Genomic DNA, 56,238 nt, shown 5'->3' with positions numbered 1-56,238 from the left:
TGCGGCCACGGTGGAACGCGCCCGCGTGGACAGCGACAGCCTGCAGGTGGTGGTGCTGCGCGGCCAGCGCACCCAGAGCGGCGCCACCGCCAGTGGCGCGGCCAACCCTAGCCCCGGCGCGGAAAGCGGTGGCGAGCGACTCACCATCGAGAAGGGCCGTACCAACAACATCACCGCCATCTATTGCGGTTGATCGCCGCCGGGCGGCCGCGCCTCAGCGCGCGGCCTTGCCCTTCACCGCGCGCCGCGCCGAGCGCAGGAATTTCAGCGTGGCCTGCTCCCACTGGCGCTCACCACGCAGTCCGGCCAGTTTGGCCAGCGAGCCATCGCGCCAGCCGTCGAACACACTGGGGTCGATGTAGGCCTTGCGGCACACCGCCGGCGTGTTGCCCAGCAGCGTGGCCACCTCGCACACCACCTCCTTCTGCAGCGCGGCCAGCGCCCGTTCGCTCGGCGCCTCGGGCAAGGCGGTGGCGGCGAACTGGCGCAGCGCGGCCACGGTGCCGCCCCAGGTGCGGAAATCCTTGGCGCTGAAATCGGCACCCATCGCATCGCGCAGGTAGGCGTTGACCTGGCCCGAATCCACCGGCTGCAGGGTGCCGTCGTCGTCGCGGTACTGGAACAGGGCCTGCCCCGGCAACTGCTGGCAGCCCTTGATCAGGCCTACCAGGCGCTTGTCGTCGATATCCACTTCCTGCTGCTGGCCGGACTTGCCGCGGAAGCGCATCCGCGCGCGCCCGCCCTTCACCAGTTCCAGGTGGCGGTTGCGCAGCGTGGTCAGCCCGTAGGAGCGGTTGTCGCGGGCGTACTCCGGGTTGCCTACCCGCACCAGCGTTTCGGCCAGCAGCGCCACCACGATTGCCAGCACCTTGTCCTGCGGGAACCCGGGCAGCTTCAGGTCGCGGCGCCGCCGCCGGCGCAGCGCCGGCAGCGCCTGGCCAAAGGCGATCACCCGGTCGAACTTGCCGTCGCCGCGCACGCGCGCCCATTCCGGGTGGTAGCGGTACTGCTTGCGCCGGCGCGCATCGCGCCCGGTGGCCTGCAGGTGGCCGTTGGGCAACGCGCAGATCCAGACCTCGGTATAGGCCGGTGGGATCGCCAGCGCGCGGATCCTGGCCAGGGTGGCCGCATCGCGGACCGCGTGGCCATCGGCATCGCGGTAGCTGAAACCCTTGCCGGCGCGGCGCCGTGCCAGGCCCGGCTGTTCATCGCTGACATAACGCAGGCCGGCATCGCGGGCGGCGGTGGCTTCGGGGGTGGCAAGGCGTGCAGGCATGGCGGCGGGCAAGGGAACGGGGCTGCAGTGTGCTGGGCCGCGCTGCGGCGCCGCGTCAATAACGCAACACAAACACCTCACACCCCGCTTGGCGATATCCTCCTTCATTTCCTGCCTGGAACTCTGGAGTCCCGATGTCGTCCTTGTCGTCCCGCCGCGTGCGGCGTTCGTTTGGCCCCTCGATCATGGCCGTCGCCCTGGTCCCCACCCTGCTGTTGCTGGGCGCCTGCAAGGCCCCGCCGATGGACGAGCAGGAAGCCGTGGGCACCCACGCGCAGAAGGCTGCTGAAGAAGCCGCCGCCCCGACCGACACCGCCGGCAAGGCCACCGAGGCACCGCCCGTCGGCAACTGCGACGCCACCCAGGTGCAGAGCCTGATCGGCCAGGCCTACAGCGACGATATCGGCGCCCAGGCCCAGCAGGATGCCGGCGCGCGCGACCTGCGCGTGCTCAAGCCCGATGACGTGACCACCATGGAATTCGTCGGCGAGCGGCTGAATATCGAGCTGGACGAAAAGAGCGTGATCACCGGCCTGCGCTGCGGCTGAATTGGGCGCGCGCGGAGCGGGTTTTTGAGGGGTTTGGTTGCGCCTGCAACCGTGTATTGCGGCGTTGCAACAACTATGCTCTAGTCGAAGCATCCGGTGCCTCCAGATGCGCTCAACGGATTGAGCGGGGACGAGTGTCGCCGCTCACCCGACTTTGAGGCAGAGATGGCCCCCCGCAACCGCCAAGGGCTTTACGACCCGCAAGACGAACGCGACGCCTGTGGTTTCGGCATGGTCGCGCAACTCGACGACCAGCCGTCACGGCTGCTGGTCGATACCGCCATTGCCGCGCTGTCGCGCATGACCCACCGCGGCGGCGTCGCCGCCGACGGTGTCACCGGTGACGGCTGCGGCCTGTTGCTGCGCCGCCCGGAAGCCTTCCTGCAGGCGCTGGCCGCCGAAGCCGGCATCACCCTCGGCCGGCTGCATGCGGCCGGTGTGGTGTTCCTGCCGCACGACGCGGCCGCCGCGCAGGCGTGTCGCGACATTTTGGAGCAGCAGTTGCGCAACGCCGGCTGCCAGCCGCTGGGCTGGCGCGTGGTGCCGACCGACCCCAGCGTGTGCGGCCAGCTGGCCCGTGACACGCTGCCGCACATCGAACAGGTGTTCGTCGATGCTGGCGATGGCCAGGACGAAGCCGCCTTCACCCTGGCGCTGTTCCTGGCGCGCCGCCGCAGCGAACAGCAGCTGCGCGAGCATGCCGACTACTACGTCACCACGCTCAGCCCGAATGCGATCAGCTACAAGGGCATGGTGCTGCCGGACAAGCTGAGCCGGTTCTACCCGGACCTGCAGCGCAACGACCTGGCCTCCAGCGCCATCGTGTTCCACCAGCGGTTCTCTACCAACACGCTGCCGCGTTGGCCGCTGGCGCATCCGTTCCGGATGCTCGCCCACAACGGCGAGATCAACACCATCGAGGGCAACCGCCGCTGGGCGCAGGCGCGCAGCAAGGTGTGGAAGACCCCGCGCTTCGACATCGGCGAGTTCGACCCGGTGATCTCCATGCACGGCTCCGATTCGCAGAGCCTGGACAACATGCTGGAGCTGATGGTCAGCGCCGGCATGGACCTGATCCAGGCGCTGCGCATCCTGGTGCCGCCGGCCACCCAGTCGCTGGAATTCAAGGACGCCGACCTGGCCGCGTTCTACGAGTTCTACGGCCTCAACAGCGAGCCGTGGGATGGCCCGGCCGGTATCGTCGCCTGCGACGGCCGCTATGCCGCCTGCACGCTGGACCGCAACGGCCTGCGCCCGGCGCGCTGGATGCTCACCTCCGACCGCCACTTCCTGGTCGCCTCCGAGGCCGGCGTGTGGGAAGTGCCGGCCGAGCGCGTGGTGCGCAAGGGCAAGCTGGGGCCGGGCGAGATGATGGCCATCGACCTCAAGCGCGGCGACCTGCTCGATTCGGATGCCATCGACCGCATCAACCGCGGCCGCGCGCCGTACAAGCAATGGCTGCAGCAGGGCGTGACCTACCTGCAGACCGAGCTGATCGATCCCTCGCTGGTTGAAGAACCCTTCGACGAGCGCACCCTGCGCAGCTACCACAAGCTGTTCCAGCTCAGCACCGAGGAAGTGGAGCAGATCCTGCGCCCGCTGGCCGAGACCGAGCAGGAAGCCACCGGCTCGATGGGTGACGACACCCCGATGGCGGTGCTCAGCCAGCAGAGCCGGCCGCTCTACGACTATTTCCGCCAGGCGTTCGCGCAGGTCACCAACCCGCCGATCGATCCGCTGCGGGAAGACTGCGTGATGTCGCTGTCCACCCAGCTCGGCAAGGAAACCAACATCTTCCATGCCGGTGCGGAGACGGTGAACCACGTCATCCTCAATTCGCCGGTGCTCAGCCAGCGCAAGCTGCGCCAGCTGATCAAGATGGAGCAGTACGTCGACCGCAACCGCCTCATCGACCTCTCCTACAGCCTGGACGAGGGCCTGAAGGCCGGCATCGAGCGCATCTGCGCCGAGGCCGAGGCCGCCGCGCGCGAAGGCATCGTCATGCTGCTGCTCAGCGACCGTTACCCGGTTGCCGACCGGCCGATGGTGCATGCGCTGCTGGCCACCAGCGCCGTACACCACCACCTGTCCAATGCCGGGCTGCGCTGCGACGTCAACCTGATCCTGGAAACCGGCACCGCCCGCGACCCGCACCACATGGCCTGCCTGCTCGGCTTCGGCGCCACGGCGGTGTACCCGTACCTGGCCTACCAGACCCTGTTCGACCTGGGCCGGCGCGGCATCCTGCAGCTGAAGAAGGGTGGCGAGCAGTCGCAGATCGGCCGCAGCTACCGCAAGGGCATCTACAAGGGCCTGTCCAAGATCATCTCCAAGATGGGCATCTGCACCGTGGCCAGCTACCGCGGCGCGCAGCTGTTCGAGATCGTCGGCCTGGACGATGAGGTGGTCGACCTGTGCTTCCCGGAAACGCCTTCGCGCGTGGCCGGCGTGGGCTTCGCGCGGCTGGACGACGAGGCGCGCGAACTCACCGTGCGCGCCTGGAACGACCTGCTGCGCCCGGACGTCGGCGGCGTGCTCAAGTACGTGCACGGCGGCGAATACCACATGTACAACCCCGACGTGGTCATGACCCTGCAGCGCGCCGCGCGCAGTGGTGAGGCCGCCGACTGGCAGCGCTACTGCGAGGCCGTGCATGGCCGGCCGGTGTCGGCGCTGCGCGACCTGCTGCAGCTCAAGGCGGCCGCGATCCCGACCCCGCTGGAAGACGTGGCCCCGGCCGAAGACCTGTTCCGCCGCTTCGATACCGCCGCGATCAGCCTGGGTGCGCTGTCACCCGAAGCGCACGAAGCGCTGGCCATCGCCATGAACAGGCTGGGCGGGCGCAGCAACTCCGGCGAGGGCGGCGAAGACCCGGTGCGCTATGGCACGAACAAGCGCAGCAAGATCAAGCAGGTGGCCTCCGGCCGCTTCGGCGTCACCGCCGAATACCTGGTCAACGCGGAAGTACTGCAGATCAAGGTCGCCCAGGGCGCCAAGCCCGGCGAAGGCGGCCAGCTGCCCGGGCACAAGGTCAACGAGCTGATCGCGCGGCTGCGCTATGCCAAGCCGGGCATCGGCCTGATCTCGCCGCCGCCGCACCACGACATCTATTCCATTGAAGACCTGGCCCAGCTCATCTACGACCTCAAGCAGGTCAACCCGGACGCGCTGGTGTCGGTGAAGCTGGTCTCGCATGCCGGCGTGGGCACCATTGCCGCCGGCGTGGTGAAGGCCGGCGCCGACCTGATCACCGTGTCCGGCCATGACGGCGGCACCGGTGCCAGCCCGGTCAGCTCGATCCGCTACGCGGGCGTGCCGTGGGAACTGGGCGTGGCCGAATCGCACCAGGCCCTGGTGGCCAACGACCTGCGTGGGCGCACCCTGCTGCAGACCGACGGCGGCCTGAAGACCGGCCTGGACGTGATCAAGGCCGCGCTGCTGGGTGCCGACAGCTTCGGCTTCGGCACCGCGCCGATGATCGTGCTGGGCTGCAAGTACCTGCGCATCTGCCACCTCAACAACTGCGCCACCGGCGTGGCCACCCAGGACGAGCGCCTGCGCGCGCAGTACTTCACCGGCCTGCCCGAGCGCGTGGAGAACTTCTTCCGGCTGCTGGCCGAGGAAGTGCGCGGCTGGCTGTCCTACCTGGGCGTGCGTTCGCTGGACGAGATCGTGGGCCGCACCGACCTGCTGCAGCAGCTGGAGGTCGCCCCGCGTCCCGGCGTCAAGGTCGACCTGTCGCGCCTGCTCAACCCGGCCCAGTACGCCGGCAGCCACTGCGCCGCGCAGCGCCTGTACGAATCACCGGACAGCCTGGCCACGCAGATGGACGGCCTGCTGGCCCCGGCCATCGCCGGCAAGCTCGGCGGTGAACACCGCTTCCTGATCCACAACACCGACCGCTCGATCGGCACCCGCCTGTCCGGCGCGATCGCGCGCGTGCACGGCAACCAGGGCATGAGCGATGCCCCGCTCACCCTGCGCTTCCGCGGCACCGCCGGGCAGAGCTTCGGCGCGTTCAACGTGGGCGGCCTGCAGCTGGAGGTCGAAGGCGAAGCCAACGACTACGTCGGCAAGGGCATGGCCGGCGGTCGCCTGGTGGTACGCCCACCGCGTGGCGCGCGCTTCGAGGCACGCAACACTGCGATCATCGGCAACACCTGCCTGTACGGCGCCACCGGCGGCGAGCTGTTCGCCGCGGGCCGCGCCGGCGAGCGCTTCGGCGTGCGCAATTCCGGCGCACTGGCGGTGATCGAGGGCGCCGGCGACCACTGCTGCGAATACATGACCGACGGCATCGTGCTGGTGCTGGGCAAGGTGGGCCTGAACTTCGGCGCCGGCTTCACCGGTGGCCTGGCCTACGTGCTGGATATCGACCGCGACTTCGTGGACCGCTACAACCACGAGCTGATCGACATCCACCGCATTTCCGCCGAGGGCTTCGAGAATCATCGCCAGCACCTGCATACGCTGATCAGCCGACACCGCGAGTTGACCGGCAGTATCTGGGCGCAGCAGATCCTCGACGAATTCCGCGATTACGTGGGCAAGTTCTGGCTGGTCAAACCCAAAGCCGCCAGCATTGAATCGCTGACCGAATCGCTGCGCCGCGCCGCCTGATTTCCTGGATTCCCCTACATGAGCCGCAAGCAAGCTTTCCAGTTCCTCGACCTGCCCCGGACGATGCCGCAGCGCATTCCGGTCGAACTGCGCACCTCCGGCGACTGGGGCGAGCTGTACGGCAAGTTCGGCAAGGAAGACGCCCAGTACCAGGCGGGTCGCTGCCTGGACTGCGGCAACCCGTACTGCAGCTGGAAGTGCCCGGTGCACAACGCCATTCCGCAGTGGCTGCAGCTGGTGCAGGAAAACCGCATCCACGAAGCGGCCACGCTGTGCCATTCCACCAACCCGCTGCCGGAAGTGTGCGGCCGGGTGTGCCCGCAGGACCGGCTGTGCGAAGGCAGCTGCACGCTGGAGGAATTCGGCGCGGTCACCATCGGTGCGGTGGAGAAGTACATCGTCGATACCGCGCTGGCCACCGGCTGGCGCCCAGACATGGCTGCCGTGGAATCCACCGGCAAGCGCGTGGCGGTGATCGGCGCCGGCCCGGCCGGACTGGCTTGCGCCGACCGGCTCGCCCACGCCGGCGTGCAGGCGGTGGTGTACGACCGCTATGAGCAGATCGGCGGCCTGCTGCAGTTCGGCATCCCTAGCTTCAAGCTCGACAAGTCGGTGATCAGCCTCCGCCGCAACGTGCTGGAAGGGATGGGCGTGCAGTTCCGGCTGGGCGTGGAGATCGGCCGCGACGTGGAGATGGATACGCTGCTGGCCGAGTACGACGCGGTATTCGTCGGCACCGGCGCCTATCGCTATACCGACGGTGGGCTGCCGGGGCAGGACCTGAAGAATGTGCTGCCGGCGTTGCCGTTCCTGGTCCAGAACAGCCGCATCGTCAGCGGCAGCGACGCGCATGGCCGGCCCATCGCCGGCTGGGAAGACACGCTTGCCCTGCCCGACCTGGAGGGCAAGCGCGTGGTGGTGCTGGGCGGTGGCGACACCGGCATGGACTGCGTGCGCAGCGCCGTTCGCCTGGGTGCGGCGCGCGTGACCTGTGCCTATCGTCGCGACGAGGCCAGCATGCCGGGCTCGGCACGCGAGGTCGCCAATGCACGCGAAGAAGGCGTGCGCTTCCTGTTCAACCGCCAGCCGTTGTCGATCGAAGCGGGCGCCGACGACGAGGCCATTGGCGTGACCGTGGTCGAGACCCAGCTGGGCGAACCGGATGCGCAGGGCCGCCGCAGCGCGGTGCCGATCGAGGGCAGCGAATCGCTGCTGGAGGCCGACGTGGTGATCATCGCGTTCGGCTTCTCGCCGAGCGTACCGGCCTGGCTCACCGCACAGGGCGTGGAGGCCGGCAACAACGGCCGCATCGTTGCCGGTGGCCAGGGCCGCCTGCCCTTCCAGACCGCCCACCCCAAGCTGTTCGCCGGCGGCGATGCGGTACGCGGTGCGGACCTGGTGGTGACGGCCGTGGCCGAAGGGCGCGATGCGGCGGCGTCCATCGTGGCGTTGATTACCGCGTAACGTCGGGGATGGCGCAGCCACCCATGGGGTGGCTCTACATCATGCGGCGCGCAGGCCGGCCCGCTCGATTTCCAGCGCCAACAGCAGCTCGATCTCATCCAGCTGGGCACGGATGCGCGCATTGCCCGCATCGTCGCCGTGGTCGCAGCCGATATGCGCGTCCAACATGCGGGCCAGGCCTGCCAGCAGCACGTCGGCATCGCCGCTGGCGGCATGGCGCAGCAGCCGGCCCAACGTGCGGATGCGGGCGCCGCGGTCGGTGGTCAGGGTCTGCACCGACGGCTGGGCGCGGGAAGCTGAGAGGGGCATGAGGGGACTGTCCTGATTGACGTGCTCGGGGGAGCAACTGTCGGCTATGGCCCGGTTTGCGGCTATGCAACTAATACGAATTGGCGTGAAGGGCTCAGATCGCGCAGCCACCCACGGGGTGGCTCTACCGGGATGGCAGCTGTAGAGCCACCCCATGGGTGGCTAAGCGGCGCCGGACACGCGCATGCACGACATAGAATGTCGCAATCGACCACACCTCCGGATGACTCCCATGCGCATCGGCCTGGCCGCCAACCGCCTGCACCACCACGACAAGCACGCCGCGCTGTTCCGCTGGCTCGGTGCCAGCGATGCTGGGCTGCGCGAGCTGGGGGTGGAGCTGCACGCGGTCGGGCGCACCTTCGACGCGATTCAGCGGCTGGGCTTCCTGCGCGATTTCCCGGCACTGCGGCGCTACCCGAACGGGCGCGAGGGGGGGCTGATGAAGCTGGTCGCAGAGGTTGTCGGCATGGGCACCCCCGAGCGCACCCTGGACGGTGCGATCTACCTGATGGATCCGGTCGACCCCTCCTCGGTATTCCCCGAGGCCACCGCACTCAAGCGCCAGTGCGTGATCCACGGCAAGCCCTTCATTTCCACCGTGGCGACGGCACGCGACTGGGTCGAGGTGGAGCGCATGCAGGCCGGCCTGGCCGCCGACCCGGGCGCGGACGACCTGCATGCCTTCGAACAGCACACGCTGGCGCTGATCGCCCACGATGCGATGAAGCCGGCGATGCTGGCCTTTGCAGATGAGCACTTCGAACTGCTGTCGCGCTTCCGCACCCGGGTGGGCACCGGCACCACCGGCCAGCGCCTCAACGAGCTGGCCTGGAGCCGCGGCTGGCCCGCCGACCAGGACTGGGTGACGCGCTACCAGAGCGGCCCGATGGGCGGCGACGCCCAGATCGCCGACCAGGTGCTGGAGGGCCGCTGCCAGCGCGCGATCTTCTTCGAGGACCCGCACGTGGCCCGCCAGCACGAGGCCGACATCCAGCTGCTGGAGCGCGCGGTCACCACCGTCACCGACCAGGCGGTGTGCATCACGGCCCCCCGCGTGGCCACGCGCTGGGCGCAGGCGGCCACCCTGCGCGCGCAGGCGTCGCGCTGAGAAGCGTATCGAAGGAACACGTTCACGGCCCCGGAACGAGCGCAGCCACGCATGGCGTGGCTCTACCAGCGCAATCGTCCTGCGCACGTAACGGGTCGTAGTGCCACGCCATGCGTGGCAACCGCGCGCAGCGCGGCACAACCCGCCGCAGCCGGATTGCCGCCGTTCCACGCATCGCGACCAACGTTTAGACCTTCCGAAGCCGCGTGTCAGACGTTCATGACCACGGAACGGAGCGCAGCCACGCATGGCGTGGCTCTACCAGCCCAATCGCCCTGTGCACGTAGCGGTTCGTAGAGACACGCCATGCGTGTCGACCGCGCGCAGCGCGGCACAACCTTCCGCAGCCGGATTGCCACCGTTCCAGGCATTGCGACCAACGTTTAGACCTAACGAAGCCGTGTGTCAGACGTTCATGACCACGGAACGGAGAGCAGCCACGCGCGGCGTGGCTCTACGACACATAGCAGGCGCCCGCACCTACAACAGCTGCCTAAGCATCGCCTTCAACCGCCGCCCTTCCACCTGGAAGTAGTCCCGCTCCTCACGCCACGCCGGGAAGCGCTGCTCCACTTCCGCCCAGAACGCCGCCGAGTGATTGGCCTGGATCAAATGGCAGAGCTCGTGCACCAGCACGTACTCGAACGCCGATGGCCGCCCCAGCACCAGGGCCAGATCCAGCGCCATGCTGCCATCGGGTGCCAGCGAGCCCCACTGCGAAGACATCACCTTCAGCCGCAGCCGCGCGGGTGCACGCGGCAGGCTGGGCAGGTAACGCGGCAACCATTGGCCGACATCGGCGCGCGTCTGTGCTTCGTAGAACTCGCGCAGCGCACGCTTCACCGTGGCATCGGTACCGCGTGCCGGCAGGTGCATGCACGCGCCATCGGCCTCCAGTTCCAGGCGCGCATAGCGCCCGGTGTCCCAGCGCAGCGGCAACAGTTCGCCGCGCAGCGGCAGCACCCCGGGTTCGCCGATCACCAGCGGCGGCGGCAGGTTCTGCGCCTGGTAATTGCGCAGCTGCGTGGACAACCAGTCGCGGTGCTGCTCGAGGAAACGTTCGCCCATCACCAGGCTCGCACGCGGCGGCAGGGTGAGGCGCACGCCACGCTCGTCGACGCTGAGCTTGATGCGGCGCGCACGCGGATCACGCACGCGCAGCACGTCGATCTCGGCATCCTCCAGGCGCAGGCGCACGGTATCGCGCTGCAGGGTGGGGGCGACGGCCGGGGAGATCAGGCGGCGGAGGAATCCGGGCATGGGTACAGCATAGCGCCGACGGCGCCCCGCAGATGACTGCGGGGCCACGGCGGTAGAGCGGGGCTCTGCCCCGCCATGGGACGGCCTGCAGCGGGGCAGAGCCCCGCTCTGCGGCCTTCCTCCGTCAGTCGGCCTTGCTGAGCTTGAAGGCCTCTTCCAACAGCAGGAACAGGCGGCGCACTTCGCCGCTCTGCAGGGCGAAGCGGGCATCCAGCTCCGCGCGGCGCCCGTCCTCGTCGGCGTGCTCGAGCTGGTCCAGCGCGCCGTCCAGGAATTTCAGCTTGCGCACGATCAGGTCGTCGCCCAGCACGAAGGACAGGTTGTCCTCGAACACCAGGGCCAGCTTGGTCACCTGCTTGCCGGCGTCCAGGTGCTTGTCGATCTCCTCGCAGCGCAGCTCCTGGTGCTGGCACTTGACCACGGCACCGCCCTCGGCCGGGTCCTTCATCTCGCACTCCTCGCCCAGGCTCAGCCCGGTGGGGAGCGGCTCACCGGCGATCCAGCCGGTCAGGATCGAGCGCGGCGCCACTTCGGCGTTCAGCGGCATGGCCGGGAAGCTGCCGAGCAGGCCGCGGATGTCGGACATCATGTTCTCGCCCTTCTTGCTGCTCGAACAGTCCACCGCCACGTAACCATGGGTCAGGTCGATCAACGCATCGGTGCGCGAGCTCTTCACGAAGGCGCGCGGCATCAGCTCGTGCAGCAGGTCGTCTTTCAGACGCTTGCGTTCGCGGCCGCCGGGCTTGCGCCCTTCCTTCTCTTCGATCTCTTCCAGCTTGCGCGCCAGCAGGTCGTTGACCACCGCGCCCGGCAGGATCTTGTCCTCACCACCCACGGTCAGCCACAGCGCGTCGCCCACGCGGTGCGAGAACACGGCCTTCTCTTCGCGGCCGAACGGGGAAATGAAACCGCGCGAATTCATTTCGAGCGGGCCAACCGGCTTGAGCAGTACCTGCGGCAGCAGGGTGTCGACTTCGGAGAAATCCGTGGCGGTCGGGAAGCGGAACAGCGTCAGGTTGCGAAAGAACATGGAATTCCGGAGTAAAGGTGTGAAAGGGAGGGAGCGGTCGACGGCGTGGCTCAGGCCAGGCCGGCATCATCGCCCGAATCGGATGCCCCGTCGGCCCAGGCCGTCGGAGCGCTGGGCGGTGCCGCAGTGCGGCCCAGCGCCAGGAAATCAAACAGTGCCGGGTCGGCCAGCTGCGAGGGGTGGATGTTGCCCAGCGCGCGTGCGATCTGGTCGATGCGGCCCGGATGCAGGTGCTCCCACTGCTGCAGCATCTGCGCCACCTGGCGGCGCCGCAGGTTGTCCTGGCTCCCACACAGGGTGCATGGAATGATCGGAAACCCGCGCGCCTGCGCATGCGCCTGGATGTCGGCTTCGCTGACATAGGCCAGCGGGCGGATCACCACGTGCCGGCCATCGTCGCTGCGCAGTTTCGGCGGCATCGCCGACAGCTTGGCGTGGTGGAACAGGTTGAGGAAGAACGTGGCCACGCTGTCGTCGCGATGGTGGCCGAGCGCGATCTTGGTGAAGCCATGCTCGGCGGCGTGCCGGTACAGCGCACCGCGACGCAGGCGCGAACACAGCGAACACATCGTGCGCCCTTCCGGGATCACCCGGCTGACCACCGAATAGGTGTCCTGTTCGATGATCTGGTACGGCACGCCGATGCCGGCGAGGTACTCGGGCAGCACGTGCGCGGGAAACCCCGGCTGCTTCTGGTCCAGGTTCACCGCGACCAGCTCGAACGCCACCGGGGCTTTCTTCTGCAGCTGCAACAGCACGTCCAGCAGGGTGTAGCTGTCCTTGCCACCGGACAGGCAGACCATGACCCGGTCACCGGCCTCGATCATGCCGAAATCGGCGATCGCCTGGCCCACCTGCCGACGCAACCGGCGTGACAGTTTGTCGCGCGCGGCGTCATCGTCGCGGCTGGCGCGACGGACGGGATCTGGCAACGGCAGGACGGCGGGCATCCCGCCATTCTACCGGCTCGCATCGTCCCTCACCGGTACCGCGAAGTGACTGCGTTCACTCCCGGGCGTCGTCGCGGATGTGTATGCTGCGTCTCTGTGGACACCTTCACGCCCGAGCAGATCAGCAGCCGCCTTGCCGTCCTTCGGCGGGAGCATCGTGAGCTGGACGAGGCGATCCAGCGCATGGCCGCCAACGGCGACGACGAGCTGGAAGCCAAGCGCCTGAAGCGACGCAAGCTGCAGCTCAAGGACTGCATCGCCAAGCTGGAAGACATGCTGATTCCGGACGAGCCGGCGTAGGGACACGCCATGCGTGTCCGAGCGGAATGCGGCGACCACGAATGATCGCCGCTGCGGTCAATCCGCGGCGACCGGTTCCTCGGGTTTTGCCGCTTCCGGGCTGACCCGCTCGATCGTGTGGCGCAGCTCGCGGCCCAGGATGAACTTGGCATCCTTCGCCCAGGCGTCCAGGCGCGCGTCGAACAGCAGCTTGCTGTTCTCGTCCGGCCATACCAGGCGCAGCTCGCGCAGCTTCTGGATGAAGCCACGGAACAGCGTGCGGTCGAAGAACTCCGGTGCGGCCGGTGCGTAGAGCAGGCTCAGGCGCTGTGCGGCCTGCTGGCACAGGCTTTCCAGTTCGGCCGCGCCCAGCGTGCCCGGGCCGTTCTTCACCAACACAGAAATGGCGATGTAATAGCGCTCGAACGCCTGCTGCAGCGAATGGCCGATCGCACGCAGGCGGAATACTTCGTCGGTCTGCCCGGTGTTGCGCGCCAGGATGCCGCCATCGTCGTCGTTGACGTTCTGCAGCAGGCCTTCGCGCACGAACACGTTGATGGTCTGCTCGATACGCTGGGCGAACTGGTCCTCGTCCCACGGCAGGAACAGCTCGGCCTGCAGGAACGGGTACACGGTGCGGCCCAGCTGGACCAGGCCGGTACGGCTCATGCGACGGTTGTTCTGGAAGCAGCACGCCACCCACGACGACGCCGTGAACAGGTGGATGACGTTGTTGCGGAAGTAGCTGAGCAACACCGCGGTGTCACCGCTCACACTCAGCACATCACCCAGCGGGTGCTTGATGCGGGTGAGGACGTTGATTTCCTCGGCGTGGGCGATGATCCGCTCCGGCGAATGCGGCGTGACCGTGACCCGGTCCGAATACGGCATCTCGACCAGCAGGGTCTTGCACAGCTCGATCTGCGCGATCAGGTCGGCCTCGCCCATGGCGTGTTTGGGCGTGGACAGCAGCGCCAGGGCCAGCAGGTTGATCGGGTTGACGTCGGCGGCGCCGTTGATGTGCACCTGGATGCGTTCGGCCAGGTGGTCGACCGTGCCCGACAGCCAGCTGGGCTTCTCGTCTTCGCCCACCGGCGCGCCGTCCCATTCCGGGGCCTGGCGGGCCAGCACGTCGTTGAGCGCAATGGGTTCGCCGAAGTTCACCACGACCTGGCCGTAGTTCTGCTTGAGCACCTTCGGGATCGACCACAGCAGCGACCAGATCGATTCCTTTTCCTTGGGCCGGCCACTCAGCTCGTCCAGGTAGCTGCCGCCTTCCATCAGCTTTTCATAGCCGATGTAGACCGGCTGGAACAGCACCGGCTTGCGCGGCTGGCGCAGGAACGCGCGCAGCGTCATCGAGATCATGCCGCCCTTGGGCTGCAGCAGGCGCCCGGTACGCGAGCGGCCGCCTTCGACGAAGTACTCGATCGAGTAGCCGCCGGCGACCAGCTGCGCCACGTATTCGCTCAGCACGGCCGAATACAGCGCGTTGCCACGGATCGACCGGCGGATGAAGAACGCGCCGCCCTTGCGCAGCAGCGTGCCCACCACCGGCAGGTTCAGGTTGATGCCGGCCACGATGTGCGGCGGCACGATGCCACGGTCGTACAGCAGGTAGGACAGCAACAGGTAATCCATGTGGCTGCGGTGGCTGGGTACGTACACCACTTCATGGCCCGGCGCGGCGGCCTTGAACTTGTCCAGGTGGTGGACCAGCACGCCGGCGTAGATGCGGTTCCACACGTGGCTGAGCATGAAGCTGGCCGAGCGCACCACCGGGCTGGAATAGTCCGCGGCGATTTCCCAGGCGTAGGCATGCGCCTTCTTCCAGGCATCGGCCGGCTTGGTGTTGTCGCGCTTGGCCTGCGAGGCGATGGCCTCGCGCACCGTGTCCGCTTCCAGCACCTTGTCCACCAGCAGGCGGCGGGTGGACAGGTCCGGGCCGATCACCGACTCGCGGATGCGGCGGAAATGCGTGCGCAGCACCCGCTGCAGCTTGCGTACCGTGCGCTCGGGGTCCAGCCCCTCGTTGATCGTGCTGCGCAGCGAGATCGGCGGGGCGAAGCGCACGATGGTGCTGCGGCCATTGAGCAGCACGGCCAGCAGGCGGCGGAAGCGGCCCACCAGCGCCCAGTTTTCCGAGAACAGCACGGCAAACCAGCCGCTCTGCTTGTCCGGCGCGCGGCCGACGAAGATCGACACCGGCACCAGATGCACGTCCAGCTCATCGCGCGCGCGATGAGCCTGCAGCACCTTGGCCAGCGAATCGGAATGGGTCTTGGCCCCGCGCTGCTCGGGAATCAGCGAGTTGCTGCTGCTCCGGCGCGACAGCGCCACGTAGGCGCGCTTGCGACCGGTAGGGTCGCCGGCAATGGGCACCAGCGGCGACGGCAGGCCCGCGTCACGGCAGGCCTTGTCCAGGATCAGCGCGTTGGACAGACCGTAGTCCTCCAGCACGTAGACCACGGGGCGGCCGTCGTTGTACTGGCCGGGGTGTTCGGGTTCGATCTTCAGCGACAGCCACGGCTCGACCAGGCGGCCCAGCAGGCGCGCCCACCAGGGGCGGCGGCCGGCCGGCACATACGCGGCAGCGGTGGGCGTCGGTACGATCGCGCCCGGATCGGCTGCATGCGGGTCGGTCGCACCCGGTGCGGCGGACGCAGGCGCCGCCTCGGCGGCCGGATCTGCACCGGGCGCGCTGTCGGGCGACGCGGACGGTGCGTCCGGCGTCTTGGGCGGCTCTTCGCCGGGGAAAGGCAGGGGATTCTGGTTCGGCATCGGCTTCATTATGGCTTAGCCGGTGCAGGAGCAGCGTCCTTGACGGGGGCGGCGGCCTCTGCTTCGGCGGCTACCGTGGCGTCATGTTCAGCTTGCGCGGCGGCCGCGGCCGTGGCGGCATCGGCCGCCTGCAGCAGCGCGTCGGTCTCTTCCAGCGTGCGCGCCAGATACCAATGCCCATCGCGGCGGGTCATCCGCACCTGGGCCTCGATCTGCTCGCCCGCCAGCGGGTACTGGATCCTGACCACGGCGTTGTCGCCCTCCTGGGAGACCAGTTCGCCACGCAGCCCGGTCAGGGCCGCGTCCAGCGACAGCCCATAGCTGGCCAAGGCGGTCTTGAACGCCTTCTCGAACGTCCCCAGCCGGCGCAGGCAGTCTTCCATGCCCGCCGCCTGCAGCTGGGCGTCGGTGGAGAGGCCGCTGGTGCGCGCGGTGGCGGTCAGCAGGGTGATGGTGGTCCGGGCGCGCTGCTTGTCGGTCAGCGGCGCGGCGGCGGCCCAGCGGCTGAGCACGTCCACCACCTGGCTGTAGTGGGCGCGTTCGTCTGCGGTGTAGTCGGTCTGGTTGCGCAGGTACTGCACCCCGAACAGGCCCATGGAATGGGCGGCCTGGCGCACGCCGGTGGCCTGGCCCGCGATCTGGGTATCGAACGAACGCTGCAGGCGCTGCGGTGCATCGGGCGCGGACAGGGCCGCCATCATCGGCAGCAACTGGCCATCCAACGGCAGATCGGTGAGCGGCCAGCGGCTGTGCCCGTCGGCCCAGGCCGCCTGCAACCGGGCGTACTGCGCCGGCGGCACCGACGCCTTGGCATACGCCACCAGGTCGTTGTCGGCCACATGGCGCGCCAACTGCTGCAACGCGGCCACCGGTTCGGCGGCGGGCGCATCCGGATCGATCCGGTCACCCTTGCAGGCCGACAGCAGCACCAGTCCACAGAGTGAGAGCGACAGCACCCAGGGTCGGTAACGCCCCGGCATCAACGGCATGGACATGAATTCGGACTCCCCGGACCGGTCCGCATCTTGCGGCCTGCGCTGCGCAGCGGCAAGCCGGTGCCCGCGGCCAGGGGCCTCACCCAGGACCAAGCCATTGAAAAACCTGGATAACAGCGGCGGGCGACGAACTGCCGCGGTCAAGGAAGGGGCCGCCCCCTCGCGGGGCCGGCCCCGGTCACGACCGAGCGCTACAGGCCTTCAGTCACGGGTCCAGGTGGCCTGCAGGAAATCCCGCACATAGCCCCCCGACAGGCGCGCGTAAACGCCGGGCGCCCCGGCCTGCGCGCACCCCTCGCCCCAGCTGACCGTGCCCAGCACCGTCCACCGGCCGCCCCGCTGCACCATCAGCGGACCGCCGGAATCGCCCTGGCAGCTGTCCAGGCCTTCGGCGCCGGCACAGATCACGGTGCCGGCCTGCACACCCGGGTAGGCCGCCTTGCAGGCGTTGAACGGCACGAACGGGACCTGCACGGTCTGCAGGGCGGTCGGCAGCGGGGCGTCCGGGTGCCCGGTCACCCCCCAGCCAATGACGGTGAAGCCCCGCCCGGGCCGCAGGTAGCTGGTGTCGCCGCCCAGCAGCGGGTCGGCCGGTTCGAGGCGGGTGATGGGGCGCTTGAGCTGGATCAGTGCCACATCGTTGACCAGCCCGCGCGACTCGAAGGCGGGGTGCACGTGGATGGCCTTCACGTTCGACACGCGGCGGCGCGGGGTGTCCTCCAGCCGGGTCTGGCCGACCAGCACGGTGAACCCGGCCGGTGCCTGGCCGGCCACGCAGTGCGCGGCGGTGAGCACCCATGACGGTGAGATCAGGGTGCCCCCGCACCAGTGCCGCGCGTGGTCCGAGTCGCCCCGTCCCAGCTGCTGCAGGCTGGCCATGAAGGGGTATTCCCCCGGTGGGGCATCGGTACCGCCGATGATGCGCGGCGCATGACCGTCCAGCGGCGGGGTGGCCGCGGCGGACAGGGACAGGGTGGAGAAGATCAGGCCGACAACCCAGGCCGGTTGGTAACGGTTACGCATACAGCAACTCCTTTGCGGTGAGTGGAATCGAACGGCACGCGGCCGGTGGCTCGCGCCAGGTCGATTCGACGGCAAAGGAGGCGGATCAACTGCGTCGCGGGTCCCGTTTCACCCGCAGAAACAGGGAGCCAGCGATTGATGGATGCATTTCTGCGAACGGGCGCATGGCGGCATCGAGACGGGGGTCCGTCCCGATGCGCAGTGTGTCCGCAATCGATCAGCGCAGGGCGCTGCGGATCTCCGCCTGGATCGCCAGGGCGGCGGCGCGCGGGTCGCTGGCCAGGCGGATCGGGCGACCGACCACGATGGCATCGGCACCGTCGGCGAAGGCCTGGGCCACCCCCACGGTGCGCTTCTGGTCGTCGCCGACCGGCCCACCGGGACGGATGCCCGGACACACGATCGAGAACCCGGCACCGGTGGCGGCGCGGATCGGCCCTGCTTCCTGGCCCGAGGCGATGACGCCGTCGATGCCGGCGGCCTGGGCGGCCAGCGCACGCTCCACCACCACATCCACCGGCTCGCGGTCGATGCCCATGCCGCGCAGGTCATCGCGCCCCATCGAGGTCAGCACGGTGACCGCCAGCAGGCGCATGTCGCTGCTGTTGGCGGCCGCGCAGGCCTCCATCATGGCCGGGTGCCAGCCGTGGATGGTGGCGTAGCTGACCGGCCACTCCGACAGCCGCCTGATCACCGCGGCGGCGGTGGCCGGAATGTCGAAGAACTTCAGGTCGACGAACACGCGCTTGTCGCGCGCGGCCAGGGCGTCGAGCACCTGGAAGTACTCGCCCGACGCCAGCAGTTCCATGCCGATCTTGTAGAACGACACCGCGTCGCCCAGCCGGTCCACCCAGGCCAGCGCGTCCTCGCGCCCCGGCACGTCGAGCGCGAAGATCAGGCGTTCGTCCTCACGCAGCGGCAGCGGGGCGCGGCTCACGGCGCGTAATCCAGCGCCGCGCGCTTGGCATCGTGGCGGGCCTGGCGCGACTGGCTGTAATCGTTGTTGAACTGCGCCGGCTCGAAGCCGCCGTAGGTCGGGTTGGGCAGCATCCACCAGCGCTCGCCGAACCAGTCGTGGTACTGCTGCTGCAGGGCGTCGCGCGCGTCGTTGGTGTTGGCGGTGACTTCCACGAAGTCGCCCAGCTGGTCGCCGAACTGCATCAGCACGCGGTAGTTCTGCCCGGCCAGGCGGCGGCGGCAGTTCTTCTCGCTGCCGTTCTGCTCGCAGTCCTTGACCACGGTGCCCAGGCCCAGGAACACGCTGTCATCGGCCACCGGCAGGCCCTCGGCGCGCAGGTTGGCCAAGGTGGCCTCCTTCAGATGCACGGCGCGGTTGGAGATGTACAGCAGGGTCACGCCCTTGGCGTTGGCGGCCTTGGCGAAGTCGACCACGCCCGGAATGGCCTTGGCCTTCTTTTCGGCTACCCACTGGTCCCAGCTCATTTCGTCGTACTCGCCACCGTCGCGCACCAGGCGCGCCTGGTAGGGCGAGTTGTCCAGCACGGTTTCGTCCACGTCCAGCACCACGGCCGGCTTCAAACCCTTGGCGGCGTTGCCGCGCTCTTCGGGCACCAGCGCATCCCAGTTGGCTTCCTTCAGCGCCTTGTCCAGGTGGTCGGCGGCGGCACGGTAGGTCTGCTCGGTGATCGCCCGGTATTCCTGCGAACGCTGCATCCACAGCACGGCGTTGAGGTTGTCGTTGGCGGCGACGGCGGCATCGCCGGTGGCGGCCGGCGCGGCGGTGGCCGCAGCAGGCGCCGGGGCCGCAGCTTCGGCGGGGGTTTCGGTGCGCTTGCACGCACCCAACGCCATCACGGCACAGGCAAGCACGGACAGGGAAACAGCGGTATGACGCATGGGAATCACCAGAACTGAGTGGCGCCAGTTTACCGGCTTGGCCGCCTGCGTTCATGCCCGGCACGGGCCTCGGCTATGCTGCATGCCCCAGAAACACCCCGGAGCGCCGCATGACCGACGACACCCAGACCCCCGCCCTGCCCGTGCTCAGCGCGGCCCAGGCCCGCGCCCTGGGCTGCCTGATCGAGAAGGAGGCCACCACCCCGGACGCCTACCCGCTCACCGTCAATGCCGCCCAGGTCGCCGCCAACCAGAAGACGGCCCGCGAGCCGGTGCTGCAGCTGTCGACCGGCGATGTGCACCATGCACTGCGCCAGCTGGAGACGATGGGCCTGGCCCGCCAGCAGTTCTCCTCGCGCGCCGAGCGCTATGAACACCGCGCCGGCAGTGCGCTGGATCTGACCCGGCAGCAGTTGGCGATCCTGGGCCTGTTGCTGCTGCGTGGCCCGCAGACCGTCAACGAGCTGCTCACCCGCAGCGAGCGTCTGTTCCAGTTCCAGGACGCGGACGAACTGCGCCACCACGTGGAGCGCATGATCCAGCGTGGCCTGGCGGTGCTGCTGCCGCGTGCGGGCGGCCAGCGCGAGGACCGTTACATGCACCTGCTGGCCGGCCCGGTGGACGTGCAGGCGTTGGCCGAGCAGTACAAGTCAGCGCCCGCGAGTGGCGGCGGCGGCAACGCTGCACTGGAAGCGCGCGTGCAGGCGCTGGAAACCACGGTGGCCACGCTGCAGGAACAGCTGGCGGAACTGCGCGCGCAGCTGGGCGGCTGAAGAGCAGCCGGGCAGCTGAAGAGCAGCCGGGCAGAGCCCGGCTCTACGGCGTCCGCGACCCGGCTGGACGAAGCCACAACGCCATCGTCCTGTGCACGTAACAATTCGTAGTGACACGCCATGCGTGTCAACCGCGCAACGCGCGGCACAAGTCACCGGGCACGCACAACCGCAGGCGTCGGCGAATTCCCCGACGTTGAACCCCAACCGAAGCCGCCCGTCAGGCGTTCATGCCCCCACCACCGCCGGCGCGCCCGGCGTGGCGAACAGCAGCAGCACTTCTTCATCGCGCGGCGCCGGCAGACGCAGGTCGCCGCGGTCTTCCATGCCCAGCTTGCGCAGCAGCGCGGCCGAACGCAGGTTTTCCGGCGCCACGATGCCGTACAGGTCCGGATAACCGAGCACGTCGCGGGCGTAGTGCATCACCGCGCGCGCGGCTTCCAGCGCGTACCCGTTGCCTTCGTACTGCGCCCGCAGCGCATAGCCCACATCCGGTGCCGGCAAGCCATCGCGGCGCACCAGCCCGGCGTTGCCCAGCCACGCACCATCGCTGCGCCGGATGACCGCGTACATCCCGAACCCGTTGAGCGTGTAGCTGCCCAGCACGCGTTCGGCAGTGTAGTCGCGCGCCTGCGTCAGCGTGCGTACGCCGCGGTCGGCGATATGGCGGATGAAGCCGGGTTCGTTGAGCAGGGCCAGCATGTCGGCGGCATCGTGATCGGGATCGATCAGGCGCAAATGCAGGCGGTCGGTCTGGATCAGGGCGGACATGGCGTCCCTCGCAGGCTGGAATAGGACGATTGTGCAGCCGCCCCCCTCAATCGAACAACGCCTCGATCGCCGCCAGCCCCGCGCTCGCGCGCTCCTTCTTGCGCGCGGCGTCAGCCACCGGGTCGGCGCCGTCGCGCTGCATTTCCTCGGCGGGAATCTCGTCGAAGAAGCGGCTGGGCTTGAGCCGGATGTGTTCGCCGAACTTGCGGGTGAGCTTGCTGTAGCTCATCCACAACTGCACCTTGGCACGGGTGATGCCGACGTACAGCAGCCGGCGCTCTTCCTGCAGGTTGCCTTCGTCCAGGCTGACCTGGTGCGGCAGCACGCCGTCTTCGCAGCCGATGATGAACACGTACGGGAATTCCAGGCCCTTGGACGCGTGCATGGTCATCATGCGCACCTGGTTGCCGCCATCGTCCTTGTCGTTGCGCGACAACAGCGCCAGCTGCGCGGCCAGGTCGGCGGTGGTGGCGCCACGCGGGCCGCCCTCGAACCATTGCGCCAGTTCTTCCAGGTTGCCGACGCGGCGCTGGTACACCGATTCTTCCTTGCACGCCCCGCGCAGCTCGGACACCAGGCCGGAGTCCTTCACCAGCTTGCGCACCAGGTCACCGGAGCTGAGCTTGGGCATTTCCGCGCGCAGGTCGCGCAGGATGTCGGTGAAGCGGCTCAGGCCATTGGCCGCGCGCGGCGGCAGCTGCGACAGCGCGCCGATCGCCTCGGCGGCATGCGCCATCGGCAGGTCCTTGTCCGACGCCAGTTCCGCCAGCTTGGCCAGGGTGCCGGCACCTACCTCACGCTTGGGCGACTGCACCGCACGCATGAAGGCGGTGTCGTCGTCCGGGTTCACCAGCAGGCGCAGCCACGACAGCGTGTCCTTCACTTCCTGGCGTTCCAGGAACGCGGTGCCACCGGTGATGTGGTACGGCGCGCGCACCAGCTGCAGCGCCTTTTCCAGCGGCCGCGACTGGAAGTTGCCGCGGAACAGGATGCAGAAGTCGCTCCACGGAATCTGCTTGGAGGTGGCCAGATAGGAAATCTCGGCCGCGACCTTTTCCGCTTCGTGTTCGCTGTTGCGGCACTCCCACACGCGGATGCGTTCGCCGTCGGCCTGGTCGCTCCACAGCTTCTTGAGGTGCTCGTGCGGGTTGTTGGCGATCAACGCGTTGGCCGCGCGCAGCACGCGGTTGGAGCAGCGGTAATTCTGCTCCAGCTTGATGATTTCCAGCGCGGGATAGTCGCGCGCCATCTGCTGCAGGTTTTCCGGGTTCGCGCCGCGCCAGGCGTAGATGGACTGGTCGTCGTCGCCCACGCAGGTGAAGTTGCCCACGCTGCCGGCCAGCTGCTTGAGCAGCCGGTACTGCGCGTCATTGGTGTCCTGGCATTCGTCGACCAGCAGATAGCCGATGCGCTCGCGCCAGGCCAGCGCGATCTCCGGGTTTTCTTCCAGTACCTGCACCGGCAGCCGGATCAGGTCATCGAAGTCCACCGCGTTGAACGCGCTCAGGCGCAGCTGGTAGCGCTCGTAGACGCTGGCCGCTTCCTTCTCGCGGTTGCTGCGCGCGGCCGCCATCGCCTGTTCCGGCGACAGGCCGGCGTTCTTCGCACGCGAGATCAGATTCTTCACGTCCTCGATGTCGTCCGGCTTGGCGCCGTACATCAGGTCCTTGACCTGCGAGGTGGAATCGTCGGCATCGAAGATCGAGAAGCCACGCTTGAGACCGACCGCGGCGTGTTCGATCTGCAGGAACTTCAGCCCCAGCGCATGGAAGGTGCAGATGGTGACGTCTTCGGCGTCGCCACCATGCAGCCGCTTGGCCACACGCTCGCGCATTTCCTTGGCGGATTTGTTGGTGAAGGTGATCGCCGCGATCCGCCGCGCCGGGTAGCGCTTGCTGGCAATCAGCTGGGCGATCTTTTCCACGATCACACGCGTCTTGCCGCTGCCCGCGCCCGCAAGCACCAGCAGGGGACCTTCGCAGTGCAGGACTGCCGCGCGTTGGGGGGGATTGAGACCGTGCATGCCATCTCCGGGGATGGGCCATTGTAGCGGGCCTGCCGGGCGGTCGATCCGGTTGACGCCGCCACCGGCAGCCGGTATTGAGGACGTCACGAGCCAGGGAGGTGCAACGTGAACAGAAACGACGGTTATCGATGGATCTGGGGGATAGTCACGGCCCTGGCCGTGTCGCCCGTGTTGGCCCAGCCGGTAGTGGCAGACCTGAGCGCCCGGGAAGTGCTGAGCAGCCCGGCGTTCATGGCCAACCACCCGGATATGCGCTACCGCCAGCAGGGCCACGACGCCCAGGTGGCAGGGCGCCTGGAAGAGGCGCGTGGCCTGTTCCAGGCGGCGGCGCGCTATGCCGACAAGCTTTCGCAGGCGGCCCTGGCCGAGATGTGGTGGAACGGCAAGGGTGGCCCGGCTGACCGCGCCATCGGCTATGCGTGGATGGATCTGGCCGCCGAACGCGGCACCCCGTTCCTGCTGGCCCAGCGCGAGCGGTACTGGGCCGCGCTGGATCCGGCCGAGCGGCAGCGCGCGGTCAGCGAAGGGCGGGCACTGTACGTGCAGTACGGTGATCCGGTCGCCCAGCCCCGGCTGGAGCGCGAGCTGCGCGCCGGGTTGCGCAACGTGACCGGCAGCCGCACCGGCTCGGTGCCGCGGATGGAACTGTACGTGCGCGAGCACCGCGGCGCCCGGACCGTGGACGCCGACGCGTTCTATCGGGACGAGTACTGGAAGCCGACGCAGTACTGGCAATGGAAGGACCAGGAGCTGGCCCGCGCCGGCGGAGCCAGCGGCACCGTGGATGTCGGCCCGGCCACCACCGTTGGCAACCCCATCGACTAAAATCCCTCGATGGCCAAGCTCTATTTCTATTATTCGGCGATGAACGCCGGCAAGACCACCACGCTGCTGCAGTCGGCGCACAACTACCGTGAGCGCGGCATGCGCGTGGCCATCCTCACCCCACGGCTGGACGACCGTGCCGGGCGCGGCGTGGTCGCCTCGCGGATCGGACTCAAGGCCGACGGTGTGGCCTTCGACCGCGACACCGACCTGGAACGGCTGATCCGCGATGACATCGCCAGCCATGGCCCCTTGGGCTGCGTGCTGGTGGACGAGGCGCAGTTCCTGAGCCGCAGCCAGGTCTGGCAGCTGAGCGAAGTGGTCGACCAGCTGCGCATTCCGGTGCTCTGCTACGGGCTGCGCACCGACTTCCGCGGCGAGCTGTTCGAAGGCAGCCAGTACCTGCTGGCCTGGGCCGACGAGATGCAGGAGATCAAGACCATCTGCCACAGCGGCAAGAAGGCCACCATGACCGTGCGCGTGGACGAACACGGCCACGCGGTACAGGACGGCCCGCAGGTCGAGATCGGCGGCAACGAGCGCTACGTGTCGGTCAGCCGCGCCGAGTTCAAGAAGATCACGCGGGGCGAGGGCCGGATTGATCCGGCCCAGGCGCGGTTACCGCTGTAACCGCGCCGGTAGGTACCCACCGTTGGTGGGTACACGTCATCAATACAACGTCCGTTCCGGCGCCCCCGCCGGCGGCGGCGAATATTGGTACAACCACGTTTCCGTCAGCGTCTTGCCGCCGCTGCGCAGGTACAGGCGGATGTCGATCTGGTCGGTGCTGTTGTCCGGCGGCACCAGGTCGAACATGGCGCGGTAGCCCTTGATCTCGCGCAGCGGGCGCGCCGACACGGTTTCGGTGCGGCCACGGCTGGTCTGGACCACCGCTTCGACCTCGCCCTTGTCGATCAGCGCGGCCAACTCGCCGCCCTGGAAGTCGACGGCAAACCGCCAGGAGAAATACTCGCGCTTCTTGCCGATCACCCCACCCAGGCCGGTGCGGGTCGCCATGGCCTGCGCCAGTGGCGGCCGCGCGGGCGGCTCGGCGCCCCAGTACAGGCGGTAACCCAGCAGCATTTCCTGGCCCGGCTGCGGCTTCGCTTCCGGGTTCCAGAACGCCACGATGTTGTCGAAGGTCTCGTCCACGGTGGGAATCTCCACCAGCTGCACCGAGCCCTTGCCCCACTGCCCCTTCGGTTCCACCCACAGGCACGGGCGCTTCTCGTAGAACACCCCGTCGTCCTGGTAGTGGTCGAAGTTGCGGTCGCGCTGCAGCAGGCCGAACCCCTTCGGGTTGTTGTCCACAAACATGTTGAAGCGCAGCTGGCGCGGGTTGGACAGCGGGCGCCAGATCCACTCGCCTGCCCCGGTCCACATCGACAGGCCGTCGGTGTCATGGATCTCCGGGCGCCAGTCCCAGGCCATGCGGCGGTCGTTCTCGCCCACCTGGTACATGCTGGTGCACGGGGCGATGCCCAGGCGCTCGATGGTCTTGCGCGGATACAGCGCCACATCCACGTCCATCAGCAACACATCGCCATTGGTGATGGCGAACCGGTAGGCGCCGGCCACGCTGGGCGAATCCAGCAGGGCATACACCACCAGCGTGTTGGAATCGGCCGCCGGCTGCTCCAGGAAGTAGGCGATGAAGTCCGGGAATTCCTCCGGGCGGCCCATGCCGGTGTCGATCGCCAGGCCACGCGCGGACTGGCCGTACTGGCCTTCCTTGCCCACCGCGCGGAAGTAGCTGGCGCCCAGGAACGCGGCAAAGTCGCGGTCGGTGTCCTGGCGGGTATTGAGGCGGAACCCGGCAAAGCCCAGGTCGGCCGGCAGCTGGCCGTTCTTCAGGCCGCTCTTGCCGTAATTGAACGCCGCCGGGTCATACGCCAGTTCCTGCGCCTTGCCATCGACGACGTCGAACATGCGCACCGGCGAATGGAAGTACAGGCCCAGATGGAAGAACTTGGCCTGGAAGCGGCCGGGCTGGTCGGCCCACAGCGCGTGATCCTGGCGATAGCTGATCGACTGGTACTGGTCCCAGTCCAGCGCCTCCAGCGGCCCCGGCAAGGTGCGCCGGTGGGTCTTGTACGGCGCCTCGGACAGCGCGCGCGCCTGGCCCTTCAGCGTGGCGAAATCGAAGGGCTGCGGTTGGCCGAGCCGGCGCAGGCCCACCTGGCTGCCCTGCGCGGCACAGGCCGGCAGCGCGGGAAAACCGATGGCGGCCAGGGCCAGGGAGGCGTTGCGGATGAAGTCGCGTCGTTGCATGCAGGCAGCGATGGCAGGAGAGGGCCGGCCATCATAGGCACGCTTGCGTTAATTCGCCGCTGTGGTGGCCACCCGGCGTTCAGTCTGCCCCCTGCGGGCCAGCGTGCCGCGGGTGGGACACGCCTGCAGCGCGGCCTCGATCCGGCGTGCCACCCGGCCGCCCTGCGGGCGCTGCTGCTTCACCTCGGCCTGCAGCCGCAGCAGCAGGTCGCGGCCCCGCGCCGGCGACTCGGTACAGGCCAGTTCGCCCAGCGCGGACCGGGCCAGCCAGCGCAGCTGGGTGTTGCGCGGGTCGGGCGACACGGCTTGGGCTAGTGGCTGCAGCGCGCGCTGCGCCTCCACCGGCTGGCCCATGCGGATCAGGTTGCGGCCCCAGGCCAGCTGCACGGCCTGCCGCTGCATCAGCGCGTCCGGTCCACCGCGCGCGGAATGCCGCATCAGGGCCGCCAGGCGGTCGCCGGCCTCCCACGGGTCGACGTATTCGCCGATGATCTCGGCCATCTTGCGGTCTGCGCGCTGCACGTCCGGATCGTCTTCCCCCCGCTGCGCCGCCTGCCACTGGCGCCCCTCGCGAAGCGCCGCCAGCGCCTCCTGCCAGCGACCGGCGTCGGCCAGTGCACTGCCCCAGTCGTACAGGCCCTGCGGCAGCAGGCCCACGCAGTCGGGTTGTCGCCAGATCGCCACCGCGTGCCCGAAGTTGGCCACCGCCGCCTCGGTGTCGCCGCGCTCCAGCGCCGAACGCCCCAGCGCATGCCAGGTCTGGCCGGTGTCGCGGTGCTGGTCGCCCAGCGCGAGCAGGGTCAGCCGGTGCACCTGCTGCAGGGTGGCCTCGGCCTGCTCCAGGTCGCCGCGTTGCAGGGCCAGGGTGGCGCGCAGGCGACGGATGTTCAGCGTCTCCGGGTGGTCGGGGCCATACAGGCTGACCGCGTCGGACCAGGCGATGTGCAGCGTCTGTTCGGCCGCATCCAGATCGCCCTGCGCCGCCAGCGTTTCGCCCAGATGGCGGCGCAGCGTGACCAGCTGCGGGTGGCGTTCGCTGGAGCGTACCTGCAGCAGCTCCAGCGCCTGGCGATAGCCGGACAGCGCGGCCTGTGGATGCCCCTCGTCGTTCTCCAGCGCCGCCAGATCGGCCAGGCTCTCCGCCGTTCCGGTCACGTCGTGGACCGCACCGCGCCGCAATGCCAAGGCCAGCTCGAAGGCGTCACGCGCCTCGTCACGGTAGCCCAGCAGCTGCTGGCAGCGCCCCAGCTGGGCGTGGTATTCGGCCACCTGCGCGGGCAGCGCCTGGCGCTGGGCCAGGGCCAGCGCCTGCATGGGGGTCATGTGCGCAACACACTCGCGGGAGCGGCCGAGCATGCGCAGCACGCGGCCGCGCTGGGTCACCGCTTCCAACTGCAGGGCCGGCGGCACCTCATCCAGCTCTTCCAGCAACGCGCGTTGCCGATCCAGGGTCTGCAGCGCCAGCTGGTAGTCGCCCATGCCGATGCGCAGGCGCCCGATCACCCCTTCCAGGTCGGCCAGCGGCAGCGGCTGGTCGGCCAGCTCGGCTTCGCCGCGCTGCTGCCCGGTGGCCAGCAGCTGGCGCACGTCGAAACTGCCGTGGCGCACGCTGGCGGCGCGGTCGAACAGGCCGATGGTGAAGTCCTGCATGGCCTGCGCGCGGGCGATTTCGCGCCGCGCCTGCTGCATCTGCCACAGCGCCAGCACCGCCAGCGCGACCAGTGCCAGCACGCACAGCGCACCCAGCACCACGCCCCAGCGATGCCGCCCCAGGTACTTGCGCAGGCGGTACAGCGCGCGCTGCGGCCGTGCGTGGATGGGGCGACCCTCAAGGAAACGCCGTAGGTCCTGCGCGAGCGCCTCCACCGAGGCGTAGCGCTGCGCCGGCTCCTTCTGCAGCGCCTTGAGCAGGATGGTGTCCAGGTCGCCACGCAGGCGCCGGGCAAGGCGGCGGGTGGCGACCGACGGCGCCGCATCGGCGGTGTCGCCACGCAGCACCACGCTGGAGGCACGCGGTGCGGAGACCTCCAGGATCGAACGTTCCCACTCGGCATCGCTATGGCGGCGCAGGCGGTAGGGCTTGCGCCCGGTGATCACCTCGAACAGCACCACCCCCAGCGAATACACGTCGGTCAGCGTGGTCACCGCCTCGCCACGCACCTGCTCCGGCGCGGCGTAGTGCAGGGTGAAGGCGCGCGCCTCGGTCGGCGGATGGGCCGCATTGGCGCGGGCCTCCTCGTCGTCGAGCAGCTTGGCGATGCCGAAATCCAGCAGCTTCACCTCGCCGTCGGCGGTGACCAGGATGTTGGAGGGCTTCAGGTCGCGGTGCACGATCAGGTTGGCGTGCGCGTGGCTCACCACGGCGCACACCTGCAGCATCAGTTGCAGGCGGCGCTCCAGCGGCAGCTGCAGGCGCTGGCAGTAGTCGGTGATCGGCTCGCCTTCCACGTAGGCCAGCGCCAGGTAGGGCTGGCCCTGCAGGTCCACGCCTGCGTCCAGCAGCTGGGCCAGGTGCGGGTGCTGCAGGCGGGCCAGAATCTCGCGTTCGCGACTGAAACGCTGCCGCAGCCCCGGGTCGGCATAGCCGCTGCGCAGCAGTTTCAGCGCGACCTGGCGCTGATACAGGCCATCGGCGCGTTCGGCCAGCCAGACCTCTCCCATGCCGCCCTCGCCCAATTGCCGCAGCAACCGGTAGGGGCCGATGTGGGTGCCGGCGCGGCTGTCTTCCGGCGCGGCGGTCCACAGCGGCTGCGCCATGAACTCCTGGCTTTCCTGCTCATGGTCGAGCAGCCGCTGCAGGTCGGTGGCCAGTGCGGGATCGGCCGCACGCAGGTGCGCCAGCCGCGCTGCGCGCTGGTCCGGAGGCATTTCCAGCAACTGATCCAGCAGCATGGACACCTGCCGCCAGCGCACTGCGTCCATTGCCCGCTCCCGCCCCTGGCCCCACGATCGTGTCATTGCCCGCACGCCTGCGCGGGCTCCCTGCCTGCCGGTGTCAGTCCTCGCGGACCGAGGCCAGCAGGAACATGCGCGCCTTCTGCCAGTCACGCCGGATGCTGCGCTCCGAGCGCTGGCAAAGATCGGCGATCTCCTGTTCGGACAGCCCCGCGAAGTAACGCAGCTCCACCACCTTGGCCAAGTGGCCATCGACCGCCTGCAGGCGCGCCAGCGCCACATCCAGCGCCAGCAGGTCTTCGTCCAGGCGCACGCCGCTGCTGCTGTTCTCTGGAATCTCGGCTACCCGCTTCAGATCGCCGCCGCGTTTGCGGGCCAAGCGGTTGCGTGCGTAATCGACCACCACGCTGCGCATGGCCGAGGCGGCATAGGCGAAGAAGTGCGCCCGGTCCTCGAACCGGGCCCCGCCGCGTGCACCCAGCAGCTTGAGATAGGACTCATGCACCAGCGAGGTGGCATCCAGCGTGCGGCCCTGCTGCCCAGCCAGCTGGCGTCGCGCCATGCTGTGCAGTTCCTGGTACAGCAGGGTCAGCACCCGGTCCAGCGCGGCACGGTCGCCCGACCTGGCCGAGTCGAGCCATACGGTGATATCCGGGCTTTCGTCCATCGCACACCCCCGCCGGTGACGTTGGGCCGACTATAACGCCCGTACGCGGCTGTGCGTGCGACGGTTCAGCGTTGGCAGTACCCGCACCAGACGCTGGCGCGCTGGCCGATGGTGGCGTGGCGCAACGGGCGCCCGCACTGGCGGCAGGGCTGGCCTTCACGCCCGTAGACCAGCAGTTCCTGCTCGAAATAGCCCGGCGCGCCGTCCGGGTTGATGAAGTCGCGCAGCGTGGTGCCGCCACGCGTGATGGCGTGGCCCAGGATCTGCTTCACCGCCGTGGCCAGGCGCTGGTAGCGCTCACGCGAGATCTTGCCGGCCTCGCGCAGCGGGTTGATCCCGGCCATGAACAGGCTCTCGGCGGCGTAGATGTTGCCCACCCCGACCACGATGGCCTGGTCCATCAGGAAGGTCTTCACCGAGGCGCTGCGGCCGCGGCTGCGCCGGAACAGGTAGTCGCCGTCGAATTCGTCGTCCAGCGGCTCCGGGCCCAGCCCGGCCAGCAGGTCATGGGTCTCGCCGGCCGGCTGCCAGAGCAGGCTGCCGAAGCGGCGCGGGTCGTTGAAGCGCAGCAGGCGGCCGTTGTCCAGGCTGATGTCGACGTGGTCGTGCGCCCGCACAGGAGTGTCGCCCGGTAATACACGCAGGCTGCCGGACATGCCCAGGTGCAGCAGCGCGCTGCCGATGGCGGTATCGAGCAGCAGGTACTTGGCGCGGCGGCGCACGCCCTGGATGGCCTGCCCCGGCAGCAGGGCGCTGATTTCGTCGGGAATCGGCCAACGCAGGTCGGGCCTGCGCAGGATCACGCCGTGGATGCTGCGGCCTGCCAGGTGCGGGGCCAGGCCGCGGCGGGTGGTTTCGACTTCGGGGAGCTCGGGCATGGGGGGATTCTAAGGCACGCCCTCCCAGACGTTCACGGAATCAATCCGCACGAACCAACAGGCCTTCGTCACTCAGCAAGGACTGCCCGCCCAGTCTCCAGAACTCGTAGTAGATCGAGAAGTCGATTGAGACCTCCAGCAAGGGCTGCATCACGTACCAGGACAGATCGTAATCAGCAGCGATTCCGTAAAGCGCTTCGCCGAGTCCGTAGATCGAAAGTGGCAACGCACTGTAGGACGCAATCAGCGTGTCGCTTACAAACTCCGAAATGTCGCTGCCAGGATGATCACGCATCAGCGCTGCGTAGTACGCCTCCTTGCCTACAAATATGACAGGCACATTGGAAGCCAGCTGATGCAGCTCGGCATTTCCACGCTCGAGACAGAATCTGGCCTGCTCGCCCAGCCACGCCTTCGCGGCCTGTTCCAAGGCGTCGCGGGAAGCGCGCCCCTGCGGTTGAAGATAGAGATAGTTGCCCAGCTCACCCGTGCCCAGCAGCTTCACCAGCGCAGTCGTAGGAGAAGGCATCGTAACCATCCACGATCCCCTGATCGACGAGCTCGAAGTTGTTCTGAGCGAGGGAAAAATCTTCCGTAATCACTTCCGGTCCTTCATTTGAGTTTCTGGCCGCGCGCTTCGCGTCATTCTGCGTCGCGCGCGTATCGAACGGCGTAACCAGCATCGAGCTCGATGGCGACGCGGCCGGTCAGCGTCCTGCCTTCCGCACTGAAGGCTTGCTCCCCTTCCGCCGTCCAGTCACTTCGCTGCTTTGCAGGTGTACGGACTCTCCGAGCGGAGCTCTTCGCCTGTCTGCAGGTCCTTGATGTGCACCACGGCACCGGGATAGGCCGAACACAGCGCATTGCGCGCGGTGTAGATGCGGCTTCCATCGGCGGTCATGCGCACGTTGGAGGAAAGCTCGCGACCCTCGGCGTCCGTGGCCGAAACGACATATGTCCCGGAAAGGGTTACGCAGCCGGACAGACCGCACATGACTGTGGCTGCGGCAACAATTCGCAGACTGCGATTCAGAGGAATGACTGACATCCTTGTGCTCCGTGTTGGTTGAAACCGATCGGCGCGGGGCCCCTGCCGTCCTATCGGCAGTCTGCAGAATATCTTCAGTATTTCAACGCGGCGGCGCGGACAGCTCCTTCGCGCTCAGGAACCCGTCGCCATTGGCGTCCTGCTTGTGGAAGCGCTCGACGATGGTCTGGCGCTGCTGGTCGCGCGTGATCGGCTTGCCCTTGCCGCCGGGCAGCTCGTCGGCGCTCAACACGCCATCGCCGTTGCGGTCCATGCGGTCGAACGCATAGAGCATCCACTGCACGTATTCCTCGACGCTGACCTTTCCATCGCCGTCCGTGTCCATGCGCTGCAGGTAGCTGCGGGTGTCGGTGACCTGAGCCTGTGCGGCCGCAGCGAGCAGCAGCAGCGACAGGCAGGAAAAACGCCGCGCGAGGCGGCGTTTTCCAGAGTTGCGATGGGCGGCACGCACCGGTCAGTGCGCCGTCAGCGCGTAGCCCTTCAGGCGCGCGGCATAGTTCTGCAGCGCGGCAATACCGCTGGCTTCGGCCTCGTGGCACCAGGCCTGGAGCAGTTTCAGGCGCTCGGCGGCGTCGTTGCCGCGGGCCTCGAGCAGGGCCGCCAGACGCGCGCGGTGTTCGACCAGCACGCGGATGCGCGGACGCTGTTCGACCCAGGTGCTGAGCTCGGCGCGGCAGTCGGGCTTGAGCCAGCGACCGTCGTTGACCAGGCCGCGCTGCATGCGACGCGGCAACAGCTGGCGCAGCTTGGCGCCGGCCATGGCGGCCTCTTCGCGCAGCGCTGGCACGAACACGTTGCGCTGGTAGTCGGTCATGGCCTGGAAACGGTGCGAGAGCAGCGCCTTCAGGGTTTCGGCATCAGGCACGGCAATGTTCGGGCGCACGTCCATGCTGGGAGCAACGCGCAGCACCTTGGCCAGGCCAACGGCCTGCAGGCCACGGATGGCGGTCCAGCCGATGTCGAATTCCCAGCGGCGCATCGAGAAGCGGGCCGAACTGGGGAAGGCATGGTGGTTGTTGTGCAGCTCTTCGCCGCCGATCCAGAACGCCCACGGGGTGAGGTTGGTGGAGGTGTCGGCCGACTCGAAGTTGCGGTAGCCCCACCAGTGGCCCAGGCCGTTGACCACGCCGGCGGCCCAGAACGGAATCCATGCCATCTGGATTGCCCACAAGGCCACGCCGGGCAGGCCGAACAGCAGCAGGTTCACCACCAGCAGCGCGACCGGGCCGAGGTTGGCGTGCGGGGTGTACAGGTGGCGCTCGATCCAGTCATCCGGGGCGCCGCGGCCGTACTGCTCGATGTCCGCACGCATGCCCCGGGCTTCCCGGTACAGCTCCACGCCGCGCCAGAACACCGTGCTGATGCCCTTGGTGACCGGGCTGTGCGGGTCTTCTTCGGTCTCCACCTTGGCGTGGTGCTTGCGGTGGATGGCCACCCACTCCTTGGTGATCATGGAGGTGGTGAGCCAGGTCCAGAAGCGGAAGAAGTGCGCGATGACCGGGTGGAAGTCCACGCCGCGGTGCGCCTGGCTGCGATGCAGGTACAGCGTGACGGCAAAGATGGTCAGCTGGGTAAACACCAGCAGCACCAGGCCCATGCCCCACCAGCCGAGGCCGACGACGCCGCCGGTCAGGAAGTTGAGGAGCGTATCGAGCATTGCGGGAACTCCGGGCCGCGACGGCCAGCAGGGAACGGGTACAGGTTCGGACATGATGCGGCCAGAAGTTGCAAACTTCATCCGTCTGATGCGATTTTTGTGCAGTCATTCAGTTGTTCTCCTCCTTCGTGAGCATCGCCCCCGCATTCATGACCGTTGCAACCCTACTTTCGTCTGACGCCGCCCCCCTGATCGAACTCGACCGAGCCTGCGTGGTCCGTGGTCAGGTCCGGGTGCTGCACGACCTCAGCCTGCGCATCGCCCAGGGCCAGCACACAGCGCTGCTGGGCCCCAACGGCTGCGGCAAGTCCTCGTTCATCAAGCTCATCACCCGCGAGCTGTACCCATTGGCACACGCCGACGGCACCGTGGCGGTGCGGGTGCTGGGCCAGAACCGCTGGCAGGTGGACCGGCTGCGTTCTCAGCTGGGCATCGTCACCGGTGACCTCAGCAGCAATCTGGCGGACATGCCCGGGCTGACGGTGGAGGAGGCGGTGCTGTCCGGCTTCTTCGCCAGCTTCGTGGTGCCCGCGTTCCGCGAGGTCACCGATGCCATGCGTGTGCGGGTGCGCGAGACGCTGGCGTTGACCGGTGCCTTGACGTTGCTGCAACGCGGCTATGCAGAGCTGTCGGCCGGGGAAACGCGGCGGGTGTTGATCGCCCGCGCGCTGGTCAACCGGCCGCAGGCGCTGCTCCTGGACGAGCCGTCCACCGGGCTGGACCTGGTGGCGCGCCAGCATCTGATCGCCACCATGCGCACGCTGGCGGCGCAGGGCATCACCCTGGTGCTGGTGACCCACCACATCGAGGAAGTGATTCCGGAAATCGAACGCGTGGTACTGCTGCGCGGAGGGCGCATAGCGGCGGATGGCACGCGGGAGGAGCTGCTGCGCGATGGGCCGCTGTCGGAGGTGTTCGGGGGGCCGATCCAGGTCATCGAGCACGAGGGTCGGCTGAGCGCATTCGCGGGGTGAGGTTCGCCGCTACGGGCGGGTGGCTCTACAGCTATTGCGCCTCCCCGAATCCGGTAGGTACCGACCGTTGGTCGGTACGCGATGCGCCGGGGCGGAGGCAGCCCCCGCCCCGGCAGTACTCAGAACCGCACCGCGACCGCCCGGCTCTCGATCGGTGCCATCCGGCTCTGGTCCTGCAGTTGCAGGTCGCGCAGCTCGAACGGGGCGGCGTAGCCGCGCGGCAGCGCCACCGTGTCGAACGCCAGCAGCAGTTCGCCTGCGCCTGCCGCGTCGAACCAGGCCGCGCTGTGCGCCTGTGCGACCGGGTGCAGCTTTCCATCCGGTCCAGTGGCGTGCAGCGTGCCGCGGGCCTCGTAGCGGCCGGGCGCGCCGATCTGCACGGGCAGCCGCACCTGACGCCGTGCCGCGTCCACCTCGGCCTGGCCGCTGAAGCGCGCGGTCGGCTGGGCCACGGCGAAGGCCACCTTGGCATCACGCTGCACGCCCTGGGCGGAAACGAAGGCCTGCAGTTCCCACAGGCCCTGCGCCTGGCCGATGTCGGCGGGAAGGGTCACGCGCGCGCTCAGCCCGTCCTTGCCCGCCACCAGCGGCACCGGCCAGCTGCGGCCATCAGGGGCCACCAGCAGCGCTTCGCCGCCGGCCGGCAACGCGCGCGCCACCGAACGCCCGGCCGCCAGGGCCGTGCTGCCGCCGTCATGTTGCAGGCGCGCGCTCAGCACCACGCTGCCGCCCGCCAGCACCTGCTGCCGGTCGGCCTGAAGGCGCAGGGAAATCGGGCTGTTGGGCTCCAGCACCTGTACCACGTAGCGCCCCTGCGCCTGCGGCGCCTGCAGGCGGTAGGTGCCCACCGCCGCGCTGGCGCCGGTGCGGGCCATGGCTGTTCCCTCACCCACGCCCATGCCCGCCGCGCGCAGCTGCTGCGCGTCGACCACCTTGTCCAGCGCCAGCGCACCGGCCGGGTCGCGCACCTGCAACTGCTCCACGTCCAGCGCGCGCGCCCCTTGCACCGGGCTGACCTGGATCACCGCATCGGCGGCGGTCAGCGGCAGCTCAAGGCCCTGCTGCAGGGTGGCCGCATCCACGGTGTTCCAGTAGCTGCGGCTCAACGCGGTGAACGGTGCCGGTGCGGACAGCGCCTGGTCCGGATCCAGCGCCCAGGCGAAGCGCACCGGGGCGCGTTCGATGGTCGCATCGGGCAGGGGCGCGCGTTCCACGCGCGGAGCGACCTGGTCGGTGCCGCGCGCGGCCTGCAGCGGTTGTGCCGCCTGCAGGGGAAGCGTGAACAGCGCCGAAGCCACGGCCACTGCAATCATCAGTCTTGAAGTCATGGCGTGTTCCTCACAGGGTCAGGTCGTTGCGCAGGATCGCGCCGAGGCCGAAGCATTCACGGCGGCTCTGGTTGTGGCTGAGCGGCTCGGCGCCGTTGGTGCGCGCCTTGTCGGTAAACAGCACCGTGCCGGCGGCCTTCTGGCTGCTGCATTCCAGGAAGCCATCGGAGCAGCTGTTCAACCAGTTCTGCGTCAACTCCAGACCCACGTTCTGCGCATAGCCACCGCAGTAGCTGTTGCTGTCCCACACGGCCGATTCCACATCCGAGCCCACCACGGCGCGGAACGGCTTGGGCAGCGCCGGGCGGCCGGCGGTGCCGTACAGGTTCTGCGCGTTGTAGGTGGCCATCCAGCCGACCTGCTGCATGCGTACCGCATCGTTCTGGTAGCCCAGCAGCCAGCCCACCGAGGCCTCGAACGCATTGCCGTTGAGAACGGCGTCGGCCAGCGGCGTACCGGCCGACGACGGCGCCAGCGCGGTGACCTTGCTGATGGTCTGGATGATCTTCGGGTAGCGGCTGTCGTACGTGGGGTTGGAGAGGATCCAGCGCACCACGTTGCCGCCATTGGAATGGGTGATCACCACCAGCTTGGTGATGCCCTTGCTGTTGATGAAGCTGGTCAGCTGCCCTGCCAGGCAACCGGCGGCTTCGGGCTTCCACATGTACTGCTCGAAGTCGCAGTTGATCACGGTGTAGTTGGCGCTGTTGGGCAGCCCCTGGCGCACTGTGTCGATGATCGCCGGCTGCCAGTAATCGGTCCGCGCGTCGGTCTGCTTGCCGGTGCCGTGCACGAATGCCACCCCGACCACGTCGGCCGCGTGTGCGCTGCCACACGCCAGCATCAGGCCCAGGGCCAGGCCAGCGCCCTTCCCCACTGCATTGCTTTGCATTCTGTGTCTCCCTTTGAACAGCGGGGCAGAGCCCCGCTCTACGAGAAGGGGGCAGAGCCCCACGCTACGAGAAGCGGGGCAGAGCCCCGCTCTACCGGTGATTCCCCCTGATTGCTGGCGCCCCCTCGCCCCTGGGCCTCATCTATCCAGATCCCTGTGACAAGTGACCGCACCGAAGGAGAAGCTATGCCGGCTGGATATCTCAATCCGTGAACCAGTAGAGGGTTCCTATCATTTGAAACGACTCCCAGGGCTGCGCTGCAGTGCGTCATGCCGGATTTGGCGGCATGACCCTTGGCCGCTGGCAGGGGTTGGCGAAGCTGCGATCATGCGCACTTCATGCTTTTGAGATCTGCCGATGCACGCTGCCGCCTCCGCACGCTTTCTGCGCCCCCTGCTGGCCACCGCCCTGATCGCGGCGCTGGCCGGCTGTGCCACGGTGACCCCGCCGACCACCCCGGTGGAGGCGTCGGTGCTGACCAAGGCGGTGGGCTATCTGGCAGCGGACGCGGTGCCGGACAGCATGGCCCTGGTACCGGCCCCGCCGGCGGCGGGCTCGGCCGGGTTCGCGCTGGATGAGCAGGTCAGTCGCGAGGCACGCGCGCTGCGCGACACGCCGCGCTTCGCGCAGGCACATCGCGACGCGGAGCTTGGCTTCCCGGAAGGTGCGAATCAGTTCGCCTGCGCGATCGGGCTGGACGTGGACGCGCAGAAGACCCCCGCCCTGTACCGCCTGCTCGAGCGCAGCCGCATTGATGCCAGCGCCGCCACGCGCAGTGCCAAGCATCATTACGAACGCGCGCGACCGTTCATGGTCAACGGTGAACCCACCTGCACGCCGGAAGATGACGAGGGCCTGCGCAAGAACGGTTCGTACCCGTCCGGGCACACCTCGATCGGCTGGGCGTGGGCGTTGATCCTGTCCGAGATCGTGCCCGAGCGCGCCGACGCCATCCAGGCACGCGGCCGCAACTATGGCGAGAGCCGGCTGGTGTGCAACGTGCACTGGCAGAGCGACATTCTGGAAGGCCGCTTCATGGGCGCGGCTGCGGTGGCGCGGTTGCACGACAACGCCGAGTTCAACCGCGATCTGCTGGCCGCGAGAAAGGAAATCGCGGCGGCGCGAAAGGCCGGCGCGAGCGTCAGCCGCGATTGCGCGGCGGAAGAGACCGTGCTGAAGGTCCGACCTGCCAGCGCGCTCTGATTGTTGCACGCCCAGCAATGAAAACGGCGCGGAAAAATCCGCGCCGTTTTTGATGCGTACCCACCAACGGTGGGCACCTAGCGGTTGTCAGGCGATCAGAATTTCGCCGTGAACTCCACGCCAAACGTACGCGGCTCGTTGAGGAAGCCGGTCAGGTTGTTGAAGTCGATCGCACCCACCACGCGGGTCTGGTTGGTCAGGTTGCGACCGAACGCAGCCACGTCGTACTGGCCGTAATCCCAGTTGTAGCCCAGGCGCAGGCCGCCTTCCAGCGACGAGCGGCTGCGGAATTCCGGCGACTCGTACAGGAAGAAGTTCACCGCGCTGCGGTACGCCCAGTCGGTGTAGACGTACAGTTCGCTGGCATCGGTGATCGGGAAGCCGGCACGCAGCGTCATGTTGTGGATCCACTTCGGCGCCTGCGGCAACGGGTTGCCGTTGACCAGCGCGTAGGTGCCACCGTTGATCACCGTGGTCGGGTCGGTGATGGTGCAGCCGCCACCGCAGATCGCCACCGCCAGATCGCGGTCCTTGATCTCGGTGTCGTTGTAGCTGCTGCCCAGGGTGAGCAGGACGTGGTCGGTGAGGTAGGCCTCGAAGTCCAGCTCGGCGCCCTGGCCGATGGTCTTGTCGGCGTTGAGCAGGGTGGCGGTGTTATTGCTGCCGCCCACCGCGATGAGCTGCTGGCCATCCACGTTGTAGCGGAAGATGTTGAAGCCCAGGCGGGCGCGGCGATCGAACAGGTCGGCCTTGACGCCGATTTCGTACGAGATCACCTTCTCCGAATCGGCCTGCGAGACGCCACCGAAGGCCAAACGACCCTGGATGGACGGCGCACGGAAGCCCTTCGCAACACGCGCATACGCATTGAAGTTGTCCGTGACCTGGTAGACGCCGCTCAGGTCCCAGCTGACGTCGTTGACGTCGGTGTTGGCCAGGTACGTACCGCTGACCGGCGTACCGCCCGGCACGGCCTGCAGCACGCTGGCGGTGAAGTCCTTCTTGTCCTGCGTGTAGCGCAGGCCGCCGCGCAGCTTGAACTTGTCGGTGACGTCGAAGTCACCCGAGGCGAAGGCCGCCCACGCCTTGTTGCGCTGGCTCTGCACCGCGTGGCCGGTCTGCGGGTTGCCCGGGGTCAGCGAGTCGTAGTTGAAGCTGTCGATGGTGACGTCTTCATCGAAGTAGAACACGCCCGCCTGCCAGTCGAAGCGGCCCCATTCGTTGGATTCCACGCGGAATTCCTGGGTCCACTGGCGGTGGTGCGGCAGGCCGTCGGCCGATTCGGACGGGAACGGAATGAAGCCCGGGCCGTAGTTGCCCGCACCCAGGAAGCTGGCGCCGTAGCCGCCGTCGATGTCGCCGTGGTTGAGCGACTCGGCGGTTTCATAGCCGGTGATCGAGTGCAGCGTCACGCTGCCCAGGTTCCACTGCAGGCGCGCGCTGCCGCCCCAGGTGTCCAGCTCGGAGAAGTTCTCGCCGTCGTTGGAGACCTTGTCGCGGTCGAAGTTCTCCACCAGCGCGTTGCTGCCCGGCTGGATGATGTTGGCGCGGAACAGGCGCGCGGTGCCGTTGAGCTTGCGCTTGTGCAGGTTGAACAGCGCCTCGAATTCATCGCCTTCGTACAGGAACTGCACGCGGCCGGCGGATTCGTCATAGCCTTCAAAGCCTTCCGCCGGTGCATTCGGGCGGGTGTTGTCGACGTAGTTGTCGCGGCGCTGGTACAGCGCCGACACGCGCGCGGACCAGCGGTCGGTCAGCGGGCCGCCGTAGGCCGCCTGGGTGTTCCAGGTGTCATAGGTGCCGTAGGAGACTTTGACGTAACCATCGGCGTCCTGCGACGGACGGGCCGAGTCGAACTTGACCACGCCGGCCGGGGTGTTGCGCCCGAACAGGGTGCCCTGCGGGCCGCGCAGTACTTCCACGCCGGCCAGATCGAACAGCGGGAAGCCCTTCAGCAGCGGGCTTTCCTGCACCACATCGTCATACACCAGCGACACCGGCTGCGAGGCATTGAGATCGAAATCGGTGTTGCCCAGCCCGCGGATGTAGAAGCGCGGGAAGGCACGACCGTAGGACGATTCGATGTTCAGGCTCGGCACGCGGGCCGACAGGAAGCGGATGTCGTCGCCGGCCGAACCGAGCACATCGAGCTTCTCGCCCTGGATGGCCGAGATCGACACCGGCACGTCCTTGGCGTTCTCGACACGGCGCTGGGCCGTGACCTGCAGGGTGTCGAGCGCGACCGGATCCTTGGCGGCGGGGGCGTCCTGGGCTGCGGCCGTCAATGGCAGCAGGGCGGCAAGAGCGACAACGAGGGGGTGCACGGACGCGGTGCGGCCGTGGGCAGTGCGGTTCGGGAACATGGCGATTAGGCTGTGTTGGGAGGGGTGGTGGACCGGCGCTACCAGACAATTGTTGCAGTACAACAACACCGTCGCAAATTACATCTTTCATTACCAAGATTTGCGGCCTCAGATGTGAAGGCCGAGAGGCGCCTGACGGGCCGGTGGCACCAGCCTTGAGCCGGCGCCCGGAAGGCTGGCTTGGTGTGATTCGCGGCCATTGCCGCATCGGGTCAGGCTGCCGGTGCTTGGCCGGCAGCGACAACCGCCTTCTGCGCGCATTTCCAGCGCCACGGGAGATTCTTCGCGGAAGGGTGAGCTGGTACCTATGCCTGTGCGCTGGCGGTGCTACAACCCGGCGACGATGCAATGGGCCCAGCAATGAATTCCCGGATCAAGCGCGGAGAGATCTACGAGTGTGTGTTTGGCACGTATCGGCCCCTTCTTGGTCAGGATGGGCGCCCGGTCGCGTCAGGTGAAAATGGTAGAGCGGAGTATGTCCGGGACGAGTTCCAGGGGCCTATTCCCTTTGAGATCCAGAAGCCGCGACCTGTGGTCATCCTCGGTGATCACAAAGGCCAGTACGTGGTTGTTCCCATCAGCACCACGCAGGATGGCCACAACAATCCGCGCAAGACAGGCGAAGCCAGAGGGCTGCATATACGGCTCGGTCATGAGGCGCTTCCCAACCTGATCAGATACAGCCGCGCTCAGATCTGCTGGGCAAAGTCCAATATGGTCCAGACCGTGGACCGCAATCGACTGAGACCCCTGAACCGGCGCGGTGAACCGCCGCCGAGGATCTCGGAAGAATGCCTCCGATCCATACAGCACGCATTGATCAAGGCCATCGGATGCCAAGCGCTTCTGGAGCACTCGATCGACGTGTCGCAAATTGATTCGAAAGACGATTGCATGGCCAGCCGCTTGGAACGTCCTGAAATTGATTCAAGCTCTTGATATGCATAGAGAAAATGAATCGATTCAGTTGAGCCGCTCGGTTGCACATCTACTGGGGTGTGCTTAGACTGCGTGCGTTGGCCGAAAGGCACATGCAGTACATTTGGCCGAAAGGCACAGAGGCCCGCGCAAGCGGGCCTCTTCGTTATCCGCGCTGAATGATGCGGAAGATCGCGCCCCGGCGCCTTGCGACAGACGCTATGCTGCCGTCCTTCGTTCCCCATTCACTTTTGCCACGCCCATGACCGCCTTCCGCCGTACCCGTCTTACGCTGTCCGTTGCCCTGCTCGGCTTGCTGGCTGGTTGCGGTGGTGAAGCCGTCCGCCCGACCCCGCCCCCGGTGGCCACGCCCGTGGCGCCCGCCAAGCCGGTGAAGATCGGCATCGCGCTCGGTGGCGGTGCGGCCAAGGGCTTTGCCCATATCGGCGTGATCAAGATGCTGGAGGCCAACGGCTTCGAGCCGGTGGTGGTGTCCGGTACCAGCGCCGGCAGCGTGGTCGGCGCCCTCTATGCCAGCGGCATGGACGCCTTCCAGATGCAGTCCAAGGCGGTGGCGCTGGACGAGGCGAGCATCCGCGACGTCCGCCTGTTCTCCGGCGGGCTGGTCCAGGGCCAGAAGCTGCAGGACTACGTCAACGCCCAGGTCGGCAACCGCCCGGCCGAGAAGCTGAAGAAGCCGTTTGCGGCCGTGGCCACCAACCTGGACACCGGCGATCGCGCGGTGTTCGTGCGCGGCAACGTGGGCCAGGCCGTGCGCGCCTCCAGCAGCATTCCGGGCGTGTTCGAGCCGGTGAAGATCGGCAACAACATGTTCGTCGACGGCGGCGTGGTCAGCCCCGTGCCGGTGGATGCCGCGCGCCAGCTGGGCGCCGACTTCGTCATCGCCGTGGACATTTCGAGCAAGGCCAGCGGCAAGTCGCCGACCGGCATGCTGGGCATCGTCAACCAATCGATCTCGATCATGGGCCAGCGCCTGGGCGAGCAGGAACTGGCGCGCGCCGACATCATCATCCGCCCCAAGGTGCTGGACATCGGCGCGGCCGATTTCAGCCAGCGCGGCTACGCGATCCTGGAAGGCGAGAAGGCCGCGATGGCGGCCATGCCGCAGATTCGCGCCAAGATCGAGCAGCTGCAGCGCGCCCGTGCCGCCGCAGCGGCCCCGCCGAAGCCGACGCCGAAGTGCGATGAACCCTCGCGCGTGGGCAAGTTGATGGGGCGCAAAGAGAAATGCGAGGGCTGAAGGCCCAAGCGTGCGTGTGGCTTGTTCGCGCCGACTGGTAGAGGCGACTGGGTAGAGCCGACTGTTAGTCGGCTGCTCCTGATCGAAGTTGACGGATGTCCTGGCGAAGAGCTGCCGACTAACAGTCGGCTCTACCAGCTTGAATGAGCGGTTCGCGTCGCGAACCGCTCATTCAAGTTGCGACAACGGCAGCGCCCTGAAGTCCTTCACGGTGCGCAGCACGAAGCTGGAATTCACGTCGGCCACGCCCGCCGCGTTGAGCAGCTTGTCGAGCAGGAAGCTGGAGAAGTGCTCCAGGTCGCGCACGTAGATGTGCAGCAGGTAGTCCATATCGCCAGTCAGCGCATGGCAGGCCACCACCTCATCCCAGTCCACCACGCTGTCGGCGAACACGCCGATGGCGTGCTGGTCGTGCTTCTCCAGCTGCACGCGCACGAAGGCCTGCAGCCCCAGGCCGATCCGGCGCGGCTCCAGCCGTGCGCCATACCCGGCGATCACCCCCTCGCTCTCCAGCCGCTGCACGCGGCGCAGGCACGCCGACGGGGACAGGTTCACCCGCGCGGCCAGTTCCGCGTTGGTGGCGCGGCCATGTTGCTGGATCTCCGCCAGAAGACGCAGATCCGTGCGGTCGAACTGGGCATCTCCGGACATTGCTGCTCCGCAACATTGATTGGACGCAACGATATTGCGCCAGATCGGCAGATCCGCGCAACTTTGCAATCCTCTTGCGCGCGCCCTGCCCTAGGATCAGTAGATGACTTCCGAGGAGCCCACCGTGATGGAAACCGCCACCGCCCCACGCCGCGTCGAACACCAGCAGACCGACAAGGGATACGTGCCGGTGTATACCACCGCCGTGGTGGAACAGCCTTGGGACAGCTACACCGCTGACGACCACGCCACCTGGAGCACCCTGTACCAGCGCCAGCGTGCGCTGCTGGAGGGGCGTGCCAGCAAGGAGTTCCTGCAGGCACAGGACGAGATGGGCATGAACGCGCACATGATTCCGCGCTTCGACCAGCTCAACGAAGTGCTGGGCGCGGCCACCGGCTGGACCCTGGTCGGCGTGGAGGGCCTGCTGCCGGAACTCGACTTCTTTGACCACCTGGCCAACCGCCGCTTCCCGGTGACCTGGTGGATCCGCCGCCCGGACCAGATCGACTACATCGCCGAGCCGGACATGTTCCACGACCTGTTCGGTCACGTGCCGCTGCTGATGAACCCGGTGTTCGCCGACTACATGGCCGCCTACGGCCGTGGCGGCGTGAAGGCACACGCTATCGGGCCAGAGGCACTGCAGCACCTCACCCGCCTGTACTGGTACACGGTGGAGTTCGGTCTGATCAATACGCCCGAAGGGCTGCGCATCTACGGCGCGGGCATCGTCTCGTCCAAGGGCGAATCGCTGTACTCGCTGGAGTCGGCGGCGCCGAACCGGATCGAGTTCGACCTGGAGCGGATCATGCGCACCCGCTACCGCATCGACACGTTCCAGAAGACCTACTTCGTCATCGACAGCTACGAGCAGTTGATGGAAGCCACCGCGCCGGACTTCACCCCGATCTATGCGGCGCTGGAAACGCAGGAGCATCTGCCTGCGGGTGACGTCCAGGACGGCGACCACGTGTTCCAGAAGGGCACCGGCGAAGGCTGGGCGGACGGCGGCGACGTGTGAGGTAACGCGCCTCCATCAACGCTCACGCGGTGACGCAACTCACCGGGCTTTTGAAGGTTGCGCACCTATCCTTCAAAAGCTCCTGAAGCATTTGAAGGTTGGCAACGGGTAGCGCCGGGCTCTGCCCGGCTGCTCATCAGCGCGGATACGCCAACAGCACCACCAGATCCTGCTCTCCCACCTGCTGCAGTGCATGCAGGCTACCCACCCGGGTCAGCAGCGCATCGCCTGCCGCCACGTCGTACTGTTTGCCATCCAGCACGTAGCTGCCCTGCCCGCTGACGATGTAATAGATCTCGTCCTTGTGCTGCGGGTGCAGGCCGATGCCCGCGCCCTTGTGCAGCACGCGCTTGCGGAGGACGAACGGCAGGTCCCTGTCATCGGCGAAGAACGGGTACGCGGTGGTCGGGCCGGCGCCGCCGTGCGGGCCTGGCTGGGGAATCGCGATATCGCGTTCGTGCACCACGCGCGAGGGTTTGGCGGGGTCGCCGCCCTGCCCTGCGGGCTGGCTCACGTCGCAATCGATATCGCGCTTCAAGGCCGGTTTCAGCTCGGGCTTCAATGCCACCCAGTCGCGGACGACCAGGCAGGCTACGGCAGTGGCGCCGGCCACGCTGAAGTGGGTGCCGTCGGCCTTGTTCTGTTCGGGCACGAACAGGAAGTAGGGTTTGGCGCCCTGCTCGCCCAGCGCGCGGATCCAGCGGGTGGAGCTGGCGTTGAGATCAATCAGCGCCACCTGCTCGCGTTCGGCCAGCTGCTTCATCGACTGCGTGTACAGCCCGTGCGTATCCAGCAGCGAACCGAAGTCGTACAGCAGCCGCGCCACCGGCGTGATGAGCACCGGCGTGGCGCCCTTGTCGCGGGCCAGCTGCACGTAGCGCAGCAGGTACTGCGGGTAGGCGGTGACCGGCTCGTTGTAGCGGGTGGGGTCTTCGAACTTGGCGTCGTTGTGGCCGAACTGGATCAGCAGCACGTCGCCGGGCTTGAGGTCGGCAGTGATGGCATCGAGGCGTTTTTCCTCGATGAAGCTGCGGGTGCTGCGGCCGCCTTTGGCGTGGTTGCGTACCTCCCACACGGCGGGGTCGAGGTAGCTCTGCAACGCCTGCCCCCAACCGGCCTGCGGTGCCCGCTCGGGGCCGTACTCGGCGGCGGTGGAGTCCCCCGCGATGAAGACGCGGTGGGGTGCGGCATGCGCGGTGCCGGCCGCCAACAACAGCAGAAACGGGAGCAAGACGCGATGCATGTTCGGGCTCCTGCAGAAGGCGGCCGGCCAACGGCCGACGCTACCGTTTGGACATTTCCCGGCACGTACCGACCAACGGTCGGTACCTGCCGCAATCCCAGCGGACGGTAGGTATCGACCGTTGGTCGATACCCGCACGTCATCTCGCCAGCCAACCCCCATCCACCGGAATGACCGAGCCGTTGACGTAGTCCGATGCGCTGGACGCCAGGAACACCGCCGTACCGGCCAGGTCTTCCGGCGTGCCCCAACGACCGGCCGGAATGCGGTCGAGGATGGACTTGTTGCGGTCCTCGTCGGCGCGCAGTGCGGCGGTGTTGTCGGTGGCCATGTAGCCCGGGGCGATGGCGTTGACGTTGATGCCCTTGCCTGCCCATTCGTTGGCCAGCAGGCGGGTGATGCCTGCGATGCCGCTCTTGCTGGCGGTGTACGACGGCACGCGGATACCGCCCTGGAAGGACAGCATCGAAGCGATGTTGATGATCTTGCCGCGGCCCTGTGCGATGAAGTGGCGGCCAGCGGCCTGCGAGATGAAGAAGGCGGACTTGATGTTGACGTTCATGACGTCATCCCAGTCCTGCTCGCTGAAGTCCACTGCGTCGGCGCGGCGGATCAGACCGGCGTTGTTGACCAGGATGTCCAGGCCGCCGAGGCCTTCGATGGTTTCGCGCACGACGCGCTCCACCGGTTCGATGCTGATCAGGTTCGCTTCCACCGCCAGGCAGCGGCGGCCCAGCGCGGTGATCCTGGCGATGGTGTCGGTGGGCGGCGCGATGCCGGCCACGGCGACGTCGGCACCGGCCTGTGCCAGTGCCACGGCGATGCCCTGCCCCAGGCCGGTGTTGCCACCGGTGACGAGTGCGATCTTGCCTTCCAGACTGAACGGATTAGCCATTGCGGTTACTGTCCTTATCCAATGCGGGACACGCGCCGCCCGCGTGATGCAGGCGGCGCGGATGGGTCACTTGAGCTGGCAGATGTCCAGCACGTGCATGTCGGTGTAATCCAGGTTTTCGCCGCCCATCGCCCAGATGAAGGCGTAGTTGCTGGTGCCGGCGCCCATGTGGATGGACCACGGCGGGGACACCACCGCTTCGTTGTTCTGGATCACGATGTGGCGCTGCGCGTCCGGCTCGCCCATGAAGTGGTACACGCGGTCGTTCTGGCCCAGGTCGAAGTAGAAATAGACCTCGCTGCGGCGGTCGTGCAGGTGCGGCGGCATGGTGTTCCAGACGCTGCCCGGCTTGAGCACGGTCAGGCCCAGCAGCAGCTGCGAGGACTGGCAGGTGGCCGGCACGATGTACTGGTAGATGGTGCGTTCGTTGCTGGTTTCCAGCGCGCCGCGCTCCAGGGCCACCGCGTCCTTGATCGACAGCGCCTTGGTCTCGAAGCGCGCATGCGCCGGGGTCGAGGCCAAGTAGAACTGCGCCGGCGTGGCGGCGTCATCGGAGGCGAACACCACGTCGGTGCTGCCCATGGCCACGTACAGGCCGTCCTTCGGACCGAGCTTGAACACGGTGCCGTCGACGGTGACCGTGCCGCTGCCGGCGCCGACGTTGATCACGCCCAGCTCGCGGCGCTCCAGGAACGCATGGCCGGCGGCCGAGGCCGGTTCGGTCTGCTTGGGCAGCGCCACCGGCCCGGTGACCGGGGCGGCACCGCCGAGCACGAAGCGCTCGTAGTGGGTGTACTTCAGGGTCACCGCATCGGCGTTGAACAGGCCGTCGAGCAGGTAGAGCTCGCGCAGGTCGTCGTTGCTGGCGCCCTTGATGGCGTCGGGATGGGTGGCGTAGTGGGTCTTGCAGTACATGGCGTCTCCAGAGCAGGGGTGGGCCGACGGGGCGGCCCCGGCGCGATTTCAGCTGATTGTACCCAGCGGGGAAACCGGTGTCATTTTGCATCGCGGCACCGTCGAGTAGGTCACGACCGTTGGTCGTGACCAGGTTGACCCGGATATGTGTCACGACTAACAGTCGTGACCTACCGGACTGCCGCCTTCGGCGTCAGTCCTCCGGCGGCTGGCAGGAATCGCGCACGATCAGGTGCGGGCGCACGCTGGCGATCTGCAGCGCGGCCTGGCCATCGGGCTGGATCAGCATCGCCGCGGCCGTGCGCCCGGTGTCGCGGGTGTGGCGGCGCACGGAGGTCAGCGAGGGCCACAGGCGCGAGGCCAGGGGGCTGTCGTCGTAGCCGATGATCGAGAGCTGGCGCGGAATGTTGATGCCCGCCCGCAGCGCGACCTTGTAGATGCCGGCGGCCATTTCGTCGTTGCCGGTGAAGATGGCGGTCGGGCGCTGCTTGCCCAGCAACAGCTTCTCGGCCGCGGCCACGCCGGATTCGAAGGTGTAACCGGCCTCCACGATGCGCCCGGGCGGCAGTTCGATGCCGCGCTGGGCGAGGGCATCGATGAAGCCGGCGGTGCGCTCGTGCGCGGAGCGATAGGCGCTGGGGCCGGTGACCAGGGCGATGTCGCGGTGGCCCAGTGACAGCAGGTAGTCGGCGGCCTCGGCGGCGCCGTCGCGGTCATGGGTGACCACCATCTGCGAGGTGTCGTCCAGCGGCAGCGAGGCGATGCGCGTGAAGCGGCAACCGATCTCGTCCAGCATGTCCACCAGCGCCTGGTCTTCGGACGCACGCGGCACCAGGATCACCCCGTGCAGCTTCTGCTGCTGCACGAAGCGGCGCACGCCCTCGATGTAGCCGGGGCTGCGCGAATCGCAGGGGTGTACCACCAGCTCGAAACTGGAGCCGCGCAATGCGTCCAGGGCGCCGTACTGCATGTCCACGATGTACTGCGCAGTGGGGTTGTCATACACCATGCCGATCAGGAACGAGCGGCGGAACGCCAGGCCGCGCGCGAGCGGGTCCGGCGTATAGCCGACTTCGCGCATCAGCGCTTCGACCTTGTCGCGGGTGTCCTTGCGCACCAGTGGCGAGTTGTTGATGATCCGCGAAACCGTTTTCTTGGATACACCCGACAGCCGCGCGATGTCATTGATCGTGGCGGCCTTGCCCTTGGTCAACCCGTGCAATGGCGGGTCGGTCTTGGTGCGCAGTGACATGTGTTCAAACCGAAAGGGGTCGAAGGAAGCTGCCGGCGCACTCAATCGAGGGCGCGGTAGCGGAACTGGCGGAAACGGACCTTGCCGTCGCCGGCAGCGTACAGGGCCGGCTTCAGGGCAAGGAACTTCCCGGCCACATTGTGATGGTAGCCGGAGACTTCCATCTGAACCGGGTACTTCTGCCAGGTTTTGCCGTCGGTGCTGGAATGGATGGTGACGATGTGCCGGTTGTTGGTCACCCGCAGCCACAGCTTGCCACCCTTGGCGCTGGGCGCCAGCTGGGTGGGTCGTTCCTCGCCATAGCGGTGCATGATGAACTTCTCGCCGTTGCTGCCCACGCCTACGTACAGCTTGTCGCTGTAGTAGAGCAGGGCGCCGCCGACCGCACCGGGTTCGATGTCCATTTCGACCTCGAACTGGTACGCCTGGTCGCCGGCGATGGCGGTCAGCGGGGAGCTGTCGCGCGGGGTCTGGCCCTTGCCCTGCAGCAGCAGCCCCTCGCCGCTGAAGTCCAGGCGGCGGTACTCGTCCTGGGCCGGATTGAAGAACGACCACTGCGCGCCCAGCGCCGGACCCTTGAAGTCGTCCGACAGCGCCATGCCGTGCGGGCCCACCGACTCACCCGACGGCTTGGCCAGCGGCTGGCCCAGGTCGCCGCCCTTGGCCACGAACCAGCCATCGTCGGTCCATTCGATCGGCTCCAGCAGCGCCTGGCGGCCGAGCGTCCAATAGCCGTTTTCATAGCCGTGGTAAATCATCCACCAGCGCCCGTCGGTGCCTTCCACCACCGTGGCGTGGCCACGCGACCACCACGGCTCGGCCGCGGATTTCGTCCGCGTGATCGGGTTGTTCGGGGCGTTCACCCACGGCCCATGGATCGAACGCGAACGCGCGGTGATCACCATGTGCCCGGTCGGCGGACCGGCGGTGCCGCCCACGGCGGTGGTCATGTAGTACCAGCCGTTGTGGAAATTGATCTTCGGGCCTTCCTGCGCGTAAGCCTCCACGTCCCAGCTTTCCGGGTACTTCCAGCCGTCGTACACGTGCTTGGGCTTGCCGACCACGCTCAGGCCGTCGTCCGCCAGCTGCACGTAGGCGCCGCCACTAAGGAACAGATAGCGCTTGCCGTCTTCGCCCACCGCGTGGCCGGGGTCGATGTAGCCGCCCAGGCCGATGTCGATCGGTTCGCTCCAGGGCCCGCGGATATTGTCGGACCAGACCACGAAGTTGCTGCGGGTCTCACCCGTGCGCGCCGGAAAGTAGATGTAGTAGCGGCCACCATGCTTGACGATGTCCGGCGCCCAGATCGCGCCGACGTTCTTGGTGATCGCATGGCCCAGCGGCTGCCAGTTCACCAGGTCGCGCGAATGCCAGATCGGCAGGCCGGGGTAGGCGTCGAACGAGGACAGGGTGAGGTAGTAATCGTCACCGTCCTTGAGCACCGAAGGATCGGGGCGGTCGCCGGCGAAGACCGGGTTGAGGAAGGTGCCGTTGCCCAGGTCGGCCTGGCGCTGGTTTTCGATGCCGCGCTTCCAGGTCGGGGCGGTGCTGTCGGCCGCCAGGACGTTGCCGCTCATCAGCAGGCAGGCCGTGGCGAGCCCGGCCAGCAGGTTCTTCATACGCATGCATGTCTCCCTTGTTCGGTGCAGGACCCGCCCGTGCAGGGCGGGTCCGCATCAGTGCGGGCGGCGCAGGGCCGCCGCATCATCAGGCGCGCAGCAGCGCCGGCAACCACAGCGACAGCTGCGGGAAGAAGGTCACGATGAACAGCACGGTGAGCGCGGCGAACCAGAACGGCCAGATCGAGCGCATGCTTTCGCCCACGCTGATCTTGCCGATCGCCGTGCCGATGAACAGCACCGAGCCCACCGGCGGCGTGACCAGGCCCAGGCCGCCGGTCAACACCAGCACCAGGCCGAAGTGGATCGGGTCGATCCCGTAGGCCTTGGCCACCGGCAGGAAGATCGGCGTGCAGATCAGGATCATCGGCGCCAGGTCCATGAAGGTGCCCAGCAGCAGCAGCATCACCACGATCATCAGCAGCACCATGAACTTGCTGTGCGCGAACGATTGCAGGAAGTCGACGGCGGCAGCGGGCACCTGCAGGTAGGCCAGCAGCCAGCCGAACACCGCCGCAGTGGCGATCACGAACAGGATCACGCCGGTGCTGCGTGCCGCATGGGTCACCGTGCCCATGAACTCGCGCCAGTTGAGCTGGCGGTACAGCACGGTGGTGACCAGCAGGGCGTACACCACGGCGATGGCCGCGCTCTCCACTGCAGTGAAGATGCCGGCGCGGATGCCGACGAAGATCAGCGCCACCAGGCCCAGGCCGGGCAGGGCGGACACCATGCGCAGCAGCACCGCGCGCCAGCCCGGGAACACTTCCACGCCGTAGCCGCGACGCCGCGCCACCACATAGCCGGTGACCATCAGGGTCACGGTCATCAGCAGCGCCGGCACGATGCCGGCCGCGAACAGGTCGGCGATCGACAGCCCACCGCCGGCCGCGGCCGAGAACAGGATCAGGTTGTGCGACGGCGGTACCAGCAGCGCCACCAGCGCGGCGGTGATGCTGACGTTGACGGCGAAGTCGCGGTCGTAGCCGCGCTTGACCATCTGCGGAATCATCGTGCCGCCGACCGCCGACACGTCGGCGATGGCCGAACCGGACACACCGCCGAAGAACAGCGAGGACAGGATCGAGACCTGGCCCAGGCCGCCGCGCATGCGCCCCACCAGCGACGAGGCCAGCGAGATCAAGCGCTCGGAGATGCCGCCGCGCATCATGATTTCACCGGCGAAGATGAACAGTGGAATGGCGATCAGCGACGCCGAACCGGTGCCGGCGGAGATCTGCTGGACCAGCACCAGGGTGGGCAGGTCGAGATACCACAACGTCGCAAGCGCCGCTGCGGCCAGTGCGTAGGCCACCGGCACGCCAAGCAGGAGAAGAACGGCAAATACAGTGAAGAGAATCGTAATACCCATGACTCAGCGGTCTCCTTCTGCGTCGACGGCAGCCGGTTGCACGGCCTGCACCATCTGGTTCAGCGCGAACAGCGCCATCAACGCACCACCAATGGACAGCGGCAGGTAGTTGATGCTCTGCGGCAGGTTGGCACCGGCGGTCTTGATGTCCAGCCCGTCCAGCAGCAGCACGGCCGCCCACCAGGCGATGACCACACCCAGTACACCCACCACCAGCGCGGCGAACACATCCACCGCACGGCGCAGGGTGGGGTTCATGTGCGCGGCCAGCAGGAAGAAGCCGAAGTGGCGGCGGGTATGCACACCGGTGGCCGCGCCCAGGCTCATCGCGGTGGCCAGCAGCAGCAACGTCACCGGTTCGGTCCAGCTGGGCGAATCGTTGATGACGTAGCGGGCGAACACCTGCCAGCCCTGCACCACCACCAACCCGAGCAGGGCCAGCACGGCGATGTGGATGGTCACGTCAGCGATCCGGTCCAGCGCGCGCTGGGGTGCCGAACGCAGGTCTACGGCGTTTTCAGAAGTCGTGTCGGACATCGCGGCGGGCCTCAGGCGAAGTCGCGGATGCGACGGGTAAGGGCGGCCAGCTCGGGCTGCTGCAGGTACTGCTGCAGCAACGGATCGGCGGCCTTGCGGAAGGCCGGCATGTCGACCTCGTTGAACTGAATGCCGAAATCGGCCACCGCCTGGCGGGCGGTGCTTTCGGATGCGTCCCACTGCTGGCGCATCACGCCCACCGATTCGCGCGCGGTCTGCAGCAGCAGCTGGCGGTCTTCCGGGCTGAGCGATTCGAAGCTCTGGCGCGACATCAGCAGCACGTCCGGCGCGTACGAATGGTCGCTCTGCGACCAGTAGCGCGCGGCCTCGAAGTGGCGGCTGGAATGGAAGCTGCGCATGTTGTTTTCCGCACCGTCGATCATGTGCGTTTCCATGCCCGAGAAGGTGTCGCCCAGCGACATCGGCGTCGGGTTGGCGCCCAGCAGGCGCATCAGCTGGATGAAGATGTCCGACGAGGCCACGCGCAGCTTCAGGCCGTGCAGGTCCTTCGGTTCCACGATGGGGTGCTTGGTGTTGTAGAAGCAGCGTGCACCCGAATCGTAGATGGCCAGGCCGACCAGGTCGCGGCTTTCGAAGCCACGCAGCACCGTGTCCGCCACGCCACCGTCGAGTGCGCGGCGCATGTGCGCCACCGATTCGAACACGTAGGGCAGGCACAGCGCCTGGGTCAGCGGGAAGGCGTTGTTGAGTGCCCCCGAGTACACCCGGGTGATGTCGATGGCGCCGAAACGGGCCATGTCGATCGCTTCGGATTCGCGGCCCAGCTGGCCCGAATGGTACTGGCGCAGCTTCAGCCGGCCGCCGGTTTTTGCTTCGAGCTGCTGGCCGATCCACTTCACCGCGGTCACGGTGGGGTAATCGGCCACATGCACATCGGTCGCGGTCAGCAGGCGCGCGCCATCGGGCGACGCGCTGCCGGTGCGCGAACATGCCGACAGCACGGGCACGCTCAGCGCGCCCAGACTGGTGGCAAGGAAACTTCTGCGAGTGATCATCTGCGCCCTCCCAAGCGTACTCGCCATGGCCGCACGGTTACCCGGCGGCGATGGCCCTGCAGGTAATGTCGCCGTAACCGGCGAAACGGATCAGTGCCTGTTGGCCTACGGCAATGTCATGGATACCGGTGGCATTGCCACTGGCGATCAGGTCGCCGGCCTTCAGCGGGCGCCCGCGCTGGGCCGAACGGGCCAGCGCGAAGGCGTACGCCGTGCGCAGGCCGCCCGGCAGCAGGGTGGCGCCACCGGTGCCGACCACCTCGCCCTCTATGCGGGTTTCAGCGCGCAGGTCGGCATCGTCCAGTCGCGTCCAGTCCGCGATTTCCGGGCCCAGCACCAGGCCGTTGTTGTTGCCGAAGTCCGACACCACCACGCGCGGGCCCAGCTTGTTGATCGTGGCCAAGGGGCTGCTGGCCACTTCCACGCCGATGAACAGCTTGGCGGGCAGCGCTTCGGCCTCTTCGGCGGTCCAGTGCAGCTTGTCCGCCGGGGCATCCTGCTGGAGCTGGATCACGTACTCGGCCTCGACCGCGCCGAAGCCGCCGACGAACACGGGGATGTCCACTGTTCCACCGGTAGCATTCCAGAGCCGCTGCGAGAAAATCGGGCCCAGCAGGCGGTCGTCGCCGGAGGCGTCGCGGCGTTCGGCGGCGATGAAGCCGACCTTCCAGCCCACGACCTGGTCGCCCCACAGCGCGATGGCCTGGTCCTGCACCTGGTAGGCGGTGACCAGGTCATCCGGGATGTTTCCGGGGAAGTCTGGCAGTGACAGCCCCTGCTGGCGGGCCGTGACGAACGCGTGGGCGATGGCGCCCAACCCTTGTTCTGGCAGGTCCTGTTTGCCTTGATCGTTGCTCAAGCGGGTCTCCCGGTGATTTGTTGCACTGCCCATCGACAGCGCTTGGATGAGCTGTATATGGTAAACCGGTGTCATTGGCAATGTGCAGCGCGTCAGAACCCGCACAGGCCCGGCACGCTACCGTTTGCCCACCCCCGAGAGGATTGCCGCGGATGCGCTGTGCTGTGTTGTTGTCCCTGCTGACCAGCTGCCTGTTGGCCGCGGTTGTTCCGCCCCCTGCCCAGGCCGCCGGGCGGCCCGTGCCGCAGAGCGAGCCCGCGCCCGGCGCCGCCGACCGGATCGCGCTGTGGCCCGCCGGCAAGGTGCCCGGCGAAGCCGCGCGGCCCAGCGTGCCCAACGTGGTCGAGCGCAGCGACGATCCGGCGCTGCCGGACCGCTACATCGACAACGTCAGCGCGCCCTATCTGGTCGCCTACCGCCCGGCCCGGCCCAATGGCACGGCCCTGCTGGTCATTCCCGGTGGCGGCTACCAGCGCATCGTGCTCGACAAGGAGGGCACCGCGCTGGTGCCGGCCTTCGTGGAGCAGGGCGGGGTGACCCTGTTCATCCTGCGCTACCGGCTGCCGGCCGGGCGCGAGGATCGCCAGGCCGCGTTGGCCGATGCGCAGCGCGCGCTGCGGGTGATCCGCGCCAATGCCGCGAAGTGGCAGCTGGACCCGAAGCGGATCGGGGTCATGGGCTTCTCGGCCGGTGGCCACGTCGCCGCCCGGCTGAGCACCGGCTTCGACACCGCACTGCCTGGCCGCGGCGATGCGGTGGACGCGCTCAGCGCGCGCCCGGACTTTTCCCTGCTGGTGTACCCGGTGATCGACATGGGCAGGCACGCGCACAGCGGCTCGCGCACGCGGTTGCTCGGCGAGCATCCGACGCCGGCGCTGGAGCAGCAGTATTCGATGCAGGCGCAGGTCAACGCGCAGACCCCGCCCACGTTCCTGGTCCACGCGCAGGACGATACGGTGGTCTCCGTGCACAACAGCCTGCTGTACTACGAGGCCTTGCTGGCCGCCGGCGTGCCCAGCGAGATGCACCTGTTCGCGCACGGCGGGCATGGCTTCGGCGTGCGCCTGCCGGACGATTCCCTCACCGCGCAATGGCCCACGCTGGCGCTGCGCTGGATGCAGGCACAGAGCGCGGGGAGCGCACCATGACCGCCCGCCCCGCCGACCTGCAGCGCCGCCGCTTCCTGCGCGACAGCGCGCGTTACGCCCTGTTGCTGGCCGCCGGTTCGCTGCCGGCAATGGCGGCCGCCTCGACCACCGCCGCGCCGGCCGATTCACTGGTGCGGGTGCGCGGTGGACGCCTGCGCGGCCGATACGAACAGGGCGTGCACCGTTTCCTCGGCGTGGCCTACGGCGCGGATACCGCGCCCCGCCGCTTCCAGCCGGCCCTGCCGGAGGTGCCGTGGCGCGGCGTGCGCGATGCGCTGGCCTACGGTGCCTCCGCACCGCAGGGCGGCAGCGACGGCCCGGGCAGCGAAGACTGCCTGTTCCTCAACGTCTGGACGCCTGCGCTGCGCGATGGCGCGCGCCGACCGATCCTGTTCTACATCCATGGCGGCGCCTACAACAACGGCTCGGGCAGCGACCCGCAGTACGACGGCAGCGCCTTGTGCCGACGCGGCGACGTGGTGGTGGTGACCGTCAATCACCGGCTCAACGTGTTCGGCTATCTGTACCTGGCGCAGTTGGGCGATGCGCGGTTCGCCGATTCGGGCAATGTCGGCCAGCTGGATCTCATCCAGGCCCTGCAATGGGTGCGCGCGCATGCGCATGAGTTCGGCGGCGACGCGGACAACATCACCGTGTTCGGCCAATCTGGCGGTGGCGCGAAGATCGCCACGCTGATGGCGATGCCGGCCGCGCGCGGATTATTCCAGCGCGCGTGGACCATGAGCGGCCAGCAGGTGACCGCCTCCGGGCCGCGCGCGGCCACCCAGCGCGCGCGCATCGCGATGGAGGCTGTTGGCGCAACCGATGTCGCCGCGCTGCTTGCCCTGCCGGCGCCGGCGCTGCTGGCCGCGACACGCGCACGCGATCCATCGCGGGTGGAGAGCACGGGCTTGTACTTCGGGCCGGTACTGGACGGTGGCGCACTGCCGGTGCACCCGTTCTGGCCGGAGGCGCCGGCGCAGTCCGCGCAGATCCCGATGGTGATCGGCAATACCCATGATGAGACGCGTGCGTTCCTGGGCAACGACCCGGACAACTTCACCCTGACCTGGGACACGCTGCCCGCACGGCTGGAGAAGGAACAGTACGTAGACCTGCTGCCGTCTGTGGTGATTGCCGAGTACCGCCGGCTCTACCCGCAGTACACGCCGTCGGACGTGTTCTTCGCCGCCACCACCGCCGGCCGCTCCTGGCGCGGCGCGGTGGAGGAACTGGAGGCGCGTGCCCGCCAGGGCGCACCGACCTGGGCCTACCAGCTGGACTGGGGCTCGCCGCTGGACGGCGGCAGGTTCGGCGCCTTCCACACGCTGGATATTCCGCTGGTGTTCGACACCACGCATGCGAAGGGCTCGCGCACCGGCGATGGCGCGGATGCGACGCACATGGCGGCGCTGATGAGCGAGGCCTTGATCGCCTTCGCCCGCCATGGCGA

50 protein-coding genes (2 of these 50 cut by a window edge) are annotated in these 56,238 nt (G+C 67.9%); 16 read left to right on the top strand and 34 right to left on the bottom strand.

The window, feature by feature from the left end; all coding sequences use genetic code 11:
- Positions 1–193, top strand: partial view of a hypothetical protein gene (locus tag ACOZHM_RS06545; protein ID WP_421568304.1) — the 3' portion only. 149 nt of this gene lie to the left of the window's left edge; 193 of the gene's 342 nt are visible here — the last part of the coding sequence; the start codon falls outside the window, past its left edge; it ends in the stop codon at positions 191–193.
- A 21-nt stretch (positions 194–214) separates the two neighbouring features.
- Here the strand turns inward: ACOZHM_RS06545 and ACOZHM_RS06540 are convergent, their stop codons facing one another.
- Entirely contained in the window at positions 215–1,384 is a 1,170-nt protein-coding gene (locus tag ACOZHM_RS06540) for a DNA topoisomerase IB (protein WP_421568302.1), read from the bottom strand.
- Positions 1,385–1,461: 77 nt separating this feature from the next.
- Between ACOZHM_RS06540 and ACOZHM_RS06535 the strand changes: the two genes are divergently transcribed.
- The 3 genes from ACOZHM_RS06535 (at position 1,462) to ACOZHM_RS06525 (ending at position 7,908) form a co-directional block, all read left to right on the top strand.
- Positions 1,462–1,824 (top strand): I78 family peptidase inhibitor, encoded by a 363-nt coding sequence (locus tag ACOZHM_RS06535; RefSeq protein ID WP_421568617.1) that lies wholly within the window; start codon positions 1,462–1,464, stop codon positions 1,822–1,824.
- Positions 1,825–1,989: 165 nt separating this feature from the next.
- On the top strand, positions 1,990–6,444 hold the full coding sequence (gene gltB / locus ACOZHM_RS06530) for a glutamate synthase large subunit (protein WP_421568301.1): 4,455 nt from the start codon (positions 1,990–1,992) through the stop codon (positions 6,442–6,444).
- Positions 6,445–6,462: 18 nt separating this feature from the next.
- Complete coding sequence (locus ACOZHM_RS06525; RefSeq protein ID WP_421568299.1) at positions 6,463–7,908, top strand: FAD-dependent oxidoreductase; 1,446 nt, start codon at positions 6,463–6,465, stop codon at positions 7,906–7,908.
- A gap of 39 nt (positions 7,909–7,947) precedes the next feature.
- Here ACOZHM_RS06525 and ACOZHM_RS06520 read toward each other — a convergent pair whose 3' ends face one another.
- Positions 7,948–8,217 carry a hypothetical protein gene (locus ACOZHM_RS06520; protein ID WP_421568298.1) on the bottom strand — a complete coding sequence of 90 codons (270 nt, stop codon included), beginning with the start codon at positions 8,215–8,217 and terminating at the stop codon, positions 7,948–7,950.
- A 232-nt stretch (positions 8,218–8,449) separates the two neighbouring features.
- On the opposite strand from ACOZHM_RS06520, the gene ACOZHM_RS06515 reads away from it, so the two are divergent.
- The gene (locus tag ACOZHM_RS06515) at positions 8,450–9,328 is read left to right on the top strand and encodes a methylglyoxal synthase (protein WP_421568297.1); all 879 of its coding nucleotides are present in this window, start codon (positions 8,450–8,452) and stop codon (positions 9,326–9,328) included.
- A gap of 480 nt (positions 9,329–9,808) precedes the next feature.
- Here ACOZHM_RS06515 and ACOZHM_RS06510 read toward each other — a convergent pair whose 3' ends face one another.
- The 3 genes from ACOZHM_RS06510 to ttcA form a co-directional block, all read right to left on the bottom strand.
- Entirely contained in the window at positions 9,809–10,588 is a 780-nt protein-coding gene (locus ACOZHM_RS06510) for a M48 family metallopeptidase (protein ID WP_421568295.1), read from the bottom strand.
- 124 nt (positions 10,589–10,712) lie between these two features.
- Positions 10,713–11,618: a recombination-associated protein RdgC gene (locus ACOZHM_RS06505; RefSeq protein ID WP_421568294.1), complete on the bottom strand. Its 906-nt coding sequence runs from the start codon at positions 11,616–11,618 to the stop codon at positions 10,713–10,715.
- Positions 11,619–11,668: 50 nt separating this feature from the next.
- Entirely contained in the window at positions 11,669–12,568 is a 900-nt protein-coding gene (gene ttcA / locus ACOZHM_RS06500) for a tRNA 2-thiocytidine(32) synthetase TtcA (RefSeq protein WP_421568293.1), read from the bottom strand.
- 96 nt (positions 12,569–12,664) lie between these two features.
- Between ttcA and ACOZHM_RS06495 the strand changes: the two genes are divergently transcribed.
- Positions 12,665–12,868 carry a YdcH family protein gene (locus tag ACOZHM_RS06495; RefSeq protein WP_421568292.1) on the top strand — a complete coding sequence of 68 codons (204 nt, stop codon included), beginning with the start codon at positions 12,665–12,667 and terminating at the stop codon, positions 12,866–12,868.
- A gap of 57 nt (positions 12,869–12,925) precedes the next feature.
- On the opposite strand, the gene plsB is transcribed toward ACOZHM_RS06495, so the two are convergent.
- The 5 genes from plsB to ACOZHM_RS06470 form a co-directional block, all read right to left on the bottom strand.
- Positions 12,926–15,637 (bottom strand): glycerol-3-phosphate 1-O-acyltransferase PlsB, encoded by a 2,712-nt coding sequence (gene plsB / locus ACOZHM_RS06490; RefSeq protein ID WP_421568291.1) that lies wholly within the window; start codon positions 15,635–15,637, stop codon positions 12,926–12,928.
- The gene (locus ACOZHM_RS06485) at positions 15,637–16,623 is read right to left on the bottom strand and encodes a hypothetical protein (protein WP_421568290.1); all 987 of its coding nucleotides are present in this window, start codon (positions 16,621–16,623) and stop codon (positions 15,637–15,639) included. Before ACOZHM_RS06485 ends, plsB begins: the two co-directional genes overlap by 1 nt.
- A gap of 201 nt (positions 16,624–16,824) precedes the next feature.
- Positions 16,825–17,646 (bottom strand): S1 family peptidase, encoded by an 822-nt coding sequence (locus tag ACOZHM_RS06480; RefSeq protein WP_421568289.1) that lies wholly within the window; start codon positions 17,644–17,646, stop codon positions 16,825–16,827.
- A 217-nt stretch (positions 17,647–17,863) separates the two neighbouring features.
- Positions 17,864–18,583 (bottom strand): orotidine-5'-phosphate decarboxylase, encoded by a 720-nt coding sequence (pyrF, locus tag ACOZHM_RS06475; protein ID WP_421568287.1) that lies wholly within the window; start codon positions 18,581–18,583, stop codon positions 17,864–17,866.
- Positions 18,580–19,503 (bottom strand): 5'-nucleotidase, lipoprotein e(P4) family, encoded by a 924-nt coding sequence (locus ACOZHM_RS06470; protein WP_421568286.1) that lies wholly within the window; start codon positions 19,501–19,503, stop codon positions 18,580–18,582. The genes pyrF and ACOZHM_RS06470 overlap by 4 nt, the downstream gene beginning before the upstream one ends.
- A 110-nt stretch (positions 19,504–19,613) precedes the next feature.
- On the opposite strand from ACOZHM_RS06470, the gene ACOZHM_RS06465 reads away from it, so the two are divergent.
- Entirely contained in the window at positions 19,614–20,276 is a 663-nt protein-coding gene (locus ACOZHM_RS06465; RefSeq protein WP_421568285.1) for a YceH family protein, read from the top strand.
- 228 nt (positions 20,277–20,504) lie between these two features.
- On the opposite strand, the gene ACOZHM_RS06460 is transcribed toward ACOZHM_RS06465, so the two are convergent.
- Together ACOZHM_RS06460 and ACOZHM_RS06455 are read right to left on the bottom strand one after the other, a co-directional pair.
- Entirely contained in the window at positions 20,505–21,047 is a 543-nt protein-coding gene (locus ACOZHM_RS06460; protein ID WP_421568284.1) for a GNAT family N-acetyltransferase, read from the bottom strand.
- A 46-nt stretch (positions 21,048–21,093) separates the two neighbouring features.
- Complete coding sequence (locus ACOZHM_RS06455; RefSeq protein ID WP_421568283.1) at positions 21,094–23,070, bottom strand: UvrD-helicase domain-containing protein; 1,977 nt, start codon at positions 23,068–23,070, stop codon at positions 21,094–21,096.
- 108 nt (positions 23,071–23,178) lie between these two features.
- On the opposite strand from ACOZHM_RS06455, the gene ACOZHM_RS06450 reads away from it, so the two are divergent.
- Together ACOZHM_RS06450 and ACOZHM_RS06445 are read left to right on the top strand one after the other, a co-directional pair.
- On the top strand, positions 23,179–23,898 hold the full coding sequence (locus tag ACOZHM_RS06450) for a hypothetical protein (RefSeq protein WP_421568282.1): 720 nt from the start codon (positions 23,179–23,181) through the stop codon (positions 23,896–23,898).
- A gap of 9 nt (positions 23,899–23,907) precedes the next feature.
- Positions 23,908–24,528: a thymidine kinase gene (locus ACOZHM_RS06445; protein ID WP_421568280.1), complete on the top strand. Its 621-nt coding sequence runs from the start codon at positions 23,908–23,910 to the stop codon at positions 24,526–24,528.
- A 39-nt stretch (positions 24,529–24,567) separates the two neighbouring features.
- On the opposite strand, the gene ACOZHM_RS06440 is transcribed toward ACOZHM_RS06445, so the two are convergent.
- The 9 genes from ACOZHM_RS06440 to ACOZHM_RS06400 form a co-directional block, all read right to left on the bottom strand.
- Positions 24,568–26,169: a glucan biosynthesis protein gene (locus tag ACOZHM_RS06440; protein ID WP_421568278.1), complete on the bottom strand. Its 1,602-nt coding sequence runs from the start codon at positions 26,167–26,169 to the stop codon at positions 24,568–24,570.
- 48 nt (positions 26,170–26,217) lie between these two features.
- On the bottom strand, positions 26,218–29,091 hold the full coding sequence (locus ACOZHM_RS06435; RefSeq protein WP_421568277.1) for a protein kinase domain-containing protein: 2,874 nt from the start codon (positions 29,089–29,091) through the stop codon (positions 26,218–26,220).
- Between the two features lie 73 nt (positions 29,092–29,164).
- Positions 29,165–29,731: an ECF-type sigma factor gene (locus ACOZHM_RS06430; RefSeq protein WP_421568276.1), complete on the bottom strand. Its 567-nt coding sequence runs from the start codon at positions 29,729–29,731 to the stop codon at positions 29,165–29,167.
- Between the two features lie 65 nt (positions 29,732–29,796).
- Positions 29,797–30,609, bottom strand: a complete 813-nt coding sequence (mutM, locus tag ACOZHM_RS06425) for a bifunctional DNA-formamidopyrimidine glycosylase/DNA-(apurinic or apyrimidinic site) lyase (protein ID WP_421568275.1) — start codon at positions 30,607–30,609, stop codon at positions 29,797–29,799.
- A 40-nt stretch (positions 30,610–30,649) separates the two neighbouring features.
- Complete coding sequence (locus ACOZHM_RS06420; protein WP_421568274.1) at positions 30,650–31,114, bottom strand: hypothetical protein; 465 nt, start codon at positions 31,112–31,114, stop codon at positions 30,650–30,652.
- A complete protein-coding gene (locus tag ACOZHM_RS06415; RefSeq protein ID WP_421568272.1) occupies positions 31,092–31,292 on the bottom strand; it encodes a hypothetical protein in 201 nt (66 codons plus the stop codon). The genes ACOZHM_RS06420 and ACOZHM_RS06415 overlap by 23 nt, the downstream gene beginning before the upstream one ends.
- A 74-nt stretch (positions 31,293–31,366) precedes the next feature.
- Positions 31,367–31,657: a hypothetical protein gene (locus tag ACOZHM_RS06410; RefSeq protein WP_421568271.1), complete on the bottom strand. Its 291-nt coding sequence runs from the start codon at positions 31,655–31,657 to the stop codon at positions 31,367–31,369.
- Between the two features lie 82 nt (positions 31,658–31,739).
- A complete protein-coding gene (locus tag ACOZHM_RS06405; protein WP_421568616.1) occupies positions 31,740–32,045 on the bottom strand; it encodes an EF-hand domain-containing protein in 306 nt (101 codons plus the stop codon).
- 66 nt (positions 32,046–32,111) lie between these two features.
- Positions 32,112–33,314, bottom strand: a complete 1,203-nt coding sequence (locus tag ACOZHM_RS06400; RefSeq protein WP_421568270.1) for a DesA family fatty acid desaturase — start codon at positions 33,312–33,314, stop codon at positions 32,112–32,114.
- Positions 33,315–33,463: 149 nt separating this feature from the next.
- On the opposite strand from ACOZHM_RS06400, the gene ACOZHM_RS06395 reads away from it, so the two are divergent.
- Positions 33,464–34,288 carry an ABC transporter ATP-binding protein gene (locus ACOZHM_RS06395; protein WP_421568269.1) on the top strand — a complete coding sequence of 275 codons (825 nt, stop codon included), beginning with the start codon at positions 33,464–33,466 and terminating at the stop codon, positions 34,286–34,288.
- A gap of 119 nt (positions 34,289–34,407) precedes the next feature.
- Here ACOZHM_RS06395 and ACOZHM_RS06390 read toward each other — a convergent pair whose 3' ends face one another.
- Together ACOZHM_RS06390 and ACOZHM_RS06385 are read right to left on the bottom strand one after the other, a co-directional pair.
- The gene (locus ACOZHM_RS06390; protein WP_421568268.1) at positions 34,408–35,616 is read right to left on the bottom strand and encodes a DUF4785 domain-containing protein; all 1,209 of its coding nucleotides are present in this window, start codon (positions 35,614–35,616) and stop codon (positions 34,408–34,410) included.
- A 10-nt stretch (positions 35,617–35,626) separates the two neighbouring features.
- The gene (locus tag ACOZHM_RS06385; protein WP_421568267.1) at positions 35,627–36,508 is read right to left on the bottom strand and encodes a hypothetical protein; all 882 of its coding nucleotides are present in this window, start codon (positions 36,506–36,508) and stop codon (positions 35,627–35,629) included.
- 358 nt (positions 36,509–36,866) lie between these two features.
- On the opposite strand from ACOZHM_RS06385, the gene ACOZHM_RS06380 reads away from it, so the two are divergent.
- Positions 36,867–37,712 carry an acid phosphatase gene (locus ACOZHM_RS06380; protein ID WP_421568266.1) on the top strand — a complete coding sequence of 282 codons (846 nt, stop codon included), beginning with the start codon at positions 36,867–36,869 and terminating at the stop codon, positions 37,710–37,712.
- Between the two features lie 95 nt (positions 37,713–37,807).
- On the opposite strand, the gene ACOZHM_RS06375 is transcribed toward ACOZHM_RS06380, so the two are convergent.
- Positions 37,808–40,075, bottom strand: a complete 2,268-nt coding sequence (locus ACOZHM_RS06375) for a TonB-dependent receptor (protein ID WP_421568265.1) — start codon at positions 40,073–40,075, stop codon at positions 37,808–37,810.
- 360 nt (positions 40,076–40,435) lie between these two features.
- Between ACOZHM_RS06375 and ACOZHM_RS06370 the strand changes: the two genes are divergently transcribed.
- Together ACOZHM_RS06370 and ACOZHM_RS06365 are read left to right on the top strand one after the other, a co-directional pair.
- The gene (locus tag ACOZHM_RS06370) at positions 40,436–41,014 is read left to right on the top strand and encodes a type II toxin-antitoxin system PemK/MazF family toxin (RefSeq protein ID WP_421568264.1); all 579 of its coding nucleotides are present in this window, start codon (positions 40,436–40,438) and stop codon (positions 41,012–41,014) included.
- Between the two features lie 241 nt (positions 41,015–41,255).
- On the top strand, positions 41,256–42,254 hold the full coding sequence (locus ACOZHM_RS06365; protein ID WP_421568262.1) for a patatin-like phospholipase family protein: 999 nt from the start codon (positions 41,256–41,258) through the stop codon (positions 42,252–42,254).
- Positions 42,255–42,422: 168 nt separating this feature from the next.
- Here the strand turns inward: ACOZHM_RS06365 and ACOZHM_RS06360 are convergent, their stop codons facing one another.
- Positions 42,423–42,905, bottom strand: a complete 483-nt coding sequence (locus tag ACOZHM_RS06360; RefSeq protein WP_068848115.1) for an Lrp/AsnC family transcriptional regulator — start codon at positions 42,903–42,905, stop codon at positions 42,423–42,425.
- Positions 42,906–43,032: 127 nt separating this feature from the next.
- Here ACOZHM_RS06360 and phhA point away from each other — a divergent pair, with 127 nt between their 5' ends.
- Positions 43,033–43,929 carry a phenylalanine 4-monooxygenase gene (gene phhA, locus ACOZHM_RS06355; RefSeq protein WP_421568614.1) on the top strand — a complete coding sequence of 299 codons (897 nt, stop codon included), beginning with the start codon at positions 43,033–43,035 and terminating at the stop codon, positions 43,927–43,929.
- 136 nt (positions 43,930–44,065) lie between these two features.
- Here the strand turns inward: phhA and ACOZHM_RS06350 are convergent, their stop codons facing one another.
- The 9 genes from ACOZHM_RS06350 to ACOZHM_RS06310 all read right to left on the bottom strand — a co-directional run bounded on the left by ACOZHM_RS06350 (position 44,066) and on the right by ACOZHM_RS06310 (position 53,637).
- Positions 44,066–45,172, bottom strand: a complete 1,107-nt coding sequence (locus tag ACOZHM_RS06350) for a GDSL-type esterase/lipase family protein (protein ID WP_421568260.1) — start codon at positions 45,170–45,172, stop codon at positions 44,066–44,068.
- 139 nt (positions 45,173–45,311) lie between these two features.
- Positions 45,312–46,067 carry a 2-dehydro-3-deoxy-D-gluconate 5-dehydrogenase KduD gene (kduD, locus tag ACOZHM_RS06345; protein WP_421568259.1) on the bottom strand — a complete coding sequence of 252 codons (756 nt, stop codon included), beginning with the start codon at positions 46,065–46,067 and terminating at the stop codon, positions 45,312–45,314.
- 66 nt (positions 46,068–46,133) lie between these two features.
- Positions 46,134–46,982: a 5-dehydro-4-deoxy-D-glucuronate isomerase gene (gene kduI / locus ACOZHM_RS06340; protein WP_421568258.1), complete on the bottom strand. Its 849-nt coding sequence runs from the start codon at positions 46,980–46,982 to the stop codon at positions 46,134–46,136.
- Positions 46,983–47,175: 193 nt separating this feature from the next.
- The gene (locus ACOZHM_RS06335) at positions 47,176–48,234 is read right to left on the bottom strand and encodes a LacI family DNA-binding transcriptional regulator (protein ID WP_421568257.1); all 1,059 of its coding nucleotides are present in this window, start codon (positions 48,232–48,234) and stop codon (positions 47,176–47,178) included.
- Positions 48,235–48,275: 41 nt separating this feature from the next.
- The gene (locus tag ACOZHM_RS06330) at positions 48,276–49,811 is read right to left on the bottom strand and encodes a family 43 glycosylhydrolase (protein ID WP_421568613.1); all 1,536 of its coding nucleotides are present in this window, start codon (positions 49,809–49,811) and stop codon (positions 48,276–48,278) included.
- Positions 49,812–49,941: 130 nt separating this feature from the next.
- Positions 49,942–51,225, bottom strand: a complete 1,284-nt coding sequence (locus tag ACOZHM_RS06325; RefSeq protein ID WP_421568255.1) for a TRAP transporter large permease — start codon at positions 51,223–51,225, stop codon at positions 49,942–49,944.
- Positions 51,226–51,228: 3 nt separating this feature from the next.
- Entirely contained in the window at positions 51,229–51,762 is a 534-nt protein-coding gene (locus ACOZHM_RS06320) for a TRAP transporter small permease (protein ID WP_421568254.1), read from the bottom strand.
- Positions 51,763–51,773: 11 nt separating this feature from the next.
- The gene (locus ACOZHM_RS06315) at positions 51,774–52,778 is read right to left on the bottom strand and encodes a TRAP transporter substrate-binding protein (RefSeq protein ID WP_421568253.1); all 1,005 of its coding nucleotides are present in this window, start codon (positions 52,776–52,778) and stop codon (positions 51,774–51,776) included.
- 37 nt (positions 52,779–52,815) lie between these two features.
- The gene (locus tag ACOZHM_RS06310; protein WP_421568252.1) at positions 52,816–53,637 is read right to left on the bottom strand and encodes a 2-keto-4-pentenoate hydratase; all 822 of its coding nucleotides are present in this window, start codon (positions 53,635–53,637) and stop codon (positions 52,816–52,818) included.
- A gap of 170 nt (positions 53,638–53,807) precedes the next feature.
- On the opposite strand from ACOZHM_RS06310, the gene ACOZHM_RS06305 reads away from it, so the two are divergent.
- Positions 53,808–54,785 carry an alpha/beta hydrolase gene (locus ACOZHM_RS06305; RefSeq protein WP_421568612.1) on the top strand — a complete coding sequence of 326 codons (978 nt, stop codon included), beginning with the start codon at positions 53,808–53,810 and terminating at the stop codon, positions 54,783–54,785.
- On the top strand, positions 54,782–56,238 hold the 5' portion of the coding sequence (locus ACOZHM_RS06300) for a carboxylesterase/lipase family protein (protein WP_421568250.1). Its footprint extends 157 nt past the window's final position; only the first 1,457 of its 1,614 coding nucleotides appear in the window; it begins with the start codon at positions 54,782–54,784; its stop codon lies beyond the right edge, outside the window. Before ACOZHM_RS06305 ends, ACOZHM_RS06300 begins: the two co-directional genes overlap by 4 nt.

Source organism: Stenotrophomonas sp. PD6 (assembly GCF_049199305.1).
GTDB lineage: Bacteria > Pseudomonadota > Gammaproteobacteria > Xanthomonadales > Xanthomonadaceae > Stenotrophomonas.
This window is presented reverse-complemented; position numbering and strand designations above follow the sequence as displayed.

Excerpts from the sequence above, each read along its gene's own strand:
- ACOZHM_RS06480 (WP_421568289.1), bottom strand. The coding sequence starts at position 17,646 with ATGCGTAACCGTTACCAACCGGCCTGGGTTGTCGGCCTGATCTTCTCC.
- ACOZHM_RS06365 (WP_421568262.1), top strand. The coding sequence starts at position 41,256 with ATGACCGCCTTCCGCCGTACCCGTCTTACGCTGTCCGTTGCCCTGCTC.
- ACOZHM_RS06430 (WP_421568276.1), bottom strand. The coding sequence starts at position 29,731 with ATGGACGAAAGCCCGGATATCACCGTATGGCTCGACTCGGCCAGGTCG.
- ACOZHM_RS06440 (WP_421568278.1), bottom strand. The coding sequence starts at position 26,169 with ATGCAACGACGCGACTTCATCCGCAACGCCTCCCTGGCCCTGGCCGCC.
- ACOZHM_RS06540 (WP_421568302.1), bottom strand. The coding sequence starts at position 1,384 with ATGAAGGAGGATATCGCCAAGCGGGGTGTGAGGTGTTTGTGTTGCGTT.
- ACOZHM_RS06350 (WP_421568260.1), bottom strand. The coding sequence starts at position 45,172 with ATGCATCGCGTCTTGCTCCCGTTTCTGCTGTTGTTGGCGGCCGGCACC.
- ACOZHM_RS06445 (WP_421568280.1), top strand. The coding sequence starts at position 23,908 with ATGGCCAAGCTCTATTTCTATTATTCGGCGATGAACGCCGGCAAGACC.
- ACOZHM_RS06435 (WP_421568277.1), bottom strand. The coding sequence starts at position 29,091 with ATGGACGCAGTGCGCTGGCGGCAGGTGTCCATGCTGCTGGATCAGTTG.
- ACOZHM_RS06465 (WP_421568285.1), top strand. The coding sequence starts at position 19,614 with ATGACCGACGACACCCAGACCCCCGCCCTGCCCGTGCTCAGCGCGGCC.
- ACOZHM_RS06410 (WP_421568271.1), bottom strand. The coding sequence starts at position 31,657 with ATGTCAGTCATTCCTCTGAATCGCAGTCTGCGAATTGTTGCCGCAGCC.
- ACOZHM_RS06390 (WP_421568268.1), bottom strand. The coding sequence starts at position 35,616 with ATGACTTCAAGACTGATGATTGCAGTGGCCGTGGCTTCGGCGCTGTTC.
- mutM (WP_421568275.1), bottom strand. The coding sequence starts at position 30,609 with ATGCCCGAGCTCCCCGAAGTCGAAACCACCCGCCGCGGCCTGGCCCCG.
- gltB (WP_421568301.1), top strand. The coding sequence starts at position 1,990 with ATGGCCCCCCGCAACCGCCAAGGGCTTTACGACCCGCAAGACGAACGC.
- ACOZHM_RS06380 (WP_421568266.1), top strand. The coding sequence starts at position 36,867 with ATGCACGCTGCCGCCTCCGCACGCTTTCTGCGCCCCCTGCTGGCCACC.
- ACOZHM_RS06510 (WP_421568295.1), bottom strand. The coding sequence starts at position 10,588 with ATGCCCGGATTCCTCCGCCGCCTGATCTCCCCGGCCGTCGCCCCCACC.
- ACOZHM_RS06395 (WP_421568269.1), top strand. The coding sequence starts at position 33,464 with ATGACCGTTGCAACCCTACTTTCGTCTGACGCCGCCCCCCTGATCGAA.
- ACOZHM_RS06470 (WP_421568286.1), bottom strand. The coding sequence starts at position 19,503 with ATGCGTCATACCGCTGTTTCCCTGTCCGTGCTTGCCTGTGCCGTGATG.
- ACOZHM_RS06320 (WP_421568254.1), bottom strand. The coding sequence starts at position 51,762 with ATGTCCGACACGACTTCTGAAAACGCCGTAGACCTGCGTTCGGCACCC.
- ACOZHM_RS06330 (WP_421568613.1), bottom strand. The coding sequence starts at position 49,811 with ATGAGCGGCAACGTCCTGGCGGCCGACAGCACCGCCCCGACCTGGAAG.
- ACOZHM_RS06315 (WP_421568253.1), bottom strand. The coding sequence starts at position 52,778 with ATGATCACTCGCAGAAGTTTCCTTGCCACCAGTCTGGGCGCGCTGAGC.
- plsB (WP_421568291.1), bottom strand. The coding sequence starts at position 15,637 with ATGAAGCCGATGCCGAACCAGAATCCCCTGCCTTTCCCCGGCGAAGAG.
- ACOZHM_RS06535 (WP_421568617.1), top strand. The coding sequence starts at position 1,462 with ATGGCCGTCGCCCTGGTCCCCACCCTGCTGTTGCTGGGCGCCTGCAAG.
- ACOZHM_RS06485 (WP_421568290.1), bottom strand. The coding sequence starts at position 16,623 with ATGTCCATGCCGTTGATGCCGGGGCGTTACCGACCCTGGGTGCTGTCG.
- ACOZHM_RS06415 (WP_421568272.1), bottom strand. The coding sequence starts at position 31,292 with ATGCTGGTTACGCCGTTCGATACGCGCGCGACGCAGAATGACGCGAAG.
- ACOZHM_RS06375 (WP_421568265.1), bottom strand. The coding sequence starts at position 40,075 with ATGTTCCCGAACCGCACTGCCCACGGCCGCACCGCGTCCGTGCACCCC.
- ttcA (WP_421568293.1), bottom strand. The coding sequence starts at position 12,568 with ATGCCCGCCGTCCTGCCGTTGCCAGATCCCGTCCGTCGCGCCAGCCGC.
- ACOZHM_RS06525 (WP_421568299.1), top strand. The coding sequence starts at position 6,463 with ATGAGCCGCAAGCAAGCTTTCCAGTTCCTCGACCTGCCCCGGACGATG.
- ACOZHM_RS06455 (WP_421568283.1), bottom strand. The coding sequence starts at position 23,070 with ATGCACGGTCTCAATCCCCCCCAACGCGCGGCAGTCCTGCACTGCGAA.
- ACOZHM_RS06385 (WP_421568267.1), bottom strand. The coding sequence starts at position 36,508 with ATGCAAAGCAATGCAGTGGGGAAGGGCGCTGGCCTGGCCCTGGGCCTG.
- ACOZHM_RS06370 (WP_421568264.1), top strand. The coding sequence starts at position 40,436 with ATGAATTCCCGGATCAAGCGCGGAGAGATCTACGAGTGTGTGTTTGGC.
- ACOZHM_RS06460 (WP_421568284.1), bottom strand. The coding sequence starts at position 21,047 with ATGTCCGCCCTGATCCAGACCGACCGCCTGCATTTGCGCCTGATCGAT.
- ACOZHM_RS06360 (WP_068848115.1), bottom strand. The coding sequence starts at position 42,905 with ATGTCCGGAGATGCCCAGTTCGACCGCACGGATCTGCGTCTTCTGGCG.
- kduI (WP_421568258.1), bottom strand. The coding sequence starts at position 46,982 with ATGTACTGCAAGACCCACTACGCCACCCATCCCGACGCCATCAAGGGC.
- ACOZHM_RS06335 (WP_421568257.1), bottom strand. The coding sequence starts at position 48,234 with ATGTCACTGCGCACCAAGACCGACCCGCCATTGCACGGGTTGACCAAG.
- phhA (WP_421568614.1), top strand. The coding sequence starts at position 43,033 with ATGGAAACCGCCACCGCCCCACGCCGCGTCGAACACCAGCAGACCGAC.
- ACOZHM_RS06505 (WP_421568294.1), bottom strand. The coding sequence starts at position 11,618 with ATGTTCTTTCGCAACCTGACGCTGTTCCGCTTCCCGACCGCCACGGAT.
- ACOZHM_RS06325 (WP_421568255.1), bottom strand. The coding sequence starts at position 51,225 with ATGGGTATTACGATTCTCTTCACTGTATTTGCCGTTCTTCTCCTGCTT.
- ACOZHM_RS06515 (WP_421568297.1), top strand. The coding sequence starts at position 8,450 with ATGCGCATCGGCCTGGCCGCCAACCGCCTGCACCACCACGACAAGCAC.
- ACOZHM_RS06400 (WP_421568270.1), bottom strand. The coding sequence starts at position 33,314 with ATGCTCGATACGCTCCTCAACTTCCTGACCGGCGGCGTCGTCGGCCTC.
- ACOZHM_RS06520 (WP_421568298.1), bottom strand. The coding sequence starts at position 8,217 with ATGCCCCTCTCAGCTTCCCGCGCCCAGCCGTCGGTGCAGACCCTGACC.
- kduD (WP_421568259.1), bottom strand. The coding sequence starts at position 46,067 with ATGGCTAATCCGTTCAGTCTGGAAGGCAAGATCGCACTCGTCACCGGT.